52 protein-coding genes (1 of these 52 running past the window's edge) are annotated in these 56042 nt (G+C 63.5%); 22 read left to right on the forward strand and 30 right to left on the reverse strand.

The window, feature by feature from the left end:
• Positions 1-30: 30 nt before the first annotated feature.
• From FXB38_RS30265 to FXB38_RS43110, 14 genes are all read right to left on the reverse strand, one after another.
• Positions 31-2361 (reverse strand): PAS domain-containing sensor histidine kinase, encoded by a 2331-nt coding sequence (locus tag FXB38_RS30265; protein ID WP_148754644.1) that lies wholly within the window; start codon positions 2359-2361, stop codon positions 31-33.
• A gap of 225 nt (positions 2362-2586) precedes the next feature.
• Positions 2587-3960 (reverse strand): cation-efflux pump, encoded by a 1374-nt coding sequence (locus FXB38_RS30270; protein WP_148754645.1) that lies wholly within the window; start codon positions 3958-3960, stop codon positions 2587-2589.
• Positions 3961-4181: 221 nt separating this feature from the next.
• Entirely contained in the window at positions 4182-5150 is a 969-nt protein-coding gene (locus tag FXB38_RS30275; RefSeq protein ID WP_148754646.1) for a zinc-binding dehydrogenase, read from the reverse strand.
• 25 nt (positions 5151-5175) lie between these two features.
• Positions 5176-6171 carry an NAD(P)H-dependent flavin oxidoreductase gene (locus FXB38_RS30280; protein WP_148754647.1) on the reverse strand — a complete coding sequence of 332 codons (996 nt, stop codon included), beginning with the start codon at positions 6169-6171 and terminating at the stop codon, positions 5176-5178.
• A gap of 300 nt (positions 6172-6471) precedes the next feature.
• Positions 6472-7122 carry a hypothetical protein gene (locus FXB38_RS30290; RefSeq protein WP_148754649.1) on the reverse strand — a complete coding sequence of 217 codons (651 nt, stop codon included), beginning with the start codon at positions 7120-7122 and terminating at the stop codon, positions 6472-6474.
• Between the two features lie 44 nt (positions 7123-7166).
• Positions 7167-7370 carry a hypothetical protein gene (locus tag FXB38_RS30295; RefSeq protein WP_148754708.1) on the reverse strand — a complete coding sequence of 68 codons (204 nt, stop codon included), beginning with the start codon at positions 7368-7370 and terminating at the stop codon, positions 7167-7169.
• A gap of 171 nt (positions 7371-7541) precedes the next feature.
• Positions 7542-8258, reverse strand: a complete 717-nt coding sequence (locus tag FXB38_RS30300) for a hypothetical protein (protein WP_148754650.1) — start codon at positions 8256-8258, stop codon at positions 7542-7544.
• 56 nt (positions 8259-8314) lie between these two features.
• On the reverse strand, positions 8315-9721 hold the full coding sequence (locus FXB38_RS30305; protein WP_187435248.1) for a hypothetical protein: 1407 nt from the start codon (positions 9719-9721) through the stop codon (positions 8315-8317).
• Between the two features lie 142 nt (positions 9722-9863).
• Positions 9864-10637, reverse strand: coding sequence for a fumarylacetoacetate hydrolase family protein (locus FXB38_RS30310; RefSeq protein ID WP_246230247.1), 774 nt, complete (start codon positions 10635-10637; stop codon positions 9864-9866).
• Between the two features lie 11 nt (positions 10638-10648).
• Positions 10649-11668, reverse strand: a complete 1020-nt coding sequence (locus FXB38_RS30315) for a 2-dehydropantoate 2-reductase (RefSeq protein WP_148754652.1) — start codon at positions 11666-11668, stop codon at positions 10649-10651.
• 101 nt (positions 11669-11769) lie between these two features.
• On the reverse strand, positions 11770-12195 hold the full coding sequence (locus FXB38_RS30320) for a CBS domain-containing protein (RefSeq protein WP_148754653.1): 426 nt from the start codon (positions 12193-12195) through the stop codon (positions 11770-11772).
• A 181-nt stretch (positions 12196-12376) separates the two neighbouring features.
• On the reverse strand, positions 12377-13699 hold the full coding sequence (oxlT, locus tag FXB38_RS30325; protein WP_148754654.1) for an oxalate/formate MFS antiporter: 1323 nt from the start codon (positions 13697-13699) through the stop codon (positions 12377-12379).
• Positions 13700-13959: 260 nt separating this feature from the next.
• On the reverse strand, positions 13960-15249 hold the full coding sequence (gene oxlT, locus FXB38_RS30330; protein ID WP_148754655.1) for an oxalate/formate MFS antiporter: 1290 nt from the start codon (positions 15247-15249) through the stop codon (positions 13960-13962).
• A gap of 247 nt (positions 15250-15496) precedes the next feature.
• Positions 15497-15634 (reverse strand): hypothetical protein, encoded by a 138-nt coding sequence (locus tag FXB38_RS43110; protein WP_187435250.1) that lies wholly within the window; start codon positions 15632-15634, stop codon positions 15497-15499.
• A gap of 308 nt (positions 15635-15942) precedes the next feature.
• Here FXB38_RS43110 and FXB38_RS30335 point away from each other — a divergent pair, with 308 nt between their 5' ends.
• Positions 15943-17271: an Hsp70 family protein gene (locus FXB38_RS30335; protein ID WP_148754656.1), complete on the forward strand. Its 1329-nt coding sequence runs from the start codon at positions 15943-15945 to the stop codon at positions 17269-17271.
• Positions 17272-17550: 279 nt separating this feature from the next.
• Here FXB38_RS30335 and FXB38_RS30340 read toward each other — a convergent pair whose 3' ends face one another.
• Positions 17551-17994, reverse strand: a complete 444-nt coding sequence (locus tag FXB38_RS30340) for an SRPBCC family protein (protein WP_148754657.1) — start codon at positions 17992-17994, stop codon at positions 17551-17553.
• Between the two features lie 343 nt (positions 17995-18337).
• Here FXB38_RS30340 and FXB38_RS30345 point away from each other — a divergent pair, with 343 nt between their 5' ends.
• The 4 genes from FXB38_RS30345 (at position 18338) to FXB38_RS30360 (ending at position 20575) form a co-directional block, all read left to right on the forward strand.
• Positions 18338-19468 carry an alpha/beta hydrolase family protein gene (locus FXB38_RS30345; RefSeq protein ID WP_148754658.1) on the forward strand — a complete coding sequence of 377 codons (1131 nt, stop codon included), beginning with the start codon at positions 18338-18340 and terminating at the stop codon, positions 19466-19468.
• 278 nt (positions 19469-19746) lie between these two features.
• Positions 19747-19956, forward strand: a complete 210-nt coding sequence (locus FXB38_RS30350; protein WP_148754659.1) for a cold-shock protein — start codon at positions 19747-19749, stop codon at positions 19954-19956.
• Between the two features lie 97 nt (positions 19957-20053).
• Positions 20054-20296 (forward strand): transcriptional regulator, encoded by a 243-nt coding sequence (locus FXB38_RS30355; protein ID WP_148754660.1) that lies wholly within the window; start codon positions 20054-20056, stop codon positions 20294-20296.
• A gap of 54 nt (positions 20297-20350) precedes the next feature.
• Positions 20351-20575, forward strand: coding sequence for a hypothetical protein (locus FXB38_RS30360; protein WP_148754661.1), 225 nt, complete (start codon positions 20351-20353; stop codon positions 20573-20575).
• Positions 20576-20694: 119 nt separating this feature from the next.
• On the opposite strand, the gene FXB38_RS30365 is transcribed toward FXB38_RS30360, so the two are convergent.
• The gene (locus FXB38_RS30365) at positions 20695-22266 is read right to left on the reverse strand and encodes a winged helix-turn-helix domain-containing tetratricopeptide repeat protein (protein ID WP_148754662.1); all 1572 of its coding nucleotides are present in this window, start codon (positions 22264-22266) and stop codon (positions 20695-20697) included.
• Positions 22267-22443: 177 nt separating this feature from the next.
• Between FXB38_RS30365 and FXB38_RS30370 the strand changes: the two genes are divergently transcribed.
• Entirely contained in the window at positions 22444-23478 is a 1035-nt protein-coding gene (locus tag FXB38_RS30370) for a methyltransferase (RefSeq protein WP_148754663.1), read from the forward strand.
• 167 nt (positions 23479-23645) lie between these two features.
• On the opposite strand, the gene FXB38_RS30380 is transcribed toward FXB38_RS30370, so the two are convergent.
• From FXB38_RS30380 to FXB38_RS30395, 4 genes are all read right to left on the reverse strand, one after another.
• Positions 23646-23828, reverse strand: a complete 183-nt coding sequence (locus tag FXB38_RS30380) for a hypothetical protein (protein ID WP_148754664.1) — start codon at positions 23826-23828, stop codon at positions 23646-23648.
• A 421-nt stretch (positions 23829-24249) separates the two neighbouring features.
• Entirely contained in the window at positions 24250-25527 is a 1278-nt protein-coding gene (frc, locus tag FXB38_RS30385; RefSeq protein WP_148754665.1) for a formyl-CoA transferase, read from the reverse strand.
• Positions 25528-25681: 154 nt separating this feature from the next.
• On the reverse strand, positions 25682-27415 hold the full coding sequence (oxc, locus tag FXB38_RS30390; RefSeq protein ID WP_148754666.1) for an oxalyl-CoA decarboxylase: 1734 nt from the start codon (positions 27413-27415) through the stop codon (positions 25682-25684).
• 74 nt (positions 27416-27489) lie between these two features.
• Positions 27490-28185: a GntR family transcriptional regulator gene (locus FXB38_RS30395; RefSeq protein WP_187435258.1), complete on the reverse strand. Its 696-nt coding sequence runs from the start codon at positions 28183-28185 to the stop codon at positions 27490-27492.
• 346 nt (positions 28186-28531) lie between these two features.
• On the opposite strand from FXB38_RS30395, the gene FXB38_RS30400 reads away from it, so the two are divergent.
• The 8 genes from FXB38_RS30400 to FXB38_RS30435 all read left to right on the forward strand — a co-directional run bounded on the left by FXB38_RS30400 (position 28532) and on the right by FXB38_RS30435 (position 38628).
• Positions 28532-30661 (forward strand): acetate--CoA ligase family protein, encoded by a 2130-nt coding sequence (locus FXB38_RS30400; protein ID WP_148754668.1) that lies wholly within the window; start codon positions 28532-28534, stop codon positions 30659-30661.
• A 197-nt stretch (positions 30662-30858) separates the two neighbouring features.
• Positions 30859-31698, forward strand: a complete 840-nt coding sequence (locus FXB38_RS30405) for an IclR family transcriptional regulator (RefSeq protein ID WP_148754710.1) — start codon at positions 30859-30861, stop codon at positions 31696-31698.
• Between the two features lie 105 nt (positions 31699-31803).
• Positions 31804-32604, forward strand: a complete 801-nt coding sequence (locus FXB38_RS30410) for an NYN domain-containing protein (RefSeq protein ID WP_148754711.1) — start codon at positions 31804-31806, stop codon at positions 32602-32604.
• An 85-nt stretch (positions 32605-32689) separates the two neighbouring features.
• Complete coding sequence (locus tag FXB38_RS30415) at positions 32690-34492, forward strand: adenine deaminase C-terminal domain-containing protein (protein ID WP_148754669.1); 1803 nt, start codon at positions 32690-32692, stop codon at positions 34490-34492.
• 152 nt (positions 34493-34644) lie between these two features.
• Positions 34645-36435 (forward strand): glyoxylate carboligase, encoded by a 1791-nt coding sequence (gcl, locus tag FXB38_RS30420; protein ID WP_148754670.1) that lies wholly within the window; start codon positions 34645-34647, stop codon positions 36433-36435.
• 9 nt (positions 36436-36444) lie between these two features.
• Positions 36445-37230: a hydroxypyruvate isomerase gene (gene hyi / locus FXB38_RS30425; protein ID WP_148754671.1), complete on the forward strand. Its 786-nt coding sequence runs from the start codon at positions 36445-36447 to the stop codon at positions 37228-37230.
• 12 nt (positions 37231-37242) lie between these two features.
• A complete protein-coding gene (locus tag FXB38_RS30430; protein ID WP_148754672.1) occupies positions 37243-38130 on the forward strand; it encodes a 2-hydroxy-3-oxopropionate reductase in 888 nt (295 codons plus the stop codon).
• 114 nt (positions 38131-38244) lie between these two features.
• Entirely contained in the window at positions 38245-38628 is a 384-nt protein-coding gene (locus FXB38_RS30435; protein ID WP_148754673.1) for a DUF1236 domain-containing protein, read from the forward strand.
• Between the two features lie 74 nt (positions 38629-38702).
• Here FXB38_RS30435 and FXB38_RS30440 read toward each other — a convergent pair whose 3' ends face one another.
• Entirely contained in the window at positions 38703-39311 is a 609-nt protein-coding gene (locus tag FXB38_RS30440; protein WP_148754674.1) for a thiamine pyrophosphate-dependent enzyme, read from the reverse strand.
• Positions 39312-39321: 10 nt separating this feature from the next.
• Positions 39322-39879: a thiamine pyrophosphate-binding protein gene (locus FXB38_RS30445; protein WP_187435251.1), complete on the reverse strand. Its 558-nt coding sequence runs from the start codon at positions 39877-39879 to the stop codon at positions 39322-39324.
• A gap of 242 nt (positions 39880-40121) precedes the next feature.
• On the opposite strand from FXB38_RS30445, the gene FXB38_RS30450 reads away from it, so the two are divergent.
• The 3 genes from FXB38_RS30450 to FXB38_RS43115 all read left to right on the forward strand — a co-directional run bounded on the left by FXB38_RS30450 (position 40122) and on the right by FXB38_RS43115 (position 42075).
• Positions 40122-41171 carry a hydroxyacid dehydrogenase gene (locus tag FXB38_RS30450; protein WP_148754676.1) on the forward strand — a complete coding sequence of 350 codons (1050 nt, stop codon included), beginning with the start codon at positions 40122-40124 and terminating at the stop codon, positions 41169-41171.
• 118 nt (positions 41172-41289) lie between these two features.
• Positions 41290-41733: a flagellar basal body rod protein FlgC gene (locus FXB38_RS30455; RefSeq protein ID WP_148754677.1), complete on the forward strand. Its 444-nt coding sequence runs from the start codon at positions 41290-41292 to the stop codon at positions 41731-41733.
• Positions 41734-41862: 129 nt separating this feature from the next.
• Entirely contained in the window at positions 41863-42075 is a 213-nt protein-coding gene (locus FXB38_RS43115) for a hypothetical protein (RefSeq protein WP_187435252.1), read from the forward strand.
• Between the two features lie 2 nt (positions 42076-42077).
• Here FXB38_RS43115 and FXB38_RS30465 read toward each other — a convergent pair whose 3' ends face one another.
• The 3 genes from FXB38_RS30465 to FXB38_RS30475 all read right to left on the reverse strand — a co-directional run bounded on the left by FXB38_RS30465 (position 42078) and on the right by FXB38_RS30475 (position 45607).
• Positions 42078-42656: a GNAT family N-acetyltransferase gene (locus FXB38_RS30465; protein WP_148754678.1), complete on the reverse strand. Its 579-nt coding sequence runs from the start codon at positions 42654-42656 to the stop codon at positions 42078-42080.
• Positions 42657-42662: 6 nt separating this feature from the next.
• The gene (locus FXB38_RS30470; RefSeq protein WP_148754679.1) at positions 42663-45020 is read right to left on the reverse strand and encodes an Orn/Lys/Arg family decarboxylase; all 2358 of its coding nucleotides are present in this window, start codon (positions 45018-45020) and stop codon (positions 42663-42665) included.
• 107 nt (positions 45021-45127) lie between these two features.
• Complete coding sequence (locus tag FXB38_RS30475) at positions 45128-45607, reverse strand: Lrp/AsnC family transcriptional regulator (protein WP_187435253.1); 480 nt, start codon at positions 45605-45607, stop codon at positions 45128-45130.
• A gap of 133 nt (positions 45608-45740) precedes the next feature.
• On the opposite strand from FXB38_RS30475, the gene ald reads away from it, so the two are divergent.
• From ald to FXB38_RS30490, 3 genes are all read left to right on the forward strand, one after another.
• Positions 45741-46856: an alanine dehydrogenase gene (gene ald / locus FXB38_RS30480; RefSeq protein ID WP_148754681.1), complete on the forward strand. Its 1116-nt coding sequence runs from the start codon at positions 45741-45743 to the stop codon at positions 46854-46856.
• 322 nt (positions 46857-47178) lie between these two features.
• Positions 47179-47397, forward strand: coding sequence for a hypothetical protein (locus FXB38_RS30485; protein WP_148754682.1), 219 nt, complete (start codon positions 47179-47181; stop codon positions 47395-47397).
• Positions 47398-47507: 110 nt separating this feature from the next.
• A complete protein-coding gene (locus FXB38_RS30490; protein WP_148754683.1) occupies positions 47508-48566 on the forward strand; it encodes a YeiH family protein in 1059 nt (352 codons plus the stop codon).
• Between the two features lie 142 nt (positions 48567-48708).
• Here the strand turns inward: FXB38_RS30490 and FXB38_RS30495 are convergent, their stop codons facing one another.
• The 5 genes from FXB38_RS30495 to FXB38_RS30515 all read right to left on the reverse strand — a co-directional run bounded on the left by FXB38_RS30495 (position 48709) and on the right by FXB38_RS30515 (position 53333).
• Positions 48709-49581, reverse strand: coding sequence for an ABC transporter ATP-binding protein (locus FXB38_RS30495; RefSeq protein ID WP_187435254.1), 873 nt, complete (start codon positions 49579-49581; stop codon positions 48709-48711).
• Positions 49578-50489 carry an ABC transporter permease gene (locus FXB38_RS30500; RefSeq protein ID WP_148754685.1) on the reverse strand — a complete coding sequence of 304 codons (912 nt, stop codon included), beginning with the start codon at positions 50487-50489 and terminating at the stop codon, positions 49578-49580. Before FXB38_RS30500 ends, FXB38_RS30495 begins: the two co-directional genes overlap by 4 nt.
• Positions 50486-51907, reverse strand: a complete 1422-nt coding sequence (locus tag FXB38_RS30505) for an ABC transporter substrate-binding protein (protein ID WP_187435256.1) — start codon at positions 51905-51907, stop codon at positions 50486-50488. The genes FXB38_RS30500 and FXB38_RS30505 overlap by 4 nt, the downstream gene beginning before the upstream one ends.
• 165 nt (positions 51908-52072) lie before the next feature.
• Complete coding sequence (locus tag FXB38_RS30510) at positions 52073-52846, reverse strand: Crp/Fnr family transcriptional regulator (protein WP_148754687.1); 774 nt, start codon at positions 52844-52846, stop codon at positions 52073-52075.
• 190 nt (positions 52847-53036) lie between these two features.
• Positions 53037-53333: a gamma-butyrobetaine hydroxylase-like domain-containing protein gene (locus FXB38_RS30515; protein WP_187435259.1), complete on the reverse strand. Its 297-nt coding sequence runs from the start codon at positions 53331-53333 to the stop codon at positions 53037-53039.
• Between the two features lie 204 nt (positions 53334-53537).
• Here FXB38_RS30515 and FXB38_RS30520 point away from each other — a divergent pair, with 204 nt between their 5' ends.
• Together FXB38_RS30520 and FXB38_RS30525 are read left to right on the forward strand one after the other, a co-directional pair.
• Entirely contained in the window at positions 53538-54311 is a 774-nt protein-coding gene (locus tag FXB38_RS30520; RefSeq protein ID WP_148754688.1) for a ferredoxin--NADP reductase, read from the forward strand.
• Between the two features lie 100 nt (positions 54312-54411).
• A protein-coding gene (locus FXB38_RS30525) for a fumarate reductase/succinate dehydrogenase flavoprotein subunit (protein ID WP_148754689.1) crosses the window boundary here: on the forward strand, positions 54412-56042 show its 5' portion. 112 nt of this gene lie beyond the right edge of the window; only the first 1631 of its 1743 coding nucleotides appear in the window; it begins with the start codon at positions 54412-54414; the stop codon falls past the right edge of the window.

The following is a 56042-nucleotide window of genomic DNA, read 5'->3' on the forward strand; positions in this document are numbered from 1 at the left end:
CCCAACGATTCAGTCAGATGGACTAACGCGCTAGGCCGCAGCGGAAATTCCGGCTGCCGCCTTGATGGCGTCGCGCGGCAGCGTCACGCGGACGACAGTGCCGACTTCGAGCCGGGAGCGCAGCCGCATCGAGCCGCCATGGAGCTGCGCCAGCGAGCGGGCAATCGCAAGGCCAAGGCCGGAGCCGTGATAGGTCTTGGTGAGCTGGCTCTCGACCTGCTCGAACGGCCGTCCCAGCCGCGCCAGCGAGTGCTGCGCGATGCCGATGCCGGTGTCGGCGATCATCAGCACGATCCTGTCCTCGAGCTGCCGGCTGCGCACCACGATCCGGCCGCCGTCGGGCGTGAACTTCACCGCGTTGGACAAGAGATTGACGATGATCTGCTTGGTCGCGCGGCGGTCGGCGACGACCGAAATCGATGTCTCGATGTCGGCATCGAGCGTCAGATGCTTGTCCTGGGCCCGGCCGGAGACGACGCGCAGCGATTCCGCGAGCGTCTGCGCCAAATCGAGCTCTTCCATGTCGAGCTTCATCCGGCCGGCCTCGATCTTGGACATGTCGAGGATGTCGTTGATGACCTCGAGCAGATAATGGCCGCTGGTCAGGATGTCGTGGCAGTACTCCTGGTATTTCTCGCTGCCCAGCTCACCGAACATGCCCGAGCCCATGATCTCGGAGAAGCCGATGATCGCGTTCAGCGGCGTGCGCAGCTCGTGGCTCATATTGGCGAGGAATTTCGACTTGGTCTGGTTGGCTTCCTCGGCCCGGGTCTTCTCGCGTTGATATTTCTCGGCGAGATCGGCGAGCTCGATGGTCTGGCGCTCCAGCGCCGCTTGCGAGCGCTTGAGGTCGATGACGGTGGCGCGCAGGCGCAGATCGTTGTCGACGAGCTTCTGCTCGTGCTCCTTGATGCGCGTAATGTCGGTGCCGACCGAGACGTAGCCGCCGTCCTTGGTGCGGCGCTCGCTGATGTGCAGCCAGCTGCCGTCGTCGAGCTGGGCTTCGAAGGTGCGCGCCCCCGGGCCCTGGCTGACGGTCTCGTTGTGGCGGGTGCGGACTTCCGGCATGCGGCCGACCTCCAGCACGGTCTCGTAGGACGTGCCGGGGATCACGGCCGTGTCGGGCAGCTTGTGCAGCCGCTGGAAGTGCGAATTGCAGAGCACCAGGCGGTCGCTGGCGTCCCACAGCACGAAGGCTTCCGGAATGGTCTCGATCGCGTCGCGCAGGCGAAGGTCGGCTTCCACGGAGCGTTCGGCGAGGCTCTTCTGCTCGGTGATGTCGACCGCGATCCCGATCAGGTGCATGCCGGAATCGCCGGACCCTCGGGTCCGCTCGCAGCGGACGCGGAGCCAGATCCAGTGGCCATCGACATGCTGCATGCGGAAGGTCTGGTCGATGTGGTCGATCTTCTCGGAGATGAGCTGGTCTGCGATCGCGAACAGGTCGATGTCGTCCGACTTCACCAGCGCGTTGACCTCGCCGAAGGTGAGGAGCTCGTTGCGGCCGTCGAGACCCAGCATCGAAAACATCGACTGCGACCAGAAGATCCGGCCGCGCGACAGGTCCCAGTCCCACAGGCCGCAGCGGCCGCGGTTGAGCGCGGTGTCGATCCGGCCGCGCACGGCGTCGTTGATGAGGTCGCCTTCGCGGGCGCGGGTCGACTGCCAGTGGAAGGCGAAGCCGAGGATCAGCACGACGAAGCCGGTGGTGGCCGACAGCGTCACCGAAAGGGCCGCATCCGAGCCCCAGATCGGCTCGTTGCGTTCCTGGATCACGGTGACGAGTCCCGGCAGCGACTTGATCGGCCGCGAGGTCGTCATCGCGGCGTTGCCGTTCGGCAGCGTCATGCTGGAGACGTCATTGTCGCGCGGTGGTGCTGCGAGCAGCTGCGCGGTGGTGATGGCATCGAGCAGGCGGTCGTTGCCTGAGGGGTCGCTGTCGATGGGAATGCGGGCGAGGATGCGGCGGTCGATTCCGGCCGAGGTGACGATGACGTGGCGGCCCGAAGCCGTGCCCCAGGACGGGATCATGTCGGGCAGCAGCGTCGGCAGGTTCTCGATATTCTTCAGTCGCTCGGCGCGCATGGAGGTGACGCGGTCGATGCGCTCGGCGAGCAGGTCGGCAAGCGCCGAGATGTCGCGGCGGATCACCATGCGCTTCTGGCGCGTCTGGTCGACGACCTGAACGAATGCGCCGAGGCAGATCGTGACAAGAAAGGCGATGATCAGCGTCGGCACGGCGCGTCGCAGCGCCGGCTCGGCGATCAACAGCCGATGATAGGCAGGTTTCGCGATCGATTGCGCCAATCCTTTGATCGAATCGGATTGGACGCACGCGTTCGCGGCGTCTGCACGCGCCATGCCTTCGGCCCCCTGAAAACCTGCTTACGACGAATTTCGAAAGCAGCCCCACGTCGCTTTCGAATCACAGCGATTTGAGTCCAGTTTGCGCAGGCTGTCGAGAGTCAACGAAACGTTAACGCGAAATAATTCTTATCCAATGGAGAGTTTACGCGTTTCGAGTCAGCAAACTCACGTGCGTGATGAGTCCGAAACGAGAACGTGTGACTCGTCGCACGTTGCTCATCACGCGCGCGGCGGTTCGGCGTGGCTGATGACGCGCTTCACGCTCGGGAACGCGCGACGCAAGCGGCGCTCGATCGCGTCGACTTGCTCGTGCACCTTGATCACGCTCATCGACGGCGTGGCGCGGCAATGGAAGTTGACGATCTCGCCGGCATCGGTGTTGCGGACACGCACATTATGGATGTCGTGGATCTCGCCGCCGGCGGCATATTCGGTGAGCGCGGCCGCGATGGTCTGTACCCTATCCGGCGCGGCGTCCATGCCAAACGGCAGCTCCGGTTCCAGCGGCTCGATATGGACGTCGACCTCGACGTCCGCGCCGAACTCCTCCTGGATGTTCCGCTCCAGCGTGTTGGCGACGTCGTGGGCGGCCTCGAGCGGCATCTCGGCGTCGACCTCGAGATCGATGCCGACGATCAGCTTGGCGCCGAGGTCGTATACCGTGACGTGGTGGATGGCGAGGCCCGAATTGCGCGCGATCACCATGATGCGGTCGCGCACGGTCTCGTTGTCGCGGGCGACCGGCACGGCGGTGAAGGTGAGGTCGGCATCGCCGAACGCCTTGGTGACGGCGGCTTGCGCGTTGCGCTTGATCTCCTCGACGCGGTCGATCGGGTAGGTCCTGGGCACCTTGACGATGCTGTCGATGAACGTGGTCGCCCCGACCATGCGCACCCGCAGGCGCTCGACGTCGATCACGCCGGGCACGCTGCGGATCGCCGTGGTGGCCTTCTCCTGAGCGCCTTCCGGGGCGCGGTCGACCAGCGTCTGCACCGTGGAGCTTGCCATCCGCAGGCCGAGCAGGGCGATCATCACGGCCACGGTCGCGGCGGCCGCAGCGTCACCCCACCAGAAGCCGAAGGCCGCGAGACCAAGGCCCGCGATCACGGCGCACGAGCCCATGACATCCGATGCAAAGTGCAGCGCGTCGGCGGCGAGCGCCTCGCTCCGGGTTTCCCGGGCGGCGCGGTGCAGCGCGCGGGCGCGCCAGAGATTGACGGCGATATCGATCACCAGCACGACGAATGGCACAGCCGAAATCGTCGGTGGCGGGGTTCCCTCGCGAAGGTGGCTATAGGATTGGACCAGGATGCCGCCGGCGAGCACGTAGAGCAGCGCGGTGACGCCGAGCGCGGAGATGCTCTCGAGCTTGCCGTGGCCGTAATGGTGCTCGTCGTCGGCCGGCTTGTCCGAGACCCGCACCACCGCCCAGGTGATGATGGTCGCGACCAGGTCGATCGAGGAGTGCAGCGCTTCGGACACCAGCGCCAGCGAGCCGATCGCGATCCCGACCACGAATTTAGCCGCCGCCATGCCGCCGCTGGCCAGGATCGAGATTGCCGCGACCGATGTCTTGTCGTGTTGTCCGCTCATCGCCGGGATTTAGCAGGGCGGCCGCGAACATCAAGCGATGATCCACAGCTGCAGTCGCTAGTGACTTGCAGGAGCGGTTTTATCACTAGCTCCGTCATGCCCGGGCTTGTCCCGGGCATCCACGTTCTTCGTGCCGAGCGGCAAAGACGTGGATGGCCGGGTCAAGCCCGGCCATGACGAGTGGAGAGGGCGTGTCACCCTTCTTCCGCCGCCGCAGCCGCTCACACCGTCACCACGATCTTGCCGAGGTGCTTGTTCGCCTCCATGTGCTCGAACGCCTTGTCGATGTCGTCGAACCCATAGACCTTATCGATCGGCAATTGCAGCTTGCGCGACTCCACCGCGCCCCAGATGTCCTTCCGGACCTCGTCGAAGATCGCGCGGACCTCCTCGATGGTGCGGGTGCGGAAGGTGACGCCGATATAGCTGATGCGACGGGCGGCATGCAGGTCGAAGTTGAAGTCGGCATGGGTGCCGCCGAGCCGGCCGACATTGACGATGCGGCCCAGGATCTTCGTCGCGGCAAGGTTCTGGTTGGCGACCTTGCCGGAGACCTGGTCGACGATGAGGTCGACGCCTTCGCCGTTCGTCGCCTTCAGCACCTCGTCGACCCATTTGGGATCGGAGGAATCGACCGCGAGGTCGGCGCCGTATTCGGTCAGCCGGCCGCGGCGATAGGCATCGGTCGAGGAGCCGATCACCATCCTGGCGCCCTTGAGCCTGGCGATCTGCATCGCCATCAGGCCGACGCCGGAGCTCGCGCCCTGGATCAGCACGGCCTGCCCCGGCTGCACGCCGCCGACGGTGACGACGGCGTTGTGCATGGTCGCGAGCGCGACGGGGAGGGTGGCGGCCTCCTCGAAGTTCATGTTCGAGGGTGCGCGGAACAGCCGGCCGTGGTCGGCGAGCGTGTACTCGGCGAAGGCCGCGCCGCCCGAGCCCATGATGCGATCGCCGACCCTGACGCCCTTCGCATCCGGTCCGAGCTCGGCGACTTCACCTGCCCATTCCATCCCGAGCACGGTACCGGCGCCGCCGGCCGCGCCATGGACGTGACCCCTGCGCATGCCGGTGTCGGCACGATTGAGGCCACAGGCGCGCACGCGCACCAGCACCTGCGTGCCTTCAGGCTTTGGTTGAGCGACGTCGGAAATCCGAGCGCCATCAGGACCATAGACATAAGCCTTCATGAATGACTCTCGCTTCTTGCAGTGATTATTCAGCGGCTTGCGCGCTAGGACGAGCGATCATGCCTTCGAGCCGGCTGCGAATGATCGCCTCGGCTTCGCGCACGATGCGCGAGATGAGCTCGCCGCAGCTCGGGATGTCCTGGATCAGGCCCTGCACCTGGCCCGCCGACCAGATGCCTTCGTCCGAATTGCCTGTCGCATACACCATCTTGCCGCGGGCGCCGGCGACGAGCTCGCGGATGTCCTCGAACCTGGCGCCTTCCTTTTCCATGGCGACGACCTTGGTCGAGATCTCGTTCCTGGCGACGCGCGAGGTGTTGCGCATGGTGCGGAAGATCAGCTCGGTCTCGCGCTCGTCATTGGCGACGATCTTCTCCTTGATGAGCTGATGGATCGGGCTCTCCTTGGTCGCCATGAAGCGGGTGCCCATGTTGATGCCCTCGGCGCCCAGCGCCAGCGCGGCGACGAGGCCGCGGGCGTCGGCAAAGCCGCCGGAGGCGATCATCGGGATCTTGACCTTGTTGGCGGCGGCCGGGATCAGGATCAGGCCAGGAGTATCGTCCTCGCCGGGGTGGCCGGCGCATTCGAACCCGTCGATCGAGATGGCGTCGACGCCCATCCGTTCGGCCGAGAGCGCATGGCGGACGCTGGTGCATTTGTGCACGATCTTGACGCCGTGCTTCCTGAACTCGTCGACATGCTCCTGCGGCTTGTTGCCGGCGGTCTCGACCACGGTGATGCCGGCTTCGATGATGGCGGCGCGGTATTCGGCGTAGGGCGGCGGCTTGATCGCGGGCAGGATGGTGAGGTTGACGCCAAACGGCTTGTCGGTGAGGTCGCGGCAGCGCGCGATCTCCCTGGTCAGGTCCTCCGGCGTCGGCTGCGTCAGCGCCGTGATGAAGCCGAGCGCCCCGGCGTTGGCGACCGCTGCGACCAGCTCGGCCCGCCCGACCCATTGCATGCCGCCCTGCACGATCGGGTGCTCGACGCCGACGAGCCTGGTGAACCGTGTCTGCAGCATGACCTGTTTCCCCCGCCCGCGTGGCAGGCTCTGTTATCAGTTGATGGCGGGAGGATGCCGCCGGGGTCGGCAAAAGTCTATTGCGCCGGCCTGCGGTAAGGGCGGAGCCTCATGCGGGACGCGAGGGGGATTCCGTGGGGCGGATAATTCGCATCTCGCTCCGGCACGTCACGGCGATGTCATGGGTTTGGCCCCCACTGCTTCACCAAACTCGTCGTTGCGAGCGCAGCGAAGCGATCCAGAATCCCTCCGCGGGAACAGTCTGGATTGCTTCGCTGCGCTCGCAATGACGGCTGAGCGCTACTCCGCCGACAGTCGCACCATCTGGCGGCCGCCGTTGATGTCTTTCAGGTTGTTGACGAAGTTTTCCGGGCGCTGCCAGCGATAGGGGACCTTCAGTCCCATGTACTCGGCGATGTCGCCGATGAAGCCGGTGCAGTTGGTGGTCTCGGCATTCCAGACCGGCGAGCTCGCCTGCAATTTCTTGATGTAGGCGAACACGCGCTTGGCGTCGGCCTCGTTCAGATAGACGCGATAGCTCGCGGTCAGATATTCGGGATCGAGATCGCCGTAGCTCGCCCCGGTCTCGGATGGCACCCAGGTGAGGTGGCCGAGCACGTAAGCCCAGGTATCGCCAGAAGGCGTCAGGCCCGCGACCTCGACGGCGCGCTCGCTGGTCTTGCCGTACCAGACGAAGGCGTGGCCCCAGCTCGCCGCCGTCCGGGCGCGGAAGTCGACGTAATACGGACCTTTTTCCGCACGCGCGACAGGGCGCCGTGTCGATTGCAGTGCCTGTCGTGCTGAGGAGTCGGTCGTAGCAAGCGCATCTGCATCGGCAACGCGCTTGTTCGCTTCGTGGGCCGAAGCCGAGGGCATCATGCATGCGGTCATGGCCGCAAGCGCGAGACCTGCAATGATGCAGAATCCCGATCGATCAGGTTTGTTCGTCACGCTGTGCCCCTCGACTGTCGGCCGCCTACGCAGATTTCTGCGCCTCAGTAGCGGGCGGCGACCGGGCCGGGGGCCTTGCCGATCGGGGCCTTGCCAATCGGGCTCTTGCCAATCGGCATCTTGCCGATCGGGGCCTGCTCGGCCGGATAGACCGGTACGGGCTGGCGGCGCGGCAGATCCGCAGCGTTCGCAGCCGTCACCAGAGCAAGCGTCGCGCCCAGAACAAAAACAATCTTCTTCACAGTGATACCCCTAGCAGGTTTGGTCCAAACACGGCTGAGCCGTGCCCCCAGACACGTCTTACAGAAGGGCGGCGGAATGCGTCCACAGTGCGGCACCCCCGCGACTTGTTGGCGGCATCTATCGGGCGCGCCGAGATGTGATGTGTGTCGGAATGTTTCGGCGCGCCGGTGCGCTTTTCAGCGGTCGGCGGTGAGACGGAAATGCATCTCGATCTTTGCTGGCGATGGTTCGCTTGCAACGCGCCAGGGCGAAAAGCCCGGCGTGGGATCCGGGTCCGAGGGAAGATCGATCGGCCAGTGCTGCGTGGGCAGGCCGGGAAGGGTCAGGCTGACGGCGCGGTGGCGTGTCTTGTACATCAGGGATGCGGAGGAAATGATCGCCTTGCGGTCACCGTCATGCGCGCGCCAGTTCGCCGTCAACATGGCATTGGCATAGCCCGTCGCTTCCTCGACCTCGATGTGCACGTCCTCCCCCTTGTCCGGCAAGGTCATGCCGGAGGGAAGCCGAAACTCGACCTGCAGCGTCATGAAGCCGTGGCTGAGATTGGGCGAGCGAATGAATTCGTACCATCCCCAATAGCCAAGGATGGCTGCGATGAGCAGAACGGTGACGGCAAAGGGGAAGGAGAGCCGCGTGGTGCGGGGAGGCGTGGCATCGGAGGTGTCTGCAGACGGCTGTGGCGTTGCGTCCCGGACCAGGCCGAAACGCACGAACAGCCAGATGCCGGCGATCAGGCCGACCACGCCGCCGATCGGGCCGATGTCGAAGAAGGCGCCCATGGCGATGCCGCCATCGCGGTCCGGCCCTGCCAGCATGACGACCAGCGCGGCAAGGCCGGACCAGCCGGCGAGCGCGCCGAGCAGGGCAGACAGGAGACCGAGGATGAAGCGCATGTGCGATTGGTCGCGCGAAGATCAATCGCGGTTCGAACCGGTCCGTCGTTCGGCCTTCACCCGATCCGGTTCAGGCTGTTGCGGATGGTCGAGAAGATGCCGCCGATATCCTTGCGCAGCGCATCGAGCGCGTTGAAATTCTCGAAGATGCGGGCGAGACGGTCTTCGACCTCGCGCTTGCTCTTCGTCAGCGCATCGACGCGCGAGGTGAGGCTGACATTGCCGCTGGCCTCGATCTCGCTGACGGTTTTGGCGAGGAGATCGCGGGTGGTGCCGACATCGGCGATCATGGCCTCGATGCCGAACACCGGCGCTTTCAGCGGAACGAGATCGGCCTGCGACTTCGACAGCTCCGCCTTGAAGGCGTTGAGCGTGGCCAGCGTCTCCTGCAAGGCGCCGAGGCGCTGGCGCGACTGGAGGACGAAATCGTTCAGCGCGTTCTGGCGGTCGACGAGCGTCTTGCCGTCGGGATCGGTCTCGACCTCGGCGAGCGAGCGTTCGAGCTGGGCCCGGCGCTGGCCGAGCTCCTCGAAATCGAGCCGGATCGCTTTCAGGATGTTGGCGCCGTCGTCGATGCGGGCCAGGCGGTGCTCGATCTCGATCTTGTTGTTCGACAGCGTCTCGACGCGTGCGCTGAGCGGCGCCTCGCCGCCGGTCTCGATCTCGTCGACGCTCTTGGCGAGGCGGTCATGGCTGAGGCTGAGCTCGCCGATCAGGGCGTTGATGCCGGCGTCGGACGAGCGCAGCGGCACCAGCTCGGCATGGGATTTCGCCAGATCTTCCTTGTACTGGTTGAGCGTCGCAAACGTGTCCTGCACCGCGTTGACCCGGCCGAGCAGCGTCGATACGTCGCGGGCGATGTCCTTCAGCCGGTCGGCAAGATTGTTCTTGCGGTCGTCGGTCTCGAGGTCGAGCAGCGAGCGTTCGAGCTGGTTCTGGCGGTCGCGGATCTCCGTGAAGACGGGCTCGACCGCGCGGCGCTGGTCGGCGACCCTGCCGACCATCTCGCGCAGCCCCTGCTGGCGGCGGCGGATCTCGGCGAGCTGATCGTGCATGTCGGTGGACTGGTTGCGGCCCTGCTGGAGCAGCGCGCGCTGCTCGGTCTCGCCCAGCTTGTCGTGCAGCGCGGAGACGGCTTCCCTGGGATCGCTGTCGATCAGGTGCTGGACGGTGGTATCGAGATGATTTTGCAGGGCGTGGGCGACGACGACGTCTTCCCGGGTGCTCTTGAGACGGTCGCGGAGCTTGTCGAGGCGCCGGTCCTGGCGTGACAGCCGCCAGGCCGAGGCGCCAATCAGCGCCAGCCCAACCACAAGGATCGCCCCGGCTGCGATCCGCTGCGGCATCGGCAGGGCGGCAAACGCGGCGGGCAGATGGGTGACGTCGTAGCCCAACGCCTGCGGAGCGAGGAACGCGATGGCGGCGAGCAGGACAGACCAGGCAACCAGGAAAAACAGCCACATCGCGACGTCCCCACGCCGGCACAATCTCGCCATGATTGCTATTGGAGAGCGGAACCGAGATCAAGGGCCGGGCGGGCTGTCGGACCTTTTCGAGGGGCGCAATCCACGGCTGGTTGCGTCTGCCGCTTGGGGGACGGCGGGGCTACAGCCGAAACTCGTTGGTCAGCTCGCCGATGCCGTCAATCGCCACCGTCACCGTATTGACCTGCTCCTTCATGACGCCGACGCCGACCGAGGTGCCGACGGCGATGAGGTCGCCGGGGAGCAGGGTCATGTCGTGGGAGATCTTGCTGACGAGGGCTTGCGCACTGAAGATCATGTCCGCGATCGGATAGTTCTGCCGCTCCGCGCCGTTGAGGATGGTGCGCACCGTGAGCTTTGCCGGATCGAGGCCGGTCGCGATCACAGGGCCGAACGGGCCGTAATCGTCGATGCCCTTGGCGCGGGCCCACTGGGGAAATGTGGGATCGCTGGTCAGGATGTCATTGGCGGTGATGTCGTTGACGCAGGTGTAGCCGAAGATGAAGCCATCCGCCTCATTGGGCGAGACGCGGGCGCAGGTCTTGCCGATGACGATGCCGAGTTCGCCTTCATAGGTGGTCTTGCCGTCGTAATAAGAGGGGCGGCGGATCACGGCCCCTGGCGTCGTGATCGTGGTGGTGGCCTTGAGCAGATAGAGCGGCTCCGGCGGCTCGGGCTGATTGAGCTTGGCCGCGAGCGCGTGAAAGTTGTTCCAGAGCGCGACGATTTTGCTGGGCGCGCAGGGCGCGAGCAACTCGACCTCCGACAGCGCCAGCATCTTGCCGGTGCTTTCGTTGCGGCCGAACATCTCGCCGTCATGCACGTTGATATCAGATGCGGTCAGCGTGCCGAAGCCGGTGGTGCCGGCGTGGCGGAAGCGGAGCCAGTGCTTCATCTCGCCAGCCATCACGCCACCGCCAGTGCGCGAGGATCCGATGGCGCGGAGACGCCGTCATAGAGGCCGGCGACGCGGGCGCGCTGCGTCACCATCGCCAGCACCGAGTCGAGTGCCGGCGTCGGGATCCTGGTCAGGCGGCCCATCTCCTGCACCACGGTGACGAGCGGGTCGATCTCCATCGGGCGGCCGCGCTCGAGATCCTGCAGCATCGAGGTCTTGTGTGCGCCGACCTTGCGGGCGCCCTCGATGCGGCGCTCGACATCGACGCGGAATTTGACGCCGAAGGTTTCGGCGATCGCTTGCGTCTCCACCATGATCGCGCGCGACAGCGCCCGCGTCGACGGATCGGTGCAGATCACGTCGAGCGTGGCATGGGTCAGCGCGCTGATCGGGTTGAAGCAGACATTGCCCCAAAGCTTGAGCCAGATCTCGTCGCGGATGCGGTCGAGCACCGGCGCCTTCAGGCCGGCGGCAACGAAGAGGTCGGCGAGGCGCTGCACGTCCGACGTGACCTCGCCGGAGGGCTCGCCGAGCGGAAAATTGTTGCCGTAGACGTGGCGGATCACGCCGGGCGCCTCGATCTCGGTGGCGGGATAGACGATGCAGCCGATCGCGCGTTCGGCCCCTAGCTCGCGCCATTGCCGCCCGCCGGGATCGATGCTCTCCAGCGTCGCATTCTCGTGCTCGCCGCCGTGCTTGTAGAAGTACCAATAGGGGATGCCGTTGACCGCGGTGACGATGCGGGTGTGCGGCCCGAGCAGCGGCTGCATCTTCTCGATTACGCCGGTGATCGAATGCGCCTTCAGCGTGACGATGACGTAGTCCTGCACGCCGAGCTCGGCCGCGTTGTCGGTGCAGCGGGGATGGACGGTGTGCTTCTCCTCGCCGGCGAGCAGCGTCAGGCCGTGCTCGCGCATCGCGGCGAGGTGCGCGCCGCGCGCGACCAGGCTGACATCGGCGCCTGCGCGCGCCAGCTGCACGCCGAGATATCCGCCGATCGCGCCGGCGCCGTAGATGCAGATCTTCATGAAATCCTCGCGGGGGTAGCGGAATTTTGGGACGAAAGATCCGGTCCGGCTCGGAGTTGTCCGAGCCGGGGCCGGTCGTCGCGGGGGAGAGTGGTCGCGCTTTAGGCTGCTTGCGATGTGCTGTTGGTCGCCTCGTCTACGGCAGCCGCGATGTCGCGCATGCTGATGACGGAGACGAGGCTGTAGTCGTCGATCACGGGCAGGTGCCGGATGTGATTCCGGTTCATCAGATGCCTGACGTGCTCGATTGTGTCCAAGGAGGTGCAGGAGACCAGCTGCTGCACCGAGACCAGCTGCGAGACCTTGACGTTGACGGCATTGGCGCCGTGCTCGGCGACCGCGCGCACCACGTCGCGCTCGGTGAACATGCCGACCGCGGTGTTTCCTTCCGAGCGGACCACGTCCTTCACCACCAGCGCGCTGATGTTGTTGGCTCGCATCAGCTTGGCAGCGATACCCACCGTTTCGTTCATTCGCACCGTGACAACGCGCGGTGTCTTCTTGCGCAGAATGTCTCCGACCAGCATTGCGACCTCCTCGGGTGAAATGATGAGCGAAGTGTGGTATACATAATGCCAATCGTCAAGCACTGGATTTGGCTCATCCGAAAATTCTTGCGGCAGCATTGTTGACGTTTGTCGTCGCGACACAAAGAAAAAGAGGCGCATCGCTGCGCCCCTTCTGCCGATCTGACAGGCGTGTGGTCGGCTACGCCGTCTCGGTCTTTGCGCTCGCCGTTGCGGTGTTGGCGCTCTCGGCTTCTTTGCCCAGGATGAAGGAGCGGCGCAGCGGCTTGATCACGAACAGTGCCATCAGCGCGGCCGTCGCGTTCAGCGCCACCGCCACCACGAACACGGCCTTCCAGCCATAGGCGGTCGAGATCACGCTTGCGAGCGGGACCAGCAGGGAGGCGGTGCCCTTCGCGGTGTAGAGCATGCCGTTGTTGGTGGTCGCATATTTCGAGCCGAAAGTGTCGCCGCAGGTCGCGGGGAACAGCGAGTAGATCTCGCCGAACACGCCGAAATAAACTGCGGTGGCGAGCACGAACACGATCGGAACGTGACCGTAGGCCGACAGAGTCAACAGCATCAGCGCGGCGGTGCCGAAGGCGATGAACATGGTGTGCTCGCGGCCGATCGTGTCGGACACAAAGCCGAAGAACGGGCGGCCGAAGCCGTCGAAGATGCGGTCGAGCGAGATCGCGAAGGTCAACGCCGCCATCTGGAAGCCGGCGAGCGAGACCGGCGTGTCGGCGATCTTGAAGTCGTGCGCGATCGGCGCGATCTGCGCCGCGGTCATCAGGCCGCCGGAAGCGACCATGACGAAGACGAGATACATCACCCAGAAAATAGGGGCACGCAGCACCTGCGGCGGGGTGAAGTCGATCTTGGTCTGCGGCAGATTGAGCTGCTTCTTCTTCGGCGGGATCGAGATCCGCGGCGGCTGGATGAAGAAGGCGAGCACGAACACGATCACGCCCTGGCCGATGCCGAAGGTGAGGAACGCGTGCTGATAGCCGCTCGTGACGATCATGCTCGCGATCGGCACCACGGTGAGCGCTGCGCCGGCGCCGAAGCCGGCCGCGGTCGCGCCGGCGGCGAGGCCGCGACGATCGGGAAACCATTTCAGCGCGTTGCCGACGCAGGTGCCGTACACCGCGCCTGCGCCCATGCCGCCGACGACGGCTGCGGTATAGAGCAGAGGAAGGCTATCGGCGTAGGAGTTGAGCACCCAGGACAGCGCGATCATCACACCGCCGAACATGATGACGATGCGCGGGCCGTATTTGTCGACGAACCACGCCTCGATCGGCACCAGCCATGTCTCGGTGACGACGAAGATGGTGAAGGCGAGCTGGATCGCGGCGCGACCCCAATGATACTTGGCGTCGATCGGATCGACGAATAGCGTCCAGCCATATTGCAGGTTCGCGATCATCGCCATGCAGACGATGCCCATGGCGAGCTGGAGCCAACGGAAACCGGTTCGTAGGGGCGCAGCGGTCACGGCGCCGTCCATGCTGGACATCATCAACAACCTCCCAAGCGCCTGTCTGGTCGCGACACTGCCGCCTATATGACGGAGTGTCGCAAATATTGTGGCTTATCGTCGCAAGCGCGGGCGGCAGCTTGGTATACCATATTCCAGAATGCAAGTCCTATTGTGCGATCGCGCTCAAGAAAGCGCCGGGTTCCCTTCGGGTTTCCGGTATTGTGGTATATTCGGTCAAAGCGAAAACGCGCGGCCGTGAGGCCGGGCGTGGTCCGCGAGACGGTGTTGTGCGAACGAGCTCAGACGGTCGATTGCGCGACCACGACCTTGCGCCAGGGTTTGAGCACCAGGATCGCCAGCAGCGAGGCCAGGATGTTGGCGCCGGCCGCGAGCATGAACACGTTGTCCCAATGGCCGGAGGTCTGCTGCACATAGTTTGCGAGCGGCACCAGCAGCGCGGCGGTGCCCTTGGCGGTGTAGAGCAGGCCGGCATTGGTGGTCGCGAACTTCGCGCCGAACGTGTCGGTGCAGGTCGAGGGGAACAGCGAGTAGATCTCGCCCCAGGCGAAGAACACGAAGCCCGACAGGATCACGAACCAGATCGGATCCTGACCCCAGAGATAGAGCATCCAGATCCCGACGCCTTCCATGCCGAAGGCGATGAACATCGTGTTCTCGCGGCCGATCATGTCGGAGATCCAGCCGAAGAACGGGCGCGTCAGGCCGTTGAGCACGCGGTCGATGGTCGCTGCGAACGTCACCGCGGTCATGGTCATGCCGATCAGCGTGACCGGCACGGCGTCGACCTTCCAGTCGACCGCGATCGGCTTCAAATTCGCCGTCACCATCAGGCCGCCGGCGCCGACGATCACGAACATGAAGTACATCAGCCAGAAGATCGGCTGACGCAGAACTTCGGTCGGCTGGTAGTTGCGACGCGTTTGAACCAGCGCGGCATTCGCCACCACGTTTGGCACCTGGCCCGGCTTCGGCGCCAGCAGGAAAAAGGCGAGAATGCAGATGATGATGCCTTGTCCGAGGCCGAAATAGAGGAACGTGGTCTGGAAGCCGGAATCCTTGATCATGGCCTGGATCGGCGCGACGGTGAGCGCGGAGCCTGCACCGAAGCCGGCAGCCGTGATGCCTGCGGCGAGACCGCGCTTGTCGGGGAACCATTTCAGTGCATTGCCGACGCAGGTGCCGTAGACGCCGCCGGCGCCGATGCCGGCGATGATCATGCCGAGATAGTAGCCGTTGAGCGTGGTGGCCTCCGCGTTGATCGCCCAGCCGATCGCGCAGAGGACGCCGCCGACGAGCACGACGAGGCGCGGACCGTATTTATCGACAAACCATCCTTCGACCGGCACCAGCCAGGTCTCGAACAAAACAAACAAAGTAAAGGCCCACTGGATCGAGGCGCGATCCCAGCCGAATTTCTTCTGGATGTCGGGGACGAAGAAGGTCCAGCCATATTGGTAATTGGCGATCATCACCATGGCCGCTACGCCGATCGCCAATTGCGCCCAGCGATATGTGTCACTGACGCGTGCGGCGGTAGGAGCCGTTGTTGTCTGCACCATGTCCGTCATGAATCCTCCAATAGCGCTTCTGTTTTTCTGAACGAGCGTTGGCGCCATTCTTGTATTCATTATGCCAAGCCTTCAAGCGCGCCACGGCCCATTGTGCGCTTATGACGCAACCCCGTTTGCGAGGCTGCGCAATGTGCCGATTCCCAAATAGAAATGGCCCCGCAGAGCAGGGCCATTCTTCAAAAGTAGGAGTTTGCCGGTTTTACAACCGCCGCGACAATTCGACGCGCCGGGCCTCGTCTTGGCCTTACAGGCCGAAGCGGGGCAGATCGCCGTTGTGGTTGGAGATTTCGGCGCTCGCCATTAGGAAGCGGTCGACGGCGGCCATGAAGCGGGCGAACAGCGAGGAAGTCGGGGCGAGGGCGACGGAAGCGGTCTTGGACATCTGAATTTCCTTTCTCGAGACGGTCAGCATCACTGTCTCATTTCGAGAGGTAATCTATGTATACCAGATGCCAATGTCTATGCATGCCATTGCATAGCAGCATGCCGATTGCCGCATTGCAACATAATGTTTCGTCAAGCGGGCCGGTCTGGGCTCAAAACGCGCGGTTTGGGGCTCAAACGGCTAGGAAAGCGGCTCCGGGTCACTGCGGATCGGTCCTTGAACCCGGCCCTTGCTCGACTCTTGGCACCGCAGTGCAAAACGGTTAGTGGTTCGCCCCCTTTTCCAATCATCCCGCAGAGTGGTTCATGTCGAGCGCCTCGCCCGCCGTCTCGATCGGCATCGATTTTGGAACCAGCAATACGGTCGTAGCGCTCGCGGTGGACGATCGCCGGGTCGAGGCCATCCGCTTCGATCACGGCGGACAACGGCACAGCACCTACGTCTCGGCGCTATGCTTCTGGGAGGACCGGCCGGGCGCCGGTGCCCAGGCCGAAGGCGGTCCGTGGGCGATCGAGCAGTTTCTCGAAGGCCGCCACGTCCACCGCTTTCTGCAGTCGTTCAAGACCTTTGCGGCGAGCTCCAGCTTCAACACCACGCAGGTGTTCCGGCAGCGCTTCAAGTTCGAGGATATTTTGGCGGCGTTCCTGCGGACGCTGGCGCGCCATGGCGGCGACAGGTTCGGCTTCGAGGTGGCCAACATCACGGTCGGCCGGCCCGTGCGCTTTGCCGGCGGCAATCCCGACGACGATCTGGCCATGCAGCGCTATCGTGCCGCGTTCGAACGCCTCGGCGCCGGCCACGCGCGCTATGTCTATGAGCCCTTGGGCGCGGCGTTCTCCTTCGCCCGCCGGCTGGAGCGCGATGCCACCGTGCTGGTTGCGGATTTCGGCGGCGGCACCAGCGATTTTTCGGTGATGCGTTTCTCGCGCGCGGGCGGCGTCTTGCGCGCCGAGCCGCTTGGCCATGCCGGTATCGGCATTGCGGGCGACACGTTCGATTATCGCATCGTCGATCACGTCGTCTCGCCGCGGCTCGGCAAAGGCTCGAGCTTTCGCTCGTTCGACAAGGTGCTGCCGATCCCGAGCGGCCACTACACCAACCTCGCGCGCTGGCATCAGCTCGCGCTGATGAAGAGCAACGGCGATCTGCGCGAGCTCAGGGAATTGTCGCGCACCGCGCTGAAGCCGGCGCTGCTCGAGGATTTCATCACCATCGTCGATCTCGATCTCGGCTTCTCGCTGTACCGGGCGGTGTCGGACGCCAAGATCGCGCTCTCGGCCAAGGACGAGGTCGACTTTCGCTTCAGGGGCGGCGGTGTCGAGATCGGCTCGACCATCACGCGGAAAAACTTCGATGCCTGGATTGCCGACGACATCGCCCGGCTGGGCGCCACGGTCGACAAGGTGCTGGGCGAAGCCGGCATCACCGCGCGCGAGGTCGAGAAGGTGTTCCTGACCGGCGGCACCTCGTTCGTGCCGGCGGTGCGAAAACTGTTCGCCGACCGGTTCGGCAACGAGCGGCTGATGTCGGGCGATCAGTTCGAGTCGATCGCCTACGGCCTCGCGCTGATCGGACACAGCCCCGAGCCGGATCGCTGGACCGCGGACGGCGGGCTCAAGCCGAAGGGCACGTAACAATCCTTCGCAATCAGCCGGACCTGCTTCGCTGGCAGCAGTTCAATGGGCTCTGCAGAATTCCACAGACTCGATGTGAGTTGTTCACTCGGAAAGTCCCTCATTCTCCGTCATTGCGAGCGTAGCGAAGCAATCCAGAATCGTTCTGCGGAGGGACTCTGGATTGCTTCGCTACGCTCGCAATGACGTGGGTGGATCCGCGCATCCGATCGAACGGATTGACCCGCGGATAACCGCTTTCATCCGGATCGCCTCTCGAGGGTGCGATCCGGCTTTAAGCTACTGCTTGATCTCGGGCTCGACGAGACGCGCGAGGTTGCGCAGCGATTCCTGCCAGCCGAGATAGCAGGCCTCCGGCGGAATCGCGTCGGGAATGCCGGCCTGCGTGATATCGAGCTCGGTGCCGACAAGGACTTTCTTCAGTGTCACCGTCACCTCGATCTCGCCGGGCAGGTTCGGATCCTCGAACTTGTCGGTGTAGCGCAGACGTTCGCCGGGGACGAGCTCCAGGAATTCGCCGCCGAAGGCGTGGCCGTTGCCCGTCGTGAAATTCCGGAACGACATTCTGAAGGTGCCTCCGACCTTCGGCTCCAGATGATGCACGGTGCAGGCAAATCCGTTGGGCGGAAGCCATTTTGCCAGCGCATCCGCCTCCAGGAAGGCGCGATAGACTTTGTCCGGGCTGGTCGTGAGAACGCGGTGCAGGCGTACGGTGCTGGGCATGGTCGTTACTCCCTTTGAGATGCGGGGCTCGACGGTGAGGTCTATTGCCCAATCATGGCCTGAGGACGAACGCAGTTGCGCCGATCCGACATGACGGCGTCAGATTTTTTCGTTCGCCGCTTCGTCCATTCTTCTGCGAGCGGCACGTGTCGCACTCTGCTGCCTTGGCTCATTTGCCGAGGCCGTAGGCATTCAACTTCTCCAATCCGATCCGGCACTGTCGGGCGCGATCTGGTATCCTTGCGCGGCTTTCACCGCGAGTTCGACGCGGCGGTGGTGAAGTTTTTTCGCGAGCAGCTCGCTGGCGGCGATCAGTGAGCATCGCGTTCGAGAGGAGGCGAGGATGAGGCGACTGGGCTGCGTGATCGGCTTGCTTGTGCTTCTGCTGTCGCCGGCCGCGGCCGATCCCGCGCTGCCGGGCCTCGTTCGGCAGGATCGGATGCTGCCGATCACGCTTGCCGATGGCAGCCAGGTCAGGCTCGAGACCATGATCCTCCGGCCGGACCGCCCCGGGCGCTTTCCGCTGGTGCTGCTGGTTCACGGGACAATTCCAGGGACCGGGGAAGCCCTTCGCGCGGCGCTGGCGCGCGATACGCCGGCCAGTCTGCTCAATCCGGCCGTCGCGTTCGCACAGCGTGGTTATGCCGTCGCATCGATCATGCGGCGCGGCTTTGGTCATTCAGAGGGGCGGTTTGCCGAGACGCTGTCCGGACCATGCGATAACAGGGACTATCTCGCCATTGCGCGGATCGCAGCCGAGGATGTGACCGGCGCACTTGCCGCGCTCCGCAGCGAGCCCTGGGTCGAGCCCGGTCAGGTCGTGCTGATGGGGCATTCGACCGGAGGCATTGCGGTGATCGCCGCGGCGGCGGACAATCCTGCGGGCGTCTTCGGTGTTCTCAACTTCGAGGGGGCTCACGGTTCTGTCCCGGGGCGCACGTGCAGTCCGGATCATCTTGTGGCGGACGCCGGCATCTTTGGCCGCACGGCGCGAATTCCAGCGCTGTGGGCTTATTCGGAGAACGATCGCAGTGCGCCGCCGGCGTTGGGCCGTCGCATGTTCGATGCTTACGTCGCTTCCGGCGCGCCTGCGCAATTGCGAGTGCTGCCGCCCTTCGGTGTCGACGGGCATGCCATGGTGCCGATGGGGCCCGCCGACTTTTGGTGGCCGGCTGTCGAGAGTTTCCTGAATAAACTGCGCCTGCCGACGTCAGTACTGGTCGAATTACCGCCGCCTGCGGCTATCCCGGCGCCGATGCCGCTCAACGCGGCGTGCGCGGGCTATTTCGATTCTTACGTAAAGGCGTGGACCGACTCCAAAGCCTATGCCTGGAATCGCGAAGGCCATTGTTCATCAGTGACCTCCACGCAGCGGACGATCGAAGATGCGAAGAGCGAGGCGATGCACCAATGCGTGGCCGCCTGGAAGGAATGCTCGCTCTATGCGGTCGGGCAGGCGCTGGCGCCCGGTTAGAGTCCTGGCGTCACCATATCCCAACGCTGTCTGGTGCAGTTCCGCGTTACTCGGTTGGGAGCGTTGGCGATATGACGCACCCCCACACCGGGGGGCGCGATTAAATCCGGCCAAAGCCTTGCTAATTTCGACGCTGAGGTATACCTTAGGGTTGTTCGTTCAGCCGCTGTGCCTTGTTGAATGCGCCCGCGGGCTCCTTTTCCATCGACATCGACGAATTGAAACGGTTCTGCGTGAGTATCACGCGGAACGCACATTTGTGCTCTTTGGAGAAAAAAATGGCAACAGGTACTGTGAAGTGGTTTAACGGCCAGAAGGGTTTTGGATTCATTCAGCCCGACGACGGCGGCAACGATGTGTTCGTTCACATCAGCGCGGTCGAGCGGGCTGGTCTTGGTGGTCTCGCCGAGGGCCAAAAGGTCAACTTCGAGGCCAAGACCGACAAGATGCGGGGCAAGGTCAGCGCTGAGAATCTCTCGCTGGCTTAAGTCCATCAGTGCCGTTTCACGGATGTACTGAAACGGCCATGCGACCCGCTCGATCCCTGGATTGAGCGGGTTTTGTCTGTTGCCGAAAGGGTGAAAGATGAGCGCCAGGAAATCGGCCGAACCGTCACCCGAAAGCATCGCGCGCTCCAACCGCCAACGCTTGGCTGCTCAAGAAGGCGCGCAAGCGATGCTGGACGCCGAAAAGCAGGCTGTCGACCTGCGCAAGAACATGGCGAGGCTTCGCCAGTTGCGTGAGGCCAGGGAAGCAGCCGATGCCACCCTTCAGGCATCGTTGCCGGCCCCGACCCCGACGAAGCGCAAGAGAAAGCCGCCGCAATAGCCGACGTCAATATCGCTGCCGAACGATGCGACAGGGCCGGTCACATGCCAGGGAGTGCGGATCGTGCCTAGGATCAAGCCGGACGGCGGTGGCACCATCACCTTCTTTCTCGCGCACGGCGCCGGGCGGCAGCTCTGCCGGCTTGCGACCACCTTTGCGACCCAGAAGCAGGCTTTCAGCTACCTTCAAAAATACCGCACGGAGTTCGAGCGCATCGCACGGACGCGGCTGGATTCGGGAGAGCTCGAAGACGGCGTCGTTGTGCTGTCGATGCTCTAGCGCGCATCTACCCTAGGCCGTTTACCTATATACCCGACGGCGTGATGCGAGGATGCCTGCGCCGGCTTTGCCGCTATAGCGACCAAATTCGCGCGCAGCGCAGTATGCGTCAAAAGCGGTCATCCGGGCACGCCAGCTATTCGCCAGGCTTGGCCCAATTTCTCGACATCTTCGAGCCGGCGAAACGGCGAGCTTTTGATGCCGGAAATCCGCAAAGCAGGATCGCTTTGCAGGATTGCGTCGCAGGCGCGACGGGCTTCGGCGGTGCGCCCGGCCATCGCAAGGCTCGACATCAGTATTCGCTGCGCGCCCAGAAAATTCGGCTGGCGCTGGATGGCGCTCGTGGCGCAGGACAGAGCTTCCTCATATCGCCCGGCAAAGAAATGAGCGAAGGCCATCCCGGTTTGCGGAATGAACAGGTGGGGATCGACCGGACTCAAGCGAATTGCTGCCGAGAATTGCTCGATCGCTGCATCGTGATTGCCGAGAAAAACCTGAGCCCAGCCTGCCCAAAGACGCGCCATAGCCAGATTGGGGTCGAGTGCAATGGCTCTTGCGGCAAGAGCCGAGCCGGTCTCCGGCTCTCCGAGCATGTAGGAATAGACATGTGCTGCGTGCGCAAGCACCAGAGGATCGTCCTGGTCGAGCTGCACCGCTCGTTCGACCAGTTGTCGGCTTTCGGCCCGCTCCTTTGCCGCGTCCTCGATCCATCCGAACCCTTTCTTCTGACCGAAAATGTTTGCTCCAGAGGCGTAGGCGACGGCAAATGCAGGATCGAGCGAAATGGCAAGCTTAGTCATCCTGAGAGCTTCAACGCTGCCCTCCCGCGTCCACTGGTAGATGCTGAATTTAGAGCGCAGATAATAGTCATAGGCCTGGAGGCTTTCGGTCGGTTTGCGCCGTGCGCGCTCTATCTCGGCCCGCTCAAGCTGCGGAGACATCGCGCCTATCACGCCGCTCGTCAGGCGGTCCTGCAAATCGAAGATGTCTTCGAGCTCACCATCGAACCTGTCCGCCCAGATGTGCGTGTCCGTGGACGCATCGATCAATTGCCCGGTCACCCGAACCCGTCGTCCGGCCTTGCGTACGCTGCCTTCCAGGACGTAGCGAACACCAAGCTCACGACTGATCCGCTTGATGTCGACGGCTTCGCCCTTGTAGGTGAAACTCGAATTGCGCGAGATGACGAACAGCAATTTCGATCGCGACAGCCCCGTGATGATATCCTCGACCATGCCGTCGGCGAAATATTCCTGCCCCGGGTCGTCGCTTAGATTCTGGAACGGAAGCACCGCGATGGAAGGTTTGTCGGGAAGCGCAAGGACGGGTCTTGGGTGTTCCATCGGACGGTCGTTGGAGATCGGCGCGCCGGCGGGTCCTTGCGCTTGCAGAATGGGTCCGACGAAACGGAAACCCTTTCGCGGCAGTGTCTTGATCAGGCGCTGTTCCTGGCCGGAATCGCCGATCGCATTTCGCGCGGCATTAAGGCGAGTTGTCAGCGCTTCGTCGGACACGCTGCGCCCGTTCCAAACGGCATTGATGAGATCGTCCTTGCTGACGACGCGCTCCCGGTTGCGGATCAGATAATCGAGCAGGTCGAAAACCTTGGGCGCGATGGCGACGACTCCCGCGTCGCGATGCAACTCGCGGCGATCCGTGTCGAATACGTAATTCTCGAACAAATAGCGCAAGTTGCCGTTCCCCCAGGTGGCCTCCGATCGTCGAGACACCAGCACCGATCGCACCCGCAAGAATAAGCCGCCGGTAAGGAAAAAGTAAGCCGTAGGTCAGGCGTACCCGCGCATGCCTTGGCACTCTCGTCTGAGTGAAAATACCCCCGGAAGAGACGCTCGAACTTGGAGCAGGTTATGTCGGAATCGATTCAGGCGGCTGCTCCGTGCCTCCCGCCGCATGCTCAGCTGATACAGATGGGGACAGGCGGCGCGGTCGCTAATGTCGTGCACATCGCGGCCAAGCTTGGGTTGGCTGATAAACTTGCCGATGGACCGAAGAGTGCTGTGGAGCTGGCCGGCCCATCAGCTCTGCATGCCCCCTCCTTGCACAGATTGATGAGAACGATGGCCAGTCTGGGGCTTCTCACTGAAGGTGAACGACTGCGATTTTCGTTAACGAAGCTCGGCGAGGCATTAAGGTCGGATGCTCCGGGCTCGGCAAGATCGACGTTGCTCATGACGGGAAGTAGTTGGGTCGGAAGTGGCTTCGCCAATCTGCTTCATTCCTTGGAAACAGGCCGTACAGGCTTCGAAAAAGCACACGGGGTGCCGTTCTTCGACTATCTTGCTCAACATCCCGAAGACGCTTCAGTGTTTAGTGAAGCAATGGTTGGGCTTCATGGAGAAGAACCTCCAGCGGTCGCGGCTGCCTACGATTTTTCTATGTTCCAGACCGTCGTCGATATTGGAGGGGCATCTGGCAATATGCTCGGTGCTATACTTGGACGATACCCAGAGCCGCGAGGCTTGTTGTTCGATCAGCCGCACGTTGTGGTCGATGCTGAGAAGTCGCTCAAAGCGAACGGTGTTGCGGGCCGTGTGAGCGTCGAGGCTGGAGATTTTTTCCTGTCCGTGCCTTCGGGCGGCGACGCTTACATCTTGTCGCATATCTTGCACGATTGGAACGATGACCAGTGCCTGACAATTCTGGGTCATTGTCGCAGAGCCGTGAAGCCGGATGGACGACTGCTCATTGTCGAGATGGTCCTGCCTCCCGGTGACGCTCCACATCCGGGGAAGATACTGGATATGGTGATGCTGGCGTTGATCGGTGGACAGGAGCGCACGGAAACCGAGTACGCCAGTCTACTGGACAAGGCTGGTTTCCGCCTCAGTCGCGTTGTGGCAACACAATCACCGGTCAGCGTCGTAGAAGCCGTTCTGGCCTAAGTGCCGCAAGGTCCGCTGGGACTCACCGGGAGGGTGCGGCGCAGGTTGATATCCGTTCAGGTCCAAAATTCATGCGGTGGTCGATGGAAGAGTCTGCCGGTACGGTTGGCGCTAAGCCCCGGTGAGGCTCAGGACATCCGATTTGCCGGAAAACTCCTGTCCGCGTCCTAGTCTTCGCGTGTTTTCGGCTGAGCCTCACGGGCCAATCGTTCCGCTTTCAGCCGCTCACGGTTCTCGTGCAGGGAGTGCTGGTCCTTCGCGTAGTCATTCATCGGCTTCTGCGTCGTGGCAGGCTTGAACGCCTTGTTGGCCTCACGCTTGGCGCGATCGGAGGTTTGATCTTTCAGCATGTCGATCTCGATTTTGTCTGGACGTGTATGATCCGCGAACGCGCCGACGTCCTGTCCGCGTTCGCGGGCTGGTGAACGGTGCGTTATCCTTGGAGCGGAGAAGTCGGGTCTGGATAAGCAACTGACGGCCACCGCGTTGGTTCCTCGAAAAATCGGCGCGCGGCAGTGGCGAGCCTCTGCGTCGAGACGCCCTTCGATGGGCCGACCCTCACTTTTCGCATGATGACATCCTACCCCTGTTTTGCCCGACGCGTCAAAGGAAATTCGTAAAATACGAAGTTCCCTATACCCGCCAAGGGGTTCGCTACTGTGCATGGGGTTGTTTTTTGTTTTTACTTTGGGCTTGCGGCCGTACGGCGCGTCTGACGCAAAAAGGCCGCCTCGAAGGGCGGCCCTTTCGTCTGAAGCGTTGTGGTGCCGCTTACTCGGCGGCCTGCTTCTGCGGCGGGTCGAGCGCGCCGGACTTGTGGATATCGGCGACCTGGTGGTCGCTGAAGCCGAGCACGCTGCGCAGGATCTCGTCGGTGTGCTCGCCGAGCAGCGGCGAGCGCTGCACGTCGCTCGGGGAGTCCGACAGCTTGATCGGGTTGCCGACCGAGATGTACTTGCCGCGGGTCGGGTGGTCGACCTCGACCACGGTGCCGGTCGCGCGCAGCGACTGGTCCTCCGCAATCTCCTTCATCGACAGGATCGGGCCGCAGGGGATGTCATCCTTGTTGAGGATCTCCATCGCCTCGAACTTGGTCTTGGTCATCGTCCACTGCTCGATGCGGCCGAAGATCTCGTTCAGGCGCGGCAGGCGGGCAGCCGGCTTGGCGTAGTTCGGATCGGTCTTCCAGGTCGGCTCGCCGATCACGTCGCAGATCTTCTCCCAGACCGGCGCCTGGGTGATGAAGTAGATGTAGGCGTTGGGATCGGTCTCAAAGCCCTTGCACTTCAGGATGCGGCCGGGCTGGCCACCGCCGGAATCGTTGCCGGCGCGCGGCACGGCATCGCCGAACGGAATGCCTTCGCCGAACTGGCTGTATTCCCTGAGCGGGCCGCGCTCGAGGCGCTGCTGGTCGCGCAGTTTTACGCGCGCGAGGTTGAGCACGCCGTCCTGCATCGCCGCGGTGACCTTCTGGCCCTTGCCCGAATGCGTGCGCTGATAGAGCGCGGTGACGATGCCGAGCGCCAGATGCAGGCCGGTGCCGCTGTCGCCGATCTGCGCGCCGGTGACGAGCGGCAGGCCGTCGCGGAAGCCGGTGGTGGAGGCGGCGCCGCCGGTGCACTGCGCGACGTTCTCATAGACCTTGCAGTCCTCGTACGGTCCGGGACCAAAACCCTTGATCGACGCGACGATCATCTTCGGGTTGATCGCCTGGATCTTCTCCCAGGGGAAGCCCATGCGGTCGAGCACGCCGGGGCCGAAGTTCTCGACCAGCACGTCGCACTTCTTGATCAGCTCGGTGAGGACTTCCTTGCCCTTGGGGTTTTTGGTGTCGAGCGTGATCGAGCGCTTGTTGTGGTTGAGCATGGTGAAATACAGACTGTCCACGTTCGGGATGTCCTGCAGCTGGCCGCGGGTGATGTCACCCACGCCCGGGCGCTCCACCTTGATCACGTCGGCGCCGAACCAGGCGAGCAGCTGCGTGCAGGTCGGTCCGGACTGGACGTGGGTGAAGTCGAGAATGCGAACGCCCTCGAGCGCTTTGGTCATCGTGTTGCTCCTGTTACCATTCTGTTTCCGTCATGCCCGCGAAGGCGGGCATCCAGTATTCGCTGAAGGTTCAATTGGGCCTCAGTGCTCGCCTCAAGGATGGTTCGGCGATTACTGGATTCCCCGCCTGCGCGGGGAATGACCCGGCGGTCCATTACTTCTTCTTCTGCAGAACGCTCTGCGGATTGAGGTTGCCGATGCGGCCGCTCTCCGAGCCCGCGGCCGGATCGATCACCGCGTTGATGAGTGTCGGCTTGCGTGAAGCCATCGCCTCGTTGACGGCGCGCTTGAGCTCGTCGGGCGAGGTCGCATTCACGCCGACGCCGCCGAAGGCTTCCATCATCTTGTCGTAGCGCGCGCCCTTGACGAACACGGTTGTCGCCGGATCGGCGTTGACGCTGTTGACGTCGGTGCCGCGATAGATGCCGTCATTGTTGAAGATGACGACGCAGATCGGAAGGTCGTAGCGGCAGATGGTCTCGACCTCCATGCCGGAGAAGCCGAAGGCCGAGTCGCCTTCAACCGCCAGCACGGGGTGGCCGGTCTCGAGCGCGGCGGCGATCGCCTGGCCCATGCCGATGCCCATCACGCCCCAGGTGCCGACGTCGAGACGCTTGCGTGGGCGGTACATGTCGATGACGCCGCGGGCGAGGTCGAGCGTGTTGGCGCCTTCGTTGACCAGGATCGCCTCGGGGTGATCCTTGATGACGTTCTTCAGCACACCGAGCGCGCCGTGATAATCCATCGGCGACTTGTTGTTCATCAGCTTCGGCGCCATCTTGGCGACGTTCTCGTCGCGCTTGGATGCGATGGCCTTGGTCCATTCGGCCGGAGGAGCGGTCCAGCCCGACGCAAGCGCCTGGTTGAAGGCGGACACGACCGAGCCGATGTCGCCGACGACGGGCGCGACGATCTCGACGTTGGAATCCATTTCCCTCGGCTCGATGTCGACCTGGATGAACTTCTTCGGGGATTCGCCCCAGCTCTTGCCCTTGCCGTGCGACAGCAGCCAGTTCAGCCGCGCGCCGATCAGCATGACGACGTCGGAGTCCTTCAGCACCGTCGAACGCGCGGCACCGGCGCATTGCGGATGCGTGTCGGGGAGCAGGCCCTTGGCCATGCTCATCGGCAGGAACGGCACGCCGCTCTTCTCGACGAAGTTCTTGATCTCCTCATCGGCCTGCGCGTAGGCCGCGCCCTTGCCGAGGATGATGAGGGGACGCTTTGCGGCCTTCAGCACGTCGAGCGCGCGCTTGACCGAAGCAGGCGAGGGGATCTGCGCGGGCGCAGCGTCGATCACCTTGACCAGCGACTTCTGACCGGCCTCGGCGTTCATCACCTGGCCGAACAGCTTTGCCGGCAGGTCGAGATAGACGCCGCCCGGACGGCCCGAGACCGCCGCGCGGATGGCGCGGGCAAAACCGACGCCGATATCCTGAGCGTGCAGCACGCGATAGGCCGCCTTGCACAGCGGTTTTGCGATCGCGAGCTGGTCCATCTCTTCGTAGTCGCCCTGCTGGAGGTCGACGATCTCGCGCTCGGAGGAGCCCGAGACCAGGATCATCGGGTAGCAGTTGGTGGTGGCGTGCGCGAGCGCGGTGAGGCCGTTGAGGAAGCCGGGCGCGGACACCGTCAGGCAGACGCCGGGCTTCTTGGTGAGGTAGCCGGCGATGCCTGCGGCGTAGCCCGCGTTTTGCTCGTGGCGGAAGGAGATCACGCGAAGGCCGGCGGCCTGCGCCATGCGGCCCAAATCCGTGATCGGGATGCCCGGCACATTATAGATGGTGTTGATGCCGTTCAGCTTGAGCGCGTCGATGACGAGATGGAAGCCATCCGTCAGTTCCTGCTCGGTGCCCGGTGCTTCGGACTTGGTCGCGGTGTTCAGCATGGGCCTTGTCTCCCTGGTCTCAAGATAACGGGGCGAATTTTTCGCCCTTCTGGTGAATGTTGCTAGGTGAAGAGCTACGTGAATAGTTCCTGGCCGTGCGCCTCGACGTAAGCGGCCAGGCCAAGGGTGTGGTCGCGCGCGCGCTTCTCGGCGAGCTCGGTGTCACGTGCCTCGAGCGCTTCGATCATGCCGAGATGCTCGGGCAGCGACGTCGCGGTGCGGTCCTTGCGGCCGATCGTCAGCTGGCGATAGCCGCGCACGTGCAACAGAAGATCGTTGGTGAGATCGACCAGCACCGGCGATTCCGACAACGAGATCAGCGCCTGGTGGAAGGCGATGTTGGCGCGCGAATATTCCTCGACGTGATCCTGGGGCAAGCGGTCCTTGCCGAAGTCCTTGAAGAAGTCGCGTAGCGCAGTGATGTCCTTCTTGCGCGCGGTCGTGGTGATGAGGCGCGCGGCCATGCTCTCCAGCGCCGCCCAGGCGCGGATCATGTCGACGATCTCGCTCTTGGTCCGGCGCACTACCATAATGCCGCGGCGCGGAACGGTCTTCACGAAACCGTCCTGCTCGAGCATCGCGATGGCTTCGCGGATCGGCGTGCGGCTGACACCCAGGCGTTCGGACAATGCGCGCTCGTCCAGCATCACCGGCTCGGGTGTCGAGTAGATGTCCATCTTGAGGATGGCTTCCTTCAAGGCGTCATACGCCTTGTTCTTGAAGCTGCTCTCCGGGGCAATACGAACGATTGCGATGTCTGCCTCGGCCATGTTCGGCAACGCCTTGGTTGGTTTCCGCAGTGACACGACGATTCTCCTCCAGTGGGAGTCGTCTTTTACAGGAATATTACCGGAAAGTTTTTGGCATACCATATGCCAGAATGTCAAGCTGCCTATTTTTTGCGGCGTTCTAAGGTGCTCTCTGACTTGACAAGTTGGCTTCTGGCATACCAAATGCCATCGCTAGCCATTTTTGATCCAAACCGGCGGTGTAGTCCAGGCATTTCTGCCGCTGCATTCCGCCGCACGGAACAGAGCGCGGCGATGGCAAGTGTCACGGGCAGCCGCATCACGCGCGCCTTGCAAAGCAAGAACTGAAGGTCAAGGGAGAAGCCATATGTCCAATTCGAAAGACGTCGTTCGCAAGGTCCTTGACCAGGTCAAGGCCGACAACCGCGCCAGCCTGACCGCCCCGGAAGGCAAGCTGGTCTGCGACGCCTACGGCATTCCGGTGCCGAAGGAGGGCGTGGCGAAGTCGGCGGGCGAGGCCGGCAAGATGGCGTCCTCGATGGGCTTCCCGGTGGTGATGAAGATCGTCTCGCCGGACATTCTCCACAAGACCGAGGCCGGCGGCGTCATCGTCGGTGTCAAGACGGCGCAGGATGCCGAGAAGGCCTACGAGACCATTCTCGGGAACGCCAGGAAGTACAAGGCCGATGCCAAGATCGAGGGCATCCAGGTCCAGCAGATGCTGGCCGGCGGCACCGAAGTGATCGTCGGCTCGATCACCGACGGTTCGTTCGGCAAGCTGGTCGCCTTCGGCCTCGGCGGCGTGCTGGTCGAAGTCTTGAAGGACATCACCTTCCGCCTCGCGCCCGCGACCAAGGAAGACGCGCTTTCGATGCTCGACGGCATCCAGGCGCATGAGATTCTGAAGGGTGTGCGCGGCGGCGAGCCGGTCAACCGCACGGCGCTGGCCGACGTCATCGTCAAGGTCTCGCAGCTCGTCACCGACTTCCCTGAGATCGTCGAGCTCGACCTCAATCCGGTGTTTGCGACGGCGAGGGACGCGATCGCGGCCGACGTGCGCATCGTCGTCGACTTCGCCTACAAGCCGAAGCCGAAGCCGCGCCCGACCGAAGAGATCGTCGCGGCCATGAGCCGCATCATGCAGCCGAAGGCGGTCGCTGTGGTCGGCGCCTCAGCCGAAGACGGCAAGATCGGCAACTCTGTGATGAAGAACCTCATCAACGGCGGCTACAAGGGCGACATCTATCCGATCCATCCCAAGGCCGCCGAGATCCTCGGCTACAAGGCCTACAAGAGCGTCAAGGACGTACCGGGTGTGATCGACACCGCCGTGTTCGCGATCCCCGCGAAGTTCGTGGCTGCGGCGCTGATCGAATGCGGTGAGAAGAAAATCCCGGGTGCGGTGCTGATCCCGTCGGGCTTCGCTGAAGCCGGCGCGCCGGAGCTGCAGGCCGAGATCGTCGAGGTCGGCAAGAAGTACGACATTCGCCTGATGGGGCCGAATATCTACGGCTTTTATTATACGCCGGCGAACCTCTGCGCCACCTTCTGCACGGCTTACGACGTGAAGGGCCACGCGGCGCTGTCGTCGCAGTCGGGCGGCATCGGCATGGCGATTATCGGCTTCTCGCGCTCGGCCAAGATGGGCGTCTCCGCGATCGTCGGCCTCGGCAACAAGTCTGATATCGACGAGGACGATTTGCTCGCCTTCTTCGAGCAGGATCCGAACACTTCGATCATTGCCCAGCACTGCGAAGACCTGAAGGACGGCCGCGCCTTCGCTGAAGCCGCCAAGCGCGTCTCGAAGAAGAAGCCGGTCGTCGTGCTCAAGGCCGGCCGCACCTCGGCCGGCGCGAAGGCGGCCTCGTCGCACACCGGCGCGCTCGCCGGTAACGACAAGATCTATGAGGACGTCCTGGCGCAGTCGGGCGTGATCCGCGCCCGCAGCTTGCGGCAGCTGCTCGAATTCGCCCGCGGCGTGCCGGTGCTGCCGACGCCGAAGGGTGAGAACGTGCTGATCATCACCGGTGCGGGCGGCTCGGGCGTGCTGCTGTCGGACTCCTGCGTCGACAACGGCCTGTCGCTGATGTCGATGCCGCCGGATCTCGATGCGGCCTTCCGCAAGTTCATCCCGCCGTTCGGCGCGGCCGGAAATCCTGTGGATATCACCGGTGGCGAGCCGCCGATCACCTACGTCAACACGGTGAAGCTCGGCCTGTCGGACGAGCGCATCCACTCGCTGATCCTCGGCTACTGGCACACCATCGTTACGCCGCCGATGGTGTTCGCCCGCAATATGGTCGAGGTGAAGAAGGAGATGGAGGCCAAGGGTTTTGTGAAGCCGATCGTTGCCTCGCTCGCCGGCGACGTCGAGGTCGAGGAAGCCGCCGAATACCTCTACCAGAACGGCATCCCGGCCTATGCCTATTCGACCGAACTGCCGGTCGAGGTGCTCGGCGCCAAGTACAAATGGGCGCGCGGCGCAGGGCTGCTCTGAGAAGAGACGCCGCTTCGGCATGATCCGAAGCGGGTGGTTGTTCACCTCTCCCCGCGTGCGGGGAGAGGTCGGATTGCGAAGAAATCCGGGTGAGGGGGACTCTCCGCGAGTCTCTTTGTCACCGTGATCGTGGAAGCAGCCCCTCACCCCAACCCTCTCCCCGTAAGAACGGGGCGAGGGAGAACGTGCAGGTCGCGATGGGCAAGAACGTGATCCGGCGCAAATCGCTCGAAACACGATCGGCATCGGAGGCCGATCGTGACGGCGGCGTGCAGTCCGTCGACCGCGCGCTGTCGATCCTCGAGACGCTCGCCGAGGACGACGAGGGCTATCGCCTCAGCGATCTCGCCGTCCGCACCGGCCTGTCGGCCTCGACCGTGCACCGCCTGCTGGCGACGCTGGAAAGCCGCCGGTTCGTGCAGTTCGACCGCGCCGTATCCAAATGGCATGTCGGGGTGCGCAGCTTTACCGTGGGCGCGAGCTTTGCGCGGCGACGCAATTTCACGGCGCAGGCGATTCCTTATTTGCGCAAGCTGCGCGATTTGACTCGTGAGACCGCCAATCTCGCCGTGGTCGACGACGAATTCATCATCGTGCTGACCCGCATGGAGAGCCGCGAGATCATGCGCTCGCTGACCAAGGTCGGCGGCCGCGTCGCGATGGTCACCTCAGGCGTCGGCAAGGCCGTGCTTGCGACCTATTCCGACGAGGATGTCGGCGCCGTCATCCGCCATCACGGCATGCCCAGGCTGACGGAAAAATCCATCGTGCGGCCAAGCGACCTGTTCAAGGAGCTGGCGGCGGTCCGCAAGCAGGGGTTTGCGATCGATGACGAGGAGGCGCAGATGGGCCTGCGCTGCGTCGCCGCCGTGGTCTACAACGCGCTCGCCGAGCCGCTCGCCGCGATCTCGGTGTCCGGCATGACCAGCCGAATCACGGACGATCGATTGCCTGAGGTCGGCCGGATGGTGCGCGAAGTGGCCGCAGAGCTCACGGCTGCGCTCGGCGGCGTCGTGCCGGAGCCGAAAACAAACTGAGCCCAGTTTCGGTTGGCCGTGCCCCGTCAAAAATCAGCTCTGGCGGCAAGGGCCCCGACATCGGTATATCCATCCACCGTTGTCGCGCCCTTTTTGGGGAATGTCATGCCTTCCGAGCTCCGTTCGCCCCGTCTCGCCGTCCTGATCGATGCTGACAACGCGTCCGCGAAGATCGCGGACGGACTGTTCGATGAAATTGCCAAGATTGGCGAAGCCAGCGTTCGCCGCATCTATGGCGACTTCTCCAACGCCCGGTCCAGGGCCTGGGCCGACATCCTGTCGAAGCACGCCATCATCCCGCAGCAGCAGTTCGCCTATACGACGGGAAAGAATGCCTCCGACATCACGCTGGTGATCGACGCGATGGACCTGCTTCACAGCGGCCGGTTCGACGGCTTTTGCCTGGTCTCGTCCGACAGCGACTTTACCCGTCTCGCCGCCCGCATCCGGGAGCAGGGCGTCGACGTCTTCGGGTTCGGCGAGCAGAAGACGCCGGAAAGTTTTCGGCAGGCCTGCCGAAAGTTCGTCTACACCGAGAACCTGCTTGCCGCCCCAGCGAACACCCAGGATGCCGCCTCGAGGTCGACCTCGCTTCAGCCGCCTGACGCAGCCGTCCCCATGATCAAGAAAGTCATCGCCCAGATGGAAAGCGAAGACGGATGGGTTTCTCTCGGGGAAGTCGGAAAAGGGCTCACGAACCTTGCCCCCGATTTCGATTCGAGAACCTACGGCTCCCGCAAGCTGAGCGATCTTGTGCGAAAGACGAATTCCTTCGAAATCGATGAGCCGAAGGGCCGGTCGATGCGGATTCGGGTCAAGTCCACTGCCGCACCACCGCTAAGAAGGCGGAAGCCGCGCAGATCAGCAGGGTCGGAGGCAGCAGGCGGGTCGGCGCCTAAGGCGTAAGCAGGGTGTGCCGTTATATTTGAGCTTGCCCGGTTTGGAGCAGGGCGTAACCATCGTGCGGCCGTAACGCCACGCGAGGGTCCAGATGACCAAACTTACCCGCTTCGCCGTCGCTCCGCTGCATGCGATGACCCGGCGCCTTGCCGACGTCGCTTCGGCGCGCCTCGCGCCCGATCTCGTCATCACGGGCGCGCGGGTGCTCTCGACCTATTCCGAGCGGATCCATCCCGGTCGGGAACTGTGGATCACCGGCGGCCGCATCGCTGCGGTGAAGCCGGCCGGCACGGCCAGGAAAGCTTGGAGCGACGTTGCGGTGTACGACGCGGCGGGCGGCATCATCGCGCCGGGGCTGGTAGATCCGCACATCCATATCGAATCCTCGATGGTGACGGCCTGCGCCTATGCCGAGGCCGCGCTGCTGAACGGCACCACCACGATCTTCTGCGACAGCCACGAGATCGGCAATGTCATGGATGTCGCCGGCGTTGAGGCGATGCTGGAAGACGCCCGCGAAGCGCCGCTCTCGATCTTCTTGACGGTGCCGTCGACCGTGCCGGCAACCTCGGCCGCACTGGAGACGGCCGGCGGCGACCTCACGCCCGACAAGATCGCCGGCCTGTTCGACCGCTGGCCGGAGGCTGTCGCGCTCGGCGAGAAGATGGATTTCGTGCCTGTAACGATGGGCGACGAGCGCAGCCACGCCATCCTCGCGGCGGCCTTGAAACGCGGACGGCCGGTCTCTGGCCATGTCTATGGCCGCGAATTCGTCGCCGCTTATGCGGCAAGCGGCGTGACTGACACCCATGAGGCGATCGATCGCGACATCGCCGATGATCTGCTCGATGCCGGTGTTTGGGTTTTTCTTCGCGGCGGACCGCCGACCACGCCCTGGCATTCGCTGCCGCAGGCGATCCGTACCGTCACCGAGTTAGGGGCTTCGCACAAGCGGACCGCGGTGTGCACCGACGACCGCGACGCCGATGATCTCCTGCTGTTCGGTCTCGACTGGGTGGTGCGCGAAGCCGTCAAGGCGGGGATGTCGCCGGAGCAGGCCTGGTCGATGGGCTCGCTGCATGGCGCCACTCGCTTCGGCACGGACGGCGACATCGGTGGCCTCGGCGGTGGCCGCCGCGCCGATCTCGTGCTGATGGACGGCAATCTCAAGCCGCAATCGACCTGGTATGGCGGCGAGCTGGTCGTCGAAAACCGCAAGATCACGCCGCGGCTCGATCAGGCGCTGTCGCAGCGCTATCAATATCCGAAGGCGGCCTATGTCACCGTGAAGCTACCAGAGAACCTGAAGCTGACGCCGGAATTGCCGGCGAAGGCCTGCACCGTCAACGCGATCAAGACTGCGCTGCCCGGCATCACGCTGATCCATGAAAAGGTCGCGATCGAGCCGGCCAATGACTGGCCGTCGCTGTTCGCGCGCTACAGCCTGTGCTTCGTCACCGTGGTCGAGCGTCATGGCAAATCGGCCGGCAACGTCGCATACGGCTTGCTGAAGGACTTTGGTTTGAAGCGCGGCGCGGTCGCCTCCAGCGTCGGCCACGACAGCCACAACATCATTGTCGCCGGCACCAACGAGGGGGACATGCAGGTCGCGATCGCAGCCATCAAGGCGCAGCAGGGCGGCGTCTGCGTCGTCGCCGATGGCAAGGTGAGGGCGCTGGTGCCGCTGCCGATCGCTGGCCTGCTCTCTGACAAGCGCGTCACCGAAGTCGCTGAAGAAGTCAAAGTGCTGAAGACGGAATGGGCGGAGGCCGGCTGTACCATCCCCTACATGGGCTTCAATTTGATTCCGCTATCGGTCATTCCGGAAATTCGCATCACCGACAAGGGCCTCGTGCTCGTGCCGCAGATGGAGCTGGCGCCGCTGTTCGAGTGAAACGCTTCCACGGATATCTTGCCCTAACCAATTGAGACGACCGCGATTTTCCGCGGGCTGCCGCATCGTGGAAAATAAAATCTGCTGCGTTGAGATCGCATCTCGCGCACCCGATGATCTCGCTCGCTGACTTAAACCAAGCGAGGTCCGATATGGCGAAGATGCGAGCTGTCGATGCAGCCGTGCGTATCCTGGAGAAGGAAGGCATCTCGACCGCCTTCGGCGTTCCCGGGGCTGCGATCAATCCGCTTTATTCGGCGCTGAAGAAGCGCGGCTCGATCCGCCATATCCTCGCGCGCCATGTCGAGGGCGCTTCGCATATGGCCGAAGGCTACACCCGGGCCACGGCCGGCAATATCGGCGTTTGCATCGGCACTTCGGGGCCGGCCGGCACCGACATGATCACCGGGCTCTATTCGGCGATTGCCGATTCCATCCCGATCCTTTGCATCACCGGACAGGCGCCGCGCGCGCGACTCTACAAGGAGGATTTCCAGGCGGTCGACATCGAATCGATCGCAAAGCCGGTGACCAAATGGGCGGTCACCGTGCGCGAGCCGGCGCTGGTGCCGCGCGTGTTCAGCCAGGCGTTTCATGTGATGCGCTCGGGCCGGCCCGGGCCTGTGCTGATCGACATGCCACTCGACGTGCAGCTCGCCGAAATCGAGTTCGACGACGAGACCTATGAGCCGCTGCCGGTCTACAAGCCGACCGCCTCGCGAAAGCAGGTCGAGAAGGCGCTGGAGATGCTCAATGCATCCGAACGTCCCCTGATCGTGGCGGGCGGCGGCATCATCAATGCCGATGCCTCGGATCTGCTAGTGGAATTCGCCGAAATCGCCAACGTGCCTGTAGTGCCGACGCTGATGGGATGGGGCGCGATCCCCGACGATCACGTCCTGATGGCCGGCATGGTTGGCCTCCAGACCAGCCACCGCTACGGCAACGCCACGCTGCTGGAATCCGATTTCGTGCTCGGTATCGGCAATCGCTGGGCCAACCGTCACACCGGCTCGGTCGAGACCTACACCAAGGGCCGCACCTTCGTGCATGTCGACATCGAGCCGACCCAGATCGGGCGGGTGTTCAATCCCGATCTCGGTATCGTCTCGGACGCGAAGGCCGCGCTCGAGCTCTTCGTCACCGTCGCCAGGGAGTGGCGACGTTCCGGCAGGCTCCGCGAGCGCCAGGCGTGGCCCGCTTCCTGCCGCGATCGCAAGAAGACCATGCTGCGCAAGAGCCATTTCGACAACGTCCCGATCAAGCCGCAACGCGTCTATGAGGAGATGAACAAGGCGTTCGGCCGCGACACCACCTATGTCACCGTGATCGGCCTGTCGCAGATCGCCGGCGCGCAGTTCCTCGGCGTCTACAAGCCGCGCAACTGGATCAATGCGGGGCAGGCGGGCCCGCTGGGCTGGACGCTTCCCGCCGCGCTCGGCGTGCGCGCGGCGTGCCCGGATCGAGACATCGTGGCGCTGTCCGGTGACTACGACTTTCAGTTCCTGATCGAGGAGCTCGCGGTCGGGGCGCAGTTCAATCTGCCCTACATCCACGTCGTCGTGAACAATTCCTATCTCGGCCTGATCCGCCAGGCCCAGCGCGGATTTGACATGGACTATCACGTCCAGCTCTCCTTCGAGAACATCAACGCGCCTGAGCTGGGCGGCTACGGTGTCGACCATGTTGCCGTTGCCGAAGGTCTTGGCTGCAAGGCGATCCGCGTCACCGATCCCAGGGACACGCAAGCGGCCTTCGCCACGGCGCGCGAATTGATGAAGAAGCACCGCGTGCCCGTGGTGGTCGAATTCATCCTCGAGCGCGTCACCAATATCGCGATGGGGACCGAGATCGACAATATCGTCGAGTTCGAGGAGGTGCTGGACTTAGCCCTCGACGAGGTCGGGACCACGCGCCCCGGCGTGCTTCAGCCGGCAGAATAGGGGAGCATCATGCCGAAATTCGCCGCCAACCTCACCATGCTCTTCAACGAGATGCCGTTTATCGACCGCTTCGCCGCGGCCAAGGCGGCGGGCTTTGCCGGCGTGGAATATCTCTTCCCCTATGATTTCGACAAGGCGCTCCTGCGCGAGCAGCTCGAGGCCCACGGGCTGACGCAAGTGCTGCACAATCTGCCCGCTGGCAACTGGGCCGCCGGCGAGCGCGGCATCGCAATTTTGCCTGAGCGCACCGCCGAATTCCGCGACGGCGTGTTCCGCGCCATCGACTATGCCAAGGCGCTCGATTGCGACCAGCTCAACTGCCTCGTCGGGATTGCGCCCGTCGATGCCGATCCGCACGAGCTGCAAGAGACGCTGGTCGGAAATTTGCGCTTCGCGGCGTCGACGCTGGCGCGCGAGAACATCAAGCTGCTGGTCGAGCCGATCAACACGCTCGACATTCCCGGCTTCTTTCTCAACGGCACCGAGCAGGCGGTACAGCTGATCGCCGAGGTGCGGTCGAACAATCTGTTCATCCAGTACGACATCTATCACATGCAGATCATGGAGGGCGATCTCGCCCGCACCATGCAGGAATATCTGCCGCAGATCGCCCACATCCAGCTCGCCGACAATCCCGGCCGGCATGAACCGGGTACCGGCGAGATCAACTATCCTTTCCTGTTCCGCCATCTCGACGCGATCGGCTATCGCGGCTGGATCGGCTGCGAATACAAGCCGCGCACCACGACGCTGGAAGGCCTCTCGTGGCACGCCGCGCGGACATTCGAGACCTGAGGAAACGCAGACATGATTGACATCGGCTTCATCGGACTTGGCACCATGGGACGGCCGATGGCCGGCCACCTTCTGGCTGCGGGCCATCGCGTTCTCCTGCATGACGTCGTGCCGGTCGCGCCGGAGCTGATCGCGGCAGGCGGCGTCGCCTGCAAATCGGCCAAGGAAGTGGCGGAGGAGGCGGATGCCGTCATCATCATGGTGCCGGATACGCCGCATGTAGAGGCCGTGCTGTTCGGCAAGGACGGCGTGGCGGGCGGCATCTCCAAGGGCAAGATCGTGGTCGATATGAGCTCGATCTCGCCGCTGGCAACCAAGGAATTCGCAAAGAAGATCGAGGCGCTTGGCGCGGATTATCTCGACGCGCCGGTATCAGGTGGGGAGGTCGGCGCCAAGGCTGCTAGCCTCACCATCATGGTCGGCGGTCCCGAGCGCGCCTTCACTACCATGAAGCCGGTCTTCGACGAGATGGGCAAGAACGTCACGCATGTCGGGGCCAATGGTGACGGCCAGACGACGAAGGTCGCCAACCAGATCATCGTCGCGCTGACGATCGAGGCGGTGAGCGAAGCGCTGCTGTTCGCCTCCAAGGCCGGTGCCGATCCCGCGCTGGTGCGCAAGGCGCTGATGGGCGGGTTTGCCTCGTCGCGGATTCTCGAGGTGCATGGCGAACGCATGGTGAAGCGCAATTTCGATCCGGGCTTCCGTATCGAGCTGCACCAGAAGGATCTCAATCTTGCGCTCGAAGGCGCGCGCGCTCTGGGTCTTTCACTGCCGAGCACGGCGGTGGCGCAGCAATTGTTCTCGTCCTGCACCGCGCATGGCGGCAAGGGTTGGGATCATTCGGCGATGTTGCGGGCGCTGGAACTGATGGCCGGGCACGAGATCGCCGCGGCGTAAGTGTTACGCAGTGACACTCTCCAGATTTGGCGCGTCTTTCGCCGCGGGGGAACCGGAACAATTGTCCCGGCCCGGCGGTTGAAGGCGCATCAACAAGCACTGGAGGGTGTGGACATGAAAACCCGTCTTGCGATTTCGTTGGTTGCCGCGTCGCTGCTGGCGTCGAGTGCAGCCTTCGCCCAGTCGACAACCGAAGAGGGCGCCAGGAATGGCGCACGTGCGGGCGGAGACGTCGGCGGCCCGGTCGGCGCGATGGTCGGCGGCACCGTCGGTGCGGCCGTTGGCGCTGGACTGGAAATTCCGAATGCGATCCTCGGCGGACTCCCGCGCGATGATTCCGTCGTGGTTCACGAGCGCGTCGTGGTCGGCGAGCCGCTGCCCCCGACCGTGGTGCTGCGCCCCGTGCCGAACTACACCGAGTACCGCTATGCGGTCGTGAACGATCGCCGCGTGATCGTCGAGCCGCGCACGCGCCGCGTCGTCAAGATCATCGATTGATCGACGCGTAAGAGTTGGAACATAGCGCCCCGCGGAGCGACGATCCGCGGGGCGCTATCGTCAGTGACGAAACCCTAAAGCGGGTCGCGCACGCCGAGGCCGTGCATGAAGCGCTCTCGGATCTGCACGGGATCCCTGCGGGTGGTGCCGACACCGGGCTTGTCGTCGATGCGCAGCGCGATCAGGCTCGGCTCGTCAGCCGACATGGCCTCGTCGACGAGGCGTTCGAAATCCTCCTCGTCCGCGGCCCAGGCGCTGTTGGTGAGCCCCGAGCCTAGGGCGATGGCGACGAGATCGGCGACACCGGCGGCCGGCGTCGGCTGCGCGCCGGTGATCTGGTAGATGCCGTTATCCATCACGATCATGATCAGGTTCTTCGGCTTCAAGGCCGCGATGGTCGAGAGCGCGCCGAGCTGCATCAGCAGCGAGCCGTCACCTTCGAGCGCGAAGACGCGGCGGTCGGGCTGCGCCAGCGCCACGCCGAGCGCGATCGGGAAGGCGAGACCCATGCTGCCGAGCATGTAGAAATTCTGTGGGCGGTGGCCGGCGGCCCAGAGGTCGAAATTGGTGTTCCCGATGCCGCCGATTACCGCTTCCTCGTGCTTGAGCTTTGCGATCAGGCGCGAGGTCAGATCGAACCGGTTCATCACCTTGGTATTGCGCGTGTTCGTTTTTGAACTCATTTGGCGGCACTCACTTGTCGAAGACCTTGCCGCCGGTGAGCAGCGGGTTGAGGATCAGCGCTACCGGCGCCTGCGTCGTGACGGCCTGCTTGATCGAGCGGTCGGCGATGAATTCGAGCTCGTCGAGCCGGGTGATGGTGTGGTGCTCGAGCGCCAGCGAATCCAGCACCGGGCGCATGGTGCGGCAGACCAGCGACTGGCCGTAATTGAACTCGCCGAGCGTGCCGCGCTCGGAGACGAACATGATCAGCGGGATCTGGTAGGGCACCGCGAGCGAGGCGAGCGTGTTGGCGAGCGTGGCAAAGCCCGAGGTCTGCATCAGCACCGCGCCGCGCCGCCCGCCCATCCAGGCGCCCGAGACGATGCCGACGGCCTCTTCCTCGCGGGCGGTCGCAAAGGTCGTGAAGAATGGATCGGCGTGGAGGTTCTTGATCAGCGGGGTCAGCACGCGGTCGGGCACGTAGGGGATGAGGCTGATCTCGTTCCGCTTCAGGGTTTGCAGGACTATCCCGTGCCAGCTCTTGTCGCTGGACGCCTGCGTCGAAGTCTGCTGCTCCGCAATCGCCATTGCGTTCTCCCTTGAGCCGCGCATGTTTCTTGGTCTTGGCCAATGTCGCGGCGTTCTACCGAACTTGACGGAGCGGGCGGGATTGTCAACATGCCCGGGCCGGCACCGTGATCTGCGCCAGACGGCCTGCCAACGCCGGCACCGCCATGTCATAAGCGGGATAAGAAAGCGGGAGGACGCATGGACGGGGCGCGTATTGCGCTGACCTTGCGGGTCTCCACGAGAGAGCCGGAAGGGTCCTAATGTCGGTCAACAGCAAGCGCGTCTTCTACGTCAAATATCTTGCCAACCCGATCTACATCGACATCCTGAAGGCGCGGCCCGACGTCCGGCTCGACCGCATCGAGAACGAGAGCCCCGCGGACTTTTACGCTCCGATCCTGAGCGCGGCCCATGTTTACCAGATCGGCGCCGCCCGCGACGAGCTGGCGCCGCACTTCCATGTCGATGCCACCTTCCTCAAGCGCACGCCGAACCTGCTGCTGGTCTCCAGCAATGGCGCGGGCTTTGATCCCGTCGACGTCGAGGCCTGCACGAATGCAGGCGTGCTGGTCGTCAACCAGTCCGGCGGCAACGCGCATTCGGTGGCCGAGCACGCGCTGGCGATGATGCTGACCTTGTCCAAGCGCATCATTCAGTCCGATCGTCGCTTGCGCCGTGAGCCCAATGTCAACCGCAACGAGCTCGTCGGCAATGAGGTCGAGCACAAGACCGTCGGCATCATTGGCCTCGGCAATGTCGGCCGCCGCATCGCCGCGTTGTGCAAGGGCCTGCTCGGCATGAAGGTGCTGGCTTACGACCCGTACCTTTCGCCCGAAGTGATGGCCGAGCGGGGCGGCGAGAAGGTCGAGCTCGACGAGTTGCTGCGCCGCGCCGATTTCGTCTCGATCTCCTGTCCGCTCAACAAGGGCAGCCGCAACATGATCAGCGTACGCGAGTTCGGCCTGATGCAGCCGCACGCCTATTTCATCACCACCGCGCGCGGCTTCATCCATGACGAGGACGCCTTGCTTGGGGCGTTGCGCGACAAGCGTATCGCTGGTGCCGGCCTCGACGTCTGGTCCAAGGAGCCGCCGCCGCCGGAGCATCCGCTGCTGCAGTTCGACAATGTGCTGGCGAGCCCGCATACGGCCGGCGTCACGATCGAGGCGCGCCAGAACATGGGCCGTATCGCGGCCGAGCAGGTGCTGGAGACGCTCGATGGCAAGCGGCCGCCGCGCATCATCAATCCCGATGTCTGGCCCGTTTATGCCGCGCGCTTCAAGCAGGCCTTTGGCGTTGCGCCTGGGTAGCGCGCGCGAGGGGCTGTTGCGCGCGCCGATCATTGGTTACTACGGTAAAAATACAATGCGGCGCATCTTATCGTTGGCGTGAATGAACGCGTATGACTTGTCCTGTAGATCAGGTTCCATGAGCATACTTTCGATTGCGACATCCGGACTTTCTGCGGCGAGCTTGCGTGTGAGCGTGGCCGCGAGCAACATCGCCAATGTCCGCACCACCGGCCCGCTACCTGCGTCGGGCCGATCGAGCACCTCGGCCGGCAGTTCGAGCACGAGCTCGACTTATCCCGCGGCTTATGTGCCGTTGCGGGTCGATCAGGTCGACCAATCGAGCGGCTCGGCGCCCGGCGGTACGATCGCGACGGTGTCGATAGTGTCGCCGAGTTATGCCGCACAATCCGACCCGAGCGCTGCCTTCGCCGACCAAGGCGGCCTGGTCGCCGCGCCGAATGTCGATCTCGCCAATGAGCTCGTTCAAATGGCGGCTGCAAAGTACAGCTTCATCGCCAATGCGAAGGTCATTCAAGCCTACTCCGAAACGACGGAGTCACTCCTCGATATCAAGACTTGATGGCTGACCGATCGTACCGACGCCTGAATTGGCGGCTGGAACCAGCGCCGGCTTGATCTCCGTCAAAATCTGTCTCCCCGCAACCCGATAAATGGGATTAGATTGCCGCCGGGGCAGCAGGGAGGTCCCATGTCAACTTATGTCGTCAGGTTCATGAAGGACGTGCTCGGCGAGTACGGCCGGCAGATCGAGGTTTGTCAGGGCGCACTCGAGATCGACGCCGCCGACGAGGACGAAGCCAAGGAGCGGGCGAAGGCGAGGTTTTGCAAGGACCAGGCGTTGCGTCACTGGTCGCTGCATGCCGATCGCATCCAGGTCAGACCGGCTGACTTTACCTCGTAGGCCTAGCGCCCGGGCGCCGCGATCGGCGGCGGCGCGCTGACGCCGGCGCCGAGCGAACGCTGCACCATGACGGTATCGGACCAGCCGCCATGGCGGTAAGCGACGCCGCACAACAGGCCGACGCGCGCGAAGGCGAATTTTTCGTGCAGCGCCAGCGAAGGGGCGTTATCGGCATCGATATAGCCGATCATCTGGCGGAAGCCGGCCGCCGCACAGGCATCGATCAGCTCCTGGAGCAGCAGCCGTCCGACGCCGCGGCCGAGATGCCCGTGGTGGACATAGATCGAGTGCTTGGCCGTGTAGCGATAGGCCGGACGCTTGCGGAACAGCACCGCATAGGCGTAGCCGATCACTTCGCCGCGATAGCTCGCGACGAGATGCGGCAGGCGGGTCTGTTTCAGGTTCTTGCGCCGGTCGCGCAGGTCGTCCGGTTCTGGCGCGCCGGTTCCCTCGACATCGCGCGGCACGCCATTGCGGACGTGATGGCGGTAGATCCGCAGCATCGCCTCGATATCGCTCTCGCGTGACGGCCGGACCAGAACCGGCTCGTCATCGGCGCGTGCAATCGCTGTTTCGTTCATCGGCCCCTACTCGGCAACGACGTAAGTATAGAGCCCGATCCGGCCGCGCGCATCGACCTCCTTGTAGACGCCCTGGATTTCCACATCGAAGCCCGGAAACGTATTGAAGCAGGTCTCGAACATCCTGAGATAATCCACCATGGGCTTGGCTCGTTCCGTTAGCCGCTCGCCGGGGACGATGGTGGCGATGCCGGGCGGATAGACCACAAAGGGCGTGGTCGCGATGCGGCCGGCGATCGCCTCGATCGGCAGATAGTCGACGTCGTTCTTGAACAGGAAGCGCGCGGCATCGCGCGGCGACATGGCAATCTCAGGCATGTGCTCCGGCATGAACTGCCGCGCCTGAAGCGCGCTGACATCGGCGGTACGGAAGAAGCGGTGCATCTCGCCGCAGAGGTCGCGCAGTCGCACGCCGGCATAGCGCGCCTGCCGCCGCTGATGGAATTCCGGGATCGCGTCGGCCAGCAGCGCATTGTCGTCGTGCAGTCTCTTGAAGGCGACGAGGCCGGAGATCAGCGTGCCGGCCTTGCTGGCCTCGACGCCGGGGGTGAGCAGGAAGAGCAGGGAGTTGAGGTCGTTCTTCTCCGGCACGATGCGGTTTTCGCGCAAGTACTGCGCGACGACCGGGGCGGGGATGCCGTGCTCGGCATAGGCGCCGGTGGTGCGGTCGAAGCCGGGCGTGAGTAACGTCAGCTTGTTCGGATCGGTCATGGCAAAGCCTTCGGCCATGCCGGGGAAGCCGTGCCAGTTGCTGTCAGGGCCGAGCTGCCACAGCGCGGGATTGGTGGCGAGCTCGTCGGTCGACAGCGTCTCCCAGGCAACATTATGCGCGGCGCCGGGGCGGCTGACGTCGGGGATGGCAACGCGATCGGGCACGAACGGCTCGAAGAACCAGCGCCGGTCCGCGTTCTGTTCCTTCTCCTCGAACTCCCGGCGCATGGCGCGGATCTTTTTGCGCAGCTCGATGCCGAGGCGGATGGTGTCGTCCCAAAGCACTTCGCCGGAGCGGCCCTTCATCATCTGCGCGCCAACGTCGAGCGAGGCGAACAGCGGATAAAACGGCGAGGTCGAGGCGTGCTGCATGAAACTTTCGTTGAAGCGGCGGTGCTCGACGCGCCGCTTCTGGCCGCGGATGTGGCGGTCCTTGATATGGATCTGCGAGGCCTGCGAGAAGCTGGCAAGCTGCTTGTGGGTCGACTGCGTCGCGATGATGCCCGGTGCCTCCGGCGGGAGATTGGCAAGCCCCATCGCGAAGCGGCCGACGTAGAGCGGGTGGAACTTCATGAAGCCGGCCCAGGCCTCGTCGAACAGGATGTATTCGCAGAGGTGGCCGATGCGCTTCAGGATCATTTCGGCATTGTGAATCGTGCCGTCATAGGTGCATTGCTCGACCACGGCGACGCGGAACGGCCGTTCCTTGCGCCAGGCGTCCTTGTCCGTGACCAGCGGATGGTTGCGGATCGTCTCGCGCAGGGCCCGTTCGTCGAGCGCGTCCCAGCGCATCGGACCGATCAGGCCCCAGGCATTGCGGATGGTCGGGACATAGACCGGAATTCCGCCATTGATCATCAGCGCGCCGTGATGGGCGGCCTTGTGGTTGTTGCGGTCGAACAGCACGAGGTCGCCGTCTGTGACGAGCGCGCCGAGCGCGACCTTGTTCGAGGTCGAGGTGCCGTTGAGCACGAAATAGGTCTTTTCCGCACCGAAGATCTGCGCCGCCTCCTTCTGCGCCTTCAGCGCCGGACCCTCATGGGTGAGGAGGTCGCCGAGATCGAGCACGGAATTGTCGAGGTCGTCGCGGAACACGGACTCGCCGAGATGCTCGACGAAGACCCGGCCGATCGGGCTTCGGTTGTAGAACACGCCGCCATTGTGGCCCGGACAGGTCCAGAGCTGGTTGCCTTCCTCGGCATAATCGACCAGCGCGCCGAAGAACGGCGTCTTCAGCGTCTCGGCATATTGCTTGAGCCGGCTGATCAGGTTCTTGGCTATGAAGGTCGGCGTCTCCTCCGACAGGAAGACATAGCCATCGATGAAGTCGAGCACCTCGACCGGGAGATCCTCGAACCGCTTGCGCCGGATCAGGAGGATGATCGGGAAGTCGAGGCCGCGGCGCCGCATCAGATTGATCAGCGCCGAGGTCTTGCCCTCCAGGCCTTTCTTGCCCCAATCCACCACCATGCAGCCGATCGCGGCGTCGGTCTGCACCGCCATCTCGGCGTCCTCCAGCTTGCGGGCCCGGACCACCTCGAAGCCGGAGCGCTGGATCTCCTCGATGATCTGGTTGAAACGGACGCCTTCGAGGTCGTCGGCGTCGAATACAGGTGCGGCGAACAGGAAGTTGAAGCGCTTGAAATAGTCCATGACGTGTCCCGAATGTGCAGAGACTGACAGGTCTCGGCACATTCGATGACAGTTCTATGACGGTGCGCGGGATGGCCCCAGCCCGCGCTTGCGGGGCGAGGGAAACGCTACCGCTTCGCCTCGCCGAACACCACCGTCGGCACCGCGCGATTGACGACCTCGCGAAGCGCAAAGCTCGATTGTACCCGCGCCACGCGCGGCAGGCGCGACAGTTCGGTGCGGTGGATGCGCTCGAAATCCTGGATGTCGCGGGCGAGCACGATCAGGATGTAGTCGTCGGTCCCCGACATCAGGAAGCAGCGCACGACGGAGGGGCACTTTACCACCTCCGCCTCGAACGCCTTCAGCGCCTCGTCGCTCTGGCTCTCAAGCGCAATGCGCACCAGCACCGTCGTGGTCAGGCCGAACTGCGCCAGATCGAGCGCGGCCTGGTAGGCCTGGATGTAGCCGTCATCCTCCAGCGTCTTCTGCCGCCGTGCCAGCGCGGTGCTGGAGAGGCCGACCTTGTTGGCGAGCTCGGTGTGGCTGGCGCGCGCATTGGTCGTAAGTTCCGCGAGAATCGCGAGATCTTTCCGGTCGAGGGCCAAGGTTTTGTTTCCAGCGTGAAAGGACACTTCCGCGACCGAAACCGGCGCGGGACGGCCAAAACTACCGGATATTTGCACGAAACCAAACTGCCTGCGCCGCTACGATCATGGGGTGAATCAAAAGGAGCCCAGGATGCGTGTCGGTGTGCCCAAGGAGATCAAGGTGCAGGAATATCGCGTCGGGCTCACCCCGGGCGCTGTCCGTGAATATATCGCGGCTGGGCATCAGGTCACGGTTGAGACTGGAGCCGGCAGCGGCATCGGTGCGTCCGACGAGGTCTATCAGCGGGCGGGGGCCTCCATTGCCGCCGGTGCGCGCGACATCTTCGCCAAGTCCGACATGATCGTGAAGGTGAAGGAGCCGCAGAAAAGCGAATGGGCCCAGCTCCGCGAAGGCCAGATCCTGTTTACCTATCTCCATCTCGCGCCCGATCCCGAACAGGCCAAGGGCTTGCTCGCGTCCGGCTGCACAGCGATCGCCTATGAAACCGTCACCGACGCGGCCGGTCACCTCCCGCTGCTCGCGCCGATGAGCGAAGTCGCCGGCCGCCTCGCCATCGAGGCCGCTGGCGCCGCGCTCAGGCGATCGGCCGGCGGTCGCGGGCTGCTGCTCGGCGGCGTGCCCGGCGTGCAGCCGGCGCGCGTCGTCGTGCTCGGCGGCGGTGTGGTAGGAACGCAGGCCGCGCGCATGGCCGCAGGCCTCGGTGCTGAAGTCACCGTGATCGACCGCTCAATTCCTCGTCTGCGCGAGCTAGATGATGTCTTCCTCGGGCGGGTGCGCACCCGCTTTTCGACCATCGAGGCCGTCGAGGAGGAGGTGTTTGCCGCCGACGTCGTGATCGGTGCGGTGCTGGTGCCGGGCGCGAGCGCGCCAAGGCTCGTGACGCGTGCGATGCTCAAATCGATGCGGCCGGGTGCTGTGCTGGTCGACGTCGCGATCGACCAGGGCGGCTGCTTCGAGACCTCGCACGCGACGACGCATGCGGAGCCGACCTACGAGGTCGACGGCGTCGTGCATTATTGTGTAGCGAACATGCCGGGCGCGGTGCCGGTGACGTCGAGCCAGGCGCTGAACAATGCGACGCTGCCGTTCGGTCTGATGCTCGCCAACAAGGGCTTTGCTGCCGTGCTGGAGAATCAGCATCTGCGCAATGGGCTCAACGTCCATCGCGGCCGCATCACCAACAAAGCGGTGGCGGAAAGTCTCGGGATGGATTTTGCCCCGGTGGGAAGCGGGCTGGCGGCGTAGAGTCGCCAGACCTACGCCTTCGTCGACCTGTGCGGCCCGAGGTCCGGATCGTGCGTCATGCGCGATTAGTCCGCCAAACGCCACGGCATCGCCGAAAACGCGCGGCCGCTCGAGTTGCGGTAGTAAGTGCTCATGGTAGTCGTCGAGCAGGTCCGGGTGGACGCCATGGGCCCTCCAACCCGGCAAAAGAAGAAAACTATTGCCTCAAGCTAGTCCGGCGGAAGGAGTTTCCCCGCCGGGGGGCAAAAACGCCAATCGCTTCCATTGCTGTTTGAGGCCGAAACGACGACATTTCGGTCACAGATTGATGGATTGGCCCATTATGGAACGCACTGGATTTGAGCCGTTCGGCGAGCAGCTGGTGTCCGCGACGGACACCCAGCCGAAGTCGCGCGCCGCAAAGCTCGTGTTGCGGGCCGGCACCGGCCTGTTCTGGTCGCTGGTCGCCGCCATCGTCCTGGCGCGTGCGGCCTTCTTCGAGCCCGGCGTCTACGACAGCTTCAGCCACGTGGCTTCGATCGCCAAGAACCTGCTGTTCTAAGCCGGTTATTCCGGGCTGAGGATATAACTTCTCTCGGCCCTGATATGTCGAAAACTTATTTCCCAGTCCAGCGACCCTGCGTATAAATCCTTCTCCCTAGGGAGAGATTTGTGCCGCAGAATCAAGCATCCAGCCCGGCCGATGCCAAGCCGGCGACCGTCGCGAGCCGTATTGCGGCGCTGATTCCCGGCATTCTCCTCTGCATCGCCGTGGCCGGCGTTTCGGCCTCTCTTGAGCGGGCCGAACTGGGCGTCTTCGAGCACCCCTATGTCGAGGCGCTGGTGATGGCGATCCTGCTCGGCATGGCGCTGCGCAGCTTCTGGAAGCCGGCGACGCGCTGGCAGGCCGGCATCGCTTTCAGCGCCAAGCAGCTGCTCGAGGTCGCCGTCATGCTGCTGGGCGCCTCCATCAGCTTCGCCGCTATCGCAGCTTCGGGCATCGCCCTTTTGGCATCGATCGCCGCTGTCGTCGTCGTGGCGCTCTCCGTCTCCTTCGGCCTCAGCCGCCTGCTTGGTCTGTCGACGCGGCTCTCGATCCTGATTGCCTGCGGCAATTCCATCTGCGGCAATTCTGCCATCGCGGCGGTGGCGCCGATCATCGGCGCCAACAGCGATGAGATCGCATCCTCGATCTCCTTCACCGCCATCCTCGGCGTGATGATGGTGCTGGGCCTGCCGCTGCTGATCCCGCTATTGCAGCTCACCGCCACGCAATACGGCATCCTCGCGGGCCTGACCGTCTATGCAGTGCCGCAGGTGCTCGCGGCGACGGTGCCGGCCGGACTCGTCTCGACGCAGATCGGCACGCTGGTCAAGCTGATGCGCGTGCTGATGCTGGGGCCCGTGGTCGTCGGCCTCTCACTGGTCGCCTCGCGCTGGCAGACCGGCGCCAAGAAGACCAATGTCGGCTTCTTCCGTCTGGTGCCGTGGTTTATCCTCGGCTTCCTTGTGCTTGCGACGCTGCGCTCGCTCGAGATCGTGCCGGTAACCGTCGTAGGGCCCGTGACGAAGATCACGAGCTTCCTCACCGTCGTGTCGATGGCTGCGCTCGGCCTCGGCGTCGACGTGCGCGTGCTCGCCAATGTCGGCGGCAGGGTGACGGCCGCGGTGACGCTGTCGCTGATGCTACTTCTAGGGATTAGCATCGCGCTGGTGCACTGGTTTAAGTGAGGCGAGCGAAACTGCCGTAGGGTGGGCAAAAGCGCGTAGCGCTGTGCCCACCGTTCTCACCGCGATCGGAAAAGAAATGGTGGGCACGCTCGCTTTGCCCACCCTACGAAACCTGTCATTCCGCAAGCGGGGCGAGGTTAAATCAGATCACATCCGCCAGCGAATGGCCATGCAGCTCGATGCTGAGCCCCTGCATGCCCATGTCGTTGATCTCGCCGCCCATGGCTTTCAGGCTTTCCTCGCGGATCAGCGACATCAGCCCGCGGCGTAGCGCCAAAAACTCCGACGACATCATCATCGATTGCTGCCGCGGGCGCTCTAAGGGAATCGGGATCTCGGCCTTGATCGAGCCCGGACGTGCGGTCATGCAGTAGACGCGGTCGGAGAGGAAGATGGCCTCGTCGATATCGTGGGTGACGAACAGCACCGAGATCTTTAGCCGCTGCCACATATTGGTGAGGATCTGCTGCATGATGACCCGGGTCTGCGCGTCCAGCGCGCCGAAGGGTTCGTCGAGCAGCAGCACCTTCGGTCCCGTCGCGAGTGCGCGGACGATACCGACGCGCTGCTTCATGCCGCCCGAGAGCTTTTCCGGATAATGCTTCTCGAAGGCCTCGAGGCCGGCGAGTCCGAGCAGGGTGCGCGCGGCGCGTTCGCGCTGCGAACGCGCCATGCCGCGCATCTTCAGGCCGAACTCGACATTCTCCCGCACAGTCTTCCATGGAAACAGCGAATATTGCTGAAACACCATGCCGCGCTCGGCACCGGGGCCGTTCACGCGCTCGCCATCGACGGTGACGATGCCGGTGGTGGGTTTAAGGAATCCCGCGACCGCATTGAGCAGCGTCGACTTTCCGCAGCCGGAGGGGCCGACGATGGAGACAAACTCGCCCGGCTTCACATGAATCTGCGTGTCCGTGACGGCCTGAACCGGCCCCTCGATGCTGTCATAGCTGAGGGAGAAGTTTCTGACCTCGATATGACCTTTCGGTTCGCTCGTCCGAATCTCGCTCACCTCGTTGACCTCCACGGCATTACCAGGTGTCCCGCGCCTCTGATGAGCAGGCTCGATCCCAGCCCGAGCACGCCGATCGCGATCATGCCGAGCGCGATGTCGGGATACTGGACCAGCGAATAGGCCTCCCATGTGAAATAGCCGATGCCGTACTGGCCCGAGATCATCTCGGCCGCGATCAACGATACCCAGGCGACGCCCATGCCGACGGTGAGGCCGGTGAAGATGTGTGGCAGCGAGGCCGGAAAGTACACCTCGCGGAAGATCGAGCGCTCGCGCGCGCCGAGACATTGCGCGGCGCGCACCAGCACGGGATCGACCAAGGACATCCCGTGCAGCGTGTTGACCAGGATCGGGAAGAACGAGCCGAGGAAGGTGATGAAGACGATGCTCTGCTCGTTGGTCGGCCACAGCATGATCGCCATCGGCACCCAGGCGATCGCCGGGATCGGCCGCAGCACCTCCGCGATCGGGAAGATGATCTCATGCACCAGCTTGAAGCGGCCCATGACCAGGCCGAGCGGCACGCCGGCGATCGCTGCCAGCGAAAAGCCGATGAAGATGCGCCGGCAGCTCAGCGCGATGTGCAGCAGGAATTTGGGATCGTGGATCGCCTTGGTGAAGCTCGCATAGACCGCGAGCGGCGAGGGCACGTTGGTGAAGCGCACGAAGAACACGACGCGATAGGTCGTGAGCAGGTGCCAGACCAGCAGGAAAGCGAGCAGCGAGATGATGCCGACCGCGGTGGCGCGCAGACGGCCCTGGTTCAGCCGGTACCAGCGCAGTGCCAGTGTACTGAAGGAGGGCGGTGTTGCGGGGGACGTGACGGCGGGCGTTGGGGCCGCCTCGGCAACGGCTGTTGGCATGCTGCTGTCCTCTGAATGTCTGAGGATGGCGGGACTGCTCACGTCTTGCCTCCGCTGACCGCCGCCTTGACCGCGTCCTCGAAGCCGAGCACCTTGCCGCTGATGTTGGCGGCATAGGCTTCCGCATCCTTCTTCAGCAGGAAGGGCGCGACATCGCCATTGCCGACCGCGAAGAAGGCCTGGTCGGCGAACAGCTTGATGCCGCGCGTGGTGTCGAAGACGTAGGTGACGTTGATCTTCTTGCCCTTGGCCTTGAAGTCGGCATAGGCCCCTAACGTGCAGCTCGCCGACGAGAACGGCAGGATGCCGGCGTCGTCGACCCAGACCTCGCCGGCCTTGCGCGGATCGGTGATCGGCTTCTTGCAGAAGCTGTCCTCACCGGAAATTTCGTAGTTCTTGGTGCTCGCAAGCTGCGCGTCGTAGTCGAGCTTCATCTCGGCATAGGCCTTGCGGATGTAGCTGTCGTCGACCCATTTTTTCGGATCGAACTCCTTCATGCGGCCGAGATTCTGCAGCACCTTGACGTCGCTGGCGGCTGCATCGACCAGCGCCGGCTTGACCGTCGGGTCGGTGGTCATGTTGCCGCTGGGACCGAGGAAGATATAGACGACCTCCTTGTTGATGCCGGTCCACTCCTGGATCTTCTCGGCGGCAAGCTTGGGATCGTCGTGCAGCCACTGGTTGGCGGCAATCAGCGCCTTCATGTAGGCGATGACGACTTCCGGATATTTTTCGGCAAAGTCCGTGCGAACCACGATGCCGTGGAAGGTCGGCAGGTTGGTCTCGACGCCGTCAAAGATCTTTCGTGCAAAACCGCGGAACGGCAACAGCTCGGCAAAGGGTACGAAGTCGGCATGCGCGTCGATCTTCTTCTCTTGCAGGTTGGTCGAGCCGACCTCGGGGCTCTGGCTGACGAGCTGGAAGAAATCGGACGAATAGCCGCGGTCCTGCATCGCCTTCAGTACCATGCCGTGCGCGGCGGAGCCGAAGGGCACGCTGACAAGCTTGCCCTTGAGATCGGCCAGATCGTAATAGGGCGAGTCTTTGTGAACGACGATGCCGTTGCCGGAACCGGAGAGACTGTAGGCGGCGATGCCGATCAGGCGGCTCTTGCTCTCGGGATTGCTGTCGAAGGTGAAGCCGTTCACGATCAGCGGGTAGTCGCCCATCATGCCGATCTGCAACTTGTTCGCCATCATCGCGTTGGTGACGGGTGGGCCGGACGTGAAATTCTGCCACTCCAGCTCGAACTTGATGTTGGCGTATTTGCCGTCCTTCGGCAGGTATTTTTCGACGAGATGCAGCTGGCGGATGACGACGCCCGCGGTCACGGTGTTGGTCGTGGTGTCCTGTGTTCCGATGCCGAGGGTAACGGTTTCCGCCGAAGCCGGCTGCGCGAGGAGTAACGCCAGCGACGTCACCGACATCGCGATCGAGAGCGTGGGAAGATGGCGGACCATTCTCATCCTCATTCGGTTGGATGTGCTGTGGTTGCCATGATTGGGTGAGGGCGTGGACAGGGCAAATCCGGAATGAACGCCGCAGTCGATTAGTTGCCGGGAAAAGCTGATTGCATACTCCTTGGGCAGTCCTGCACTATAAAGCCGCTTGCCTGTGCACCGGCGTCAGTCGGCGCCATGGCCGCGCATCTCTTCCAGCACGTCGGGCCGGCAGACCACGATCTGCGATCGCTTGGTCACGACGATTCCCTTCTCCTGCATGCGTTTCAGGCTGATCGTGACCCATTGCCTGGTGGCGCCGACCATGTGGGCGATGTCGGCATGGGTGAAGGCGGCGGCGATCACCCGACCGTCGGCATCCTCGACACCGTAGAGATCGACCAGATGCAGCAACAGATGCGCAAGGCGCTGCGTGATCGAGCGTGTTCCGAGCATCTGGGCCAGCGCGGAATAGCATTTGCCCTTGAAAGTGAGGCCCTCGATCAGACCAATCGCGAGGTTCGGGATCTCGACGGCAAGCGACCGCAGCTCCTTTCCGGGCAGGTGCACCACGCTGCAATTGCTGGATGCGACGCCGGACCATTGATGCACGGTGCCTTCGAACACTTCGGGCCCGCCGACGAAATTGCCGACATGCCAGTAGGCGAGGGTAATCTCGCGTCCGAGCGGAGAGGTGTAGAATACGCGAATGCGGCCGCTCTCGATCAGCCAGATGCCGTCATGCTTGCCGCCCTGGCTGAACAGCGTCTGACCGCGGTTGAGCACCTTGCGGCGCCCCTGCTTCAGCACCAGCTCCCGCTCGCGCTGGCTGAGCTTGTCCATCAGTGGTGGCGGCCCACCAATCCATTGCTGGTTCTCAGTCAGCAGCAGCGAGGAACTGCCCGCAGGCCGGATTGTCGGGGAAACAGTCCCGCGAACTGCATTCGCTGCCTGCAACATCGTCTGCCTCCGGAACGTTCAAATCGTTCTAAAGAGGAGCAATGTCCGTGCCAATCACTCGGCTGTCATCGCCCGCGAAGGCAGGCGATCCAGTATTCCAGAGACGTCAAAGGGATACGGAGAGGCCGCGGCGTACTGGATTCTCCGCCTTCGCGGGGAATGACAGCGGAGTGCGGGGGAGATCGAGCCCTTAACGCCCCGCCAAGCTCAGCAAATACGGCTTGGGGTAAATCCCCCGATTGTGTCCGTCCGAAAACGAGATGTTCAGACCATAGCCGAGATCGCCGATCTCGGTGATCGCGATCCCAGGAAACGCTTCAGGGAAGCGGCCGTCGAAGCGGGCGCGGGTGCAGTGGGCGCATTTGCAGGAGAGGCGGAGTTTTTCGGCAGGGACGCTCAGCGCATCGCCCTCGGTGGTGCGGACAAGGAGCGTCGCGAGATCGGCGCTGGCTTCATAGTCGGCCACGGTCGGTGCCACCAGGGCTATGGTAATGAGGTATCTCCGGCTCTCATTTACGTCGATGCGGCGAGCGCGAATAGCAACTAATTGCCGGCGCGGACGTGGCCCACGTGCCATCTCTTCAATCACCGCTCGCGAATTGTGAAACTAATCGACCGGGATTTTCAATTCCGCGTTGCCGGAATCCCGTCTCTCCGAAACTTTGTGCGCCATCGACGGCAAGGAGAGACCATGAGCGCATTTCAGAAGGAAACGATTTTGTCGGTCAGGCACTGGACCGACTCCCTGTTCAGCTTCACCGCGACGCGCGATCCCGGCTTCCGTTTCCAGAATGGCCAGTTCGCCATGATCGGGCTCGAAGTCGAGGGCAAGCCGCTGATGCGCGCTTACAGCATGGCGAGCGCAAATCATGAGGAAGAGCTCGAGTTCTTCTCGATCAAGGTGCAGGACGGTCCGCTGACCTCGCGTCTGCAGAAGATCAGGGAAGGCGACATCATCCTGGTCGGCCGCAAGGCGACCGGCACGCTGATCACCGGCAACCTCATTCCCGGCAAGCGCCTCCTGCTGCTCTCGACCGGTACCGGCCTCGCGCCGTTCGCCAGCTTGATCAAGGACCCTGACGTCTATGAGAATTACGAGACCATCGTGCTCGCCCATGGCTGCCGGCAGGTCTCGGAGCTCGCCTATGGCGAGCACCTTGTCGGCGGTCTGCGAGATCACGAATTCTTCGGCCCTCTGATGCGCGACAAGCTGGTCTACTACCCGACCGTGACCCGCGAGCCGTTCCGGAATCGGGGCCGCATCACCGACCTGATCGCCTCCAACCAGATGTTCGACGACATCGGGCAGTCCGGCCTTGATATCGAGACCGACCGCATCATGCTCTGCGGCAGCCCGGCAATGCTGGAGGAACTCCCCGCGATGTTTGCCGCGCGCGGCTTCGTCGAGGGCAATCACAGCCAGCCCGGCCATTTCGTGATCGAGAAGGCTTTTGTCGAGCGCTGAGGCGCAAATCGCAGCCCGGCGACAACTAATTGCTATCGCCGGCACGTCACCTGAACAAATCTGATGCAAAGGCGCCGGATCGGCGGACCAGGAGCAAGCGATGGCACTAGATCAGATCGTCGACGGACTTTCGGAAGTTTCCTGCGATGTGCTCGTGATCGGCGGCGGCACAGCCGGCCCGATGGCGGCGCTGAAGGCGAAGCTGAAGAACCCGAAGGCCAATGTCGTCCTGCTCGAAAAGGCCAACGTCAAGCGCTCCGGCGCGATCTCGATGGGCATGGATGGGCTCAACAACGCCGTCATCCCTGGCTATGCGACGCCGGAGCAGTACACCAAGGAAATCACCATCGCCAATGACGGCATCGTCGATCAGAAGGCGGTCTATAAATATGCCCAGAACTGCTTTGAGATCATCGAGGAGCTCGACAGTTTCGGCATCCGCTTCCTGAAGAACGAGAACGGCGATTACGCCGTCAAGAAGGTGCACCATATCGGCACCTATGTTCTGCCGATGCCGAACGGCGAGACCGTGAAGAAGGCGCTCTACCGCCAGCTCCGCCGCGCCCGCATCCTGATCTCGAATCGCTACATGGCGACGCGGCTGCTCAAATCGTCCGACGGTCGCATTGCCGGTGCGATCTCCGTCAACACCCGCACGGCCGAGATCCTGGTGATCAAGGCCAAGGCCGTGATCCTCTGCATGGGCGCCGCCGGCCGGCTCGGTCTGCCGACCTCGGGCTACATGTTCGGCACCTATGAGAACGCCGCCAATTCCGGCGACGGCTATGCGATGGCGTATCACGCGGGTGCGGCGCTCGCGAACCTCGAATGCTACCAGATCAATCCGCTGATCAAGGATTATAACGGCCCGGCCTGCGCCTATGTCGCCGGTCCGTTCGGCGCATTTACAGCCAATAACGAGGGCTCGCGCTTCATTGAATGCGACTACTGGTCCGGCCAGATGATGCTGGAGTTCTACAACGAGCTGTTGTCCGGCAAGGGCCCGGTGTTCCTCCAGCTCAAGCATCTGCATCCTGACACGATCTCTGAGATCGAGTCCACGCTGCACAAGGTGGAGCGGCCGACGCGCGGCCTGTTCCAGCAGGGGCGCGGGGTCGACTATCGCAATGACTCGATCGAGATGCATATCTCCGAGATCGGCTTCTGCTCCGGCCACAGCGCCTCGGGCGTGTTCGTCGACGACAATGCCCGCACCACCGTGCCCGGCCTCTACGCCGCCGGCGACATGGCGAGCGTGCCGCACAATTACATGCTCGGCGCCTTCACCAACGGTTCGGTCGCCGGCATCGATGCGATGGAGTTTGCCGACAATCACGACTTTGCGGAGTTCGATGCGCAGGACGTCGCAAAGGAGCGTGACCGTGTGCTGGCGCCGACCAGGCGCGAGGACGGCATTCCGCCGAACCAGGTCGAGTACAAGACCCGCCGCCTTGTCAACGACTATCTCCAGCCGCCAAAGGTCACGCGCAAATACGAGCTCGGCATGCGCCGTCTCGCCGAGACGCGGCAGGACATGCAGGAGCATATGATCGCACGCAACGCGCACGAGCTGCTCCGCGCCCTCGAAGTGCAGTCGATCATGGATTGCGCCGACATGGCGGTGCATGCCTCGCTGTATCGCGAGGAAAGCCGCTGGGGCCTCTATCACTGGCGCACGGATTTTCCGGAGAAGGACAACGAGAACTGGTTCTGCCATACGCTGCTGTCCAA

The sequence above is a fragment of the Bradyrhizobium cytisi genome (assembly GCF_008123515.1).
Classification (GTDB): Bacteria; Pseudomonadota; Alphaproteobacteria; order Rhizobiales; family Xanthobacteraceae; genus Bradyrhizobium; species Bradyrhizobium cytisi.

Excerpts from the sequence above, each read along its gene's own strand:
- FXB38_RS30265 (WP_148754644.1), bottom strand. The coding sequence starts at position 2,361 with ATGGCGCGTGCAGACGCCGCGAACGCGTGCGTCCAATCCGATTCGATC.
- FXB38_RS30270 (WP_148754645.1), bottom strand. The coding sequence starts at position 3,960 with ATGAGCGGACAACACGACAAGACATCGGTCGCGGCAATCTCGATCCTG.
- FXB38_RS30275 (WP_148754646.1), bottom strand. The coding sequence starts at position 5,150 with ATGAAGGCTTATGTCTATGGTCCTGATGGCGCTCGGATTTCCGACGTC.
- FXB38_RS30280 (WP_148754647.1), bottom strand. The coding sequence starts at position 6,171 with ATGCTGCAGACACGGTTCACCAGGCTCGTCGGCGTCGAGCACCCGATC.
- FXB38_RS30300 (WP_148754650.1), bottom strand. The coding sequence starts at position 8,258 with ATGCGCTTCATCCTCGGTCTCCTGTCTGCCCTGCTCGGCGCGCTCGCC.
- FXB38_RS30305 (WP_187435248.1), bottom strand. The coding sequence starts at position 9,721 with ATGTGGCTGTTTTTCCTGGTTGCCTGGTCTGTCCTGCTCGCCGCCATC.
- FXB38_RS30310 (WP_246230247.1), bottom strand. The coding sequence starts at position 10,637 with ATGAAGCACTGGCTCCGCTTCCGCCACGCCGGCACCACCGGCTTCGGC.
- FXB38_RS30315 (WP_148754652.1), bottom strand. The coding sequence starts at position 11,668 with ATGAAGATCTGCATCTACGGCGCCGGCGCGATCGGCGGATATCTCGGC.
- FXB38_RS30320 (WP_148754653.1), bottom strand. The coding sequence starts at position 12,195 with ATGCTGGTCGGAGACATTCTGCGCAAGAAGACACCGCGCGTTGTCACG.
- oxlT (WP_148754654.1), bottom strand. The coding sequence starts at position 13,699 with ATGATGTCCAGCATGGACGGCGCCGTGACCGCTGCGCCCCTACGAACC.
- oxlT (WP_148754655.1), bottom strand. The coding sequence starts at position 15,249 with ATGACGGACATGGTGCAGACAACAACGGCTCCTACCGCCGCACGCGTC.
- FXB38_RS43110 (WP_187435250.1), bottom strand. The coding sequence starts at position 15,634 with ATGTCCAAGACCGCTTCCGTCGCCCTCGCCCCGACTTCCTCGCTGTTC.
- FXB38_RS30335 (WP_148754656.1), top strand. The coding sequence starts at position 15,943 with ATGTCGAGCGCCTCGCCCGCCGTCTCGATCGGCATCGATTTTGGAACC.
- FXB38_RS30340 (WP_148754657.1), bottom strand. The coding sequence starts at position 17,994 with ATGCCCAGCACCGTACGCCTGCACCGCGTTCTCACGACCAGCCCGGAC.
- FXB38_RS30345 (WP_148754658.1), top strand. The coding sequence starts at position 18,338 with ATGAGGCGACTGGGCTGCGTGATCGGCTTGCTTGTGCTTCTGCTGTCG.
- FXB38_RS30350 (WP_148754659.1), top strand. The coding sequence starts at position 19,747 with ATGGCAACAGGTACTGTGAAGTGGTTTAACGGCCAGAAGGGTTTTGGA.
- FXB38_RS30355 (WP_148754660.1), top strand. The coding sequence starts at position 20,054 with ATGAGCGCCAGGAAATCGGCCGAACCGTCACCCGAAAGCATCGCGCGC.
- FXB38_RS30370 (WP_148754663.1), top strand. The coding sequence starts at position 22,444 with ATGTCGGAATCGATTCAGGCGGCTGCTCCGTGCCTCCCGCCGCATGCT.
- FXB38_RS30380 (WP_148754664.1), bottom strand. The coding sequence starts at position 23,828 with ATGCTGAAAGATCAAACCTCCGATCGCGCCAAGCGTGAGGCCAACAAG.
- frc (WP_148754665.1), bottom strand. The coding sequence starts at position 25,527 with ATGACCAAAGCGCTCGAGGGCGTTCGCATTCTCGACTTCACCCACGTC.
- oxc (WP_148754666.1), bottom strand. The coding sequence starts at position 27,415 with ATGCTGAACACCGCGACCAAGTCCGAAGCACCGGGCACCGAGCAGGAA.
- FXB38_RS30395 (WP_187435258.1), bottom strand. The coding sequence starts at position 28,185 with ATGGCCGAGGCAGACATCGCAATCGTTCGTATTGCCCCGGAGAGCAGC.
- FXB38_RS30400 (WP_148754668.1), top strand. The coding sequence starts at position 28,532 with ATGTCCAATTCGAAAGACGTCGTTCGCAAGGTCCTTGACCAGGTCAAG.
- FXB38_RS30405 (WP_148754710.1), top strand. The coding sequence starts at position 30,859 with ATGGGCAAGAACGTGATCCGGCGCAAATCGCTCGAAACACGATCGGCA.
- FXB38_RS30410 (WP_148754711.1), top strand. The coding sequence starts at position 31,804 with ATGCCTTCCGAGCTCCGTTCGCCCCGTCTCGCCGTCCTGATCGATGCT.
- FXB38_RS30415 (WP_148754669.1), top strand. The coding sequence starts at position 32,690 with ATGACCAAACTTACCCGCTTCGCCGTCGCTCCGCTGCATGCGATGACC.
- gcl (WP_148754670.1), top strand. The coding sequence starts at position 34,645 with ATGGCGAAGATGCGAGCTGTCGATGCAGCCGTGCGTATCCTGGAGAAG.
- hyi (WP_148754671.1), top strand. The coding sequence starts at position 36,445 with ATGCCGAAATTCGCCGCCAACCTCACCATGCTCTTCAACGAGATGCCG.
- FXB38_RS30430 (WP_148754672.1), top strand. The coding sequence starts at position 37,243 with ATGATTGACATCGGCTTCATCGGACTTGGCACCATGGGACGGCCGATG.
- FXB38_RS30435 (WP_148754673.1), top strand. The coding sequence starts at position 38,245 with ATGAAAACCCGTCTTGCGATTTCGTTGGTTGCCGCGTCGCTGCTGGCG.
- FXB38_RS30440 (WP_148754674.1), bottom strand. The coding sequence starts at position 39,311 with ATGAGTTCAAAAACGAACACGCGCAATACCAAGGTGATGAACCGGTTC.
- FXB38_RS30445 (WP_187435251.1), bottom strand. The coding sequence starts at position 39,879 with ATGGCGATTGCGGAGCAGCAGACTTCGACGCAGGCGTCCAGCGACAAG.
- FXB38_RS30450 (WP_148754676.1), top strand. The coding sequence starts at position 40,122 with ATGTCGGTCAACAGCAAGCGCGTCTTCTACGTCAAATATCTTGCCAAC.
- FXB38_RS30455 (WP_148754677.1), top strand. The coding sequence starts at position 41,290 with ATGAGCATACTTTCGATTGCGACATCCGGACTTTCTGCGGCGAGCTTG.
- FXB38_RS43115 (WP_187435252.1), top strand. The coding sequence starts at position 41,863 with ATGTCAACTTATGTCGTCAGGTTCATGAAGGACGTGCTCGGCGAGTAC.
- FXB38_RS30465 (WP_148754678.1), bottom strand. The coding sequence starts at position 42,656 with ATGAACGAAACAGCGATTGCACGCGCCGATGACGAGCCGGTTCTGGTC.
- FXB38_RS30470 (WP_148754679.1), bottom strand. The coding sequence starts at position 45,020 with ATGGACTATTTCAAGCGCTTCAACTTCCTGTTCGCCGCACCTGTATTC.
- ald (WP_148754681.1), top strand. The coding sequence starts at position 45,741 with ATGCGTGTCGGTGTGCCCAAGGAGATCAAGGTGCAGGAATATCGCGTC.
- FXB38_RS30485 (WP_148754682.1), top strand. The coding sequence starts at position 47,179 with ATGGAACGCACTGGATTTGAGCCGTTCGGCGAGCAGCTGGTGTCCGCG.
- FXB38_RS30505 (WP_187435256.1), bottom strand. The coding sequence starts at position 51,907 with ATGGTCCGCCATCTTCCCACGCTCTCGATCGCGATGTCGGTGACGTCG.
- FXB38_RS30510 (WP_148754687.1), bottom strand. The coding sequence starts at position 52,846 with ATGTTGCAGGCAGCGAATGCAGTTCGCGGGACTGTTTCCCCGACAATC.
- FXB38_RS30520 (WP_148754688.1), top strand. The coding sequence starts at position 53,538 with ATGAGCGCATTTCAGAAGGAAACGATTTTGTCGGTCAGGCACTGGACC.